Source organism: Litoribacter populi, assembly GCF_007483685.1.
GTDB lineage: Bacteria > Bacteroidota > Bacteroidia > Cytophagales > Cyclobacteriaceae > Litoribacter > Litoribacter populi.
The window spans coordinates 634388-684588 of sequence record NZ_VMKN01000001.1 but is presented as its reverse complement, the minus strand read 5'-3'; the positions used below and the strand labels follow the sequence as shown (position 1 = coordinate 684588).

The 50201-nt window shown below is 43.2% G+C and carries 57 protein-coding genes (1 of these 57 cut by a window edge); 24 read left to right on the top strand and 33 right to left on the bottom strand.

What is annotated here, in order from left to right; all coding sequences use genetic code 11:
* Positions 1-43 precede the first annotated feature (43 nt).
* On the bottom strand, positions 44-1033 hold the full coding sequence (locus FPL27_RS02865) for an IS110 family RNA-guided transposase (protein WP_143959665.1): 990 nt from the start codon (positions 1031-1033) through the stop codon (positions 44-46).
* 425 nt (positions 1034-1458) lie between these two features.
* On the opposite strand from FPL27_RS02865, the gene FPL27_RS02860 reads away from it, so the two are divergent.
* The 3 genes from FPL27_RS02860 to FPL27_RS02850 all read left to right on the top strand — a co-directional run bounded on the left by FPL27_RS02860 (position 1459) and on the right by FPL27_RS02850 (position 4249).
* The gene (locus FPL27_RS02860; protein WP_143959664.1) at positions 1459-2589 is read left to right on the top strand and encodes a DEAD/DEAH box helicase; all 1131 of its coding nucleotides are present in this window, start codon (positions 1459-1461) and stop codon (positions 2587-2589) included.
* A gap of 36 nt (positions 2590-2625) precedes the next feature.
* A complete protein-coding gene (locus FPL27_RS02855; RefSeq protein ID WP_143959663.1) occupies positions 2626-3864 on the top strand; it encodes a hypothetical protein in 1239 nt (412 codons plus the stop codon).
* A 103-nt stretch (positions 3865-3967) separates the two neighbouring features.
* Positions 3968-4249, top strand: coding sequence for a hypothetical protein (locus tag FPL27_RS02850; protein WP_143959662.1), 282 nt, complete (start codon positions 3968-3970; stop codon positions 4247-4249).
* Positions 4250-4313: 64 nt separating this feature from the next.
* Here FPL27_RS02850 and FPL27_RS19760 read toward each other — a convergent pair whose 3' ends face one another.
* The 7 genes from FPL27_RS19760 to FPL27_RS02825 form a co-directional block, all read right to left on the bottom strand.
* Positions 4314-4457, bottom strand: a complete 144-nt coding sequence (locus tag FPL27_RS19760; protein ID WP_185974282.1) for a hypothetical protein — start codon at positions 4455-4457, stop codon at positions 4314-4316.
* A gap of 102 nt (positions 4458-4559) precedes the next feature.
* Complete coding sequence (locus tag FPL27_RS02845; protein WP_143959661.1) at positions 4560-4967, bottom strand: PH domain-containing protein; 408 nt, start codon at positions 4965-4967, stop codon at positions 4560-4562.
* An 11-nt stretch (positions 4968-4978) separates the two neighbouring features.
* The gene (locus tag FPL27_RS02840; RefSeq protein ID WP_143959660.1) at positions 4979-5215 is read right to left on the bottom strand and encodes a hypothetical protein; all 237 of its coding nucleotides are present in this window, start codon (positions 5213-5215) and stop codon (positions 4979-4981) included.
* Positions 5202-5645, bottom strand: a complete 444-nt coding sequence (locus tag FPL27_RS02835) for a PH domain-containing protein (protein WP_143959659.1) — start codon at positions 5643-5645, stop codon at positions 5202-5204. Before FPL27_RS02835 ends, FPL27_RS02840 begins: the two co-directional genes overlap by 14 nt.
* 11 nt (positions 5646-5656) lie before the next feature.
* Positions 5657-5893, bottom strand: a complete 237-nt coding sequence (locus FPL27_RS02830) for a hypothetical protein (RefSeq protein WP_143959658.1) — start codon at positions 5891-5893, stop codon at positions 5657-5659.
* Positions 5886-6032, bottom strand: a complete 147-nt coding sequence (locus tag FPL27_RS19755; RefSeq protein WP_185974281.1) for a hypothetical protein — start codon at positions 6030-6032, stop codon at positions 5886-5888. The genes FPL27_RS02830 and FPL27_RS19755 overlap by 8 nt, the downstream gene beginning before the upstream one ends.
* Before the next feature lie 4 nt (positions 6033-6036).
* Positions 6037-6432, bottom strand: a complete 396-nt coding sequence (locus tag FPL27_RS02825) for a hypothetical protein (RefSeq protein WP_143959657.1) — start codon at positions 6430-6432, stop codon at positions 6037-6039.
* Positions 6433-6657: 225 nt separating this feature from the next.
* Here FPL27_RS02825 and FPL27_RS02820 point away from each other — a divergent pair, with 225 nt between their 5' ends.
* Positions 6658-8256, top strand: coding sequence for a BCCT family transporter (locus FPL27_RS02820; protein ID WP_143959656.1), 1599 nt, complete (start codon positions 6658-6660; stop codon positions 8254-8256).
* A gap of 156 nt (positions 8257-8412) precedes the next feature.
* Here FPL27_RS02820 and FPL27_RS02815 read toward each other — a convergent pair whose 3' ends face one another.
* From FPL27_RS02815 to FPL27_RS20100, 10 genes are all read right to left on the bottom strand, one after another.
* Positions 8413-9408 carry an adenosine kinase gene (locus tag FPL27_RS02815; protein ID WP_143959655.1) on the bottom strand — a complete coding sequence of 332 codons (996 nt, stop codon included), beginning with the start codon at positions 9406-9408 and terminating at the stop codon, positions 8413-8415.
* Positions 9409-9475: 67 nt separating this feature from the next.
* Complete coding sequence (locus FPL27_RS02810) at positions 9476-9817, bottom strand: DUF5615 family PIN-like protein (protein WP_143959654.1); 342 nt, start codon at positions 9815-9817, stop codon at positions 9476-9478.
* The gene (locus FPL27_RS02805; RefSeq protein WP_143959653.1) at positions 9814-10038 is read right to left on the bottom strand and encodes a DUF433 domain-containing protein; all 225 of its coding nucleotides are present in this window, start codon (positions 10036-10038) and stop codon (positions 9814-9816) included. The genes FPL27_RS02810 and FPL27_RS02805 overlap by 4 nt, the downstream gene beginning before the upstream one ends.
* A 65-nt stretch (positions 10039-10103) precedes the next feature.
* Positions 10104-11270, bottom strand: a complete 1167-nt coding sequence (locus FPL27_RS02800) for a hypothetical protein (RefSeq protein ID WP_143959652.1) — start codon at positions 11268-11270, stop codon at positions 10104-10106.
* A 181-nt stretch (positions 11271-11451) separates the two neighbouring features.
* Positions 11452-12768 (bottom strand): 30S ribosomal protein S12 methylthiotransferase RimO, encoded by a 1317-nt coding sequence (rimO, locus tag FPL27_RS02795; RefSeq protein ID WP_143959651.1) that lies wholly within the window; start codon positions 12766-12768, stop codon positions 11452-11454.
* A gap of 545 nt (positions 12769-13313) precedes the next feature.
* Positions 13314-14270 (bottom strand): signal recognition particle-docking protein FtsY, encoded by a 957-nt coding sequence (gene ftsY / locus FPL27_RS02790; RefSeq protein WP_143959650.1) that lies wholly within the window; start codon positions 14268-14270, stop codon positions 13314-13316.
* 157 nt (positions 14271-14427) lie between these two features.
* Positions 14428-14580, bottom strand: coding sequence for a DUF4295 domain-containing protein (locus FPL27_RS02785; RefSeq protein WP_009185442.1), 153 nt, complete (start codon positions 14578-14580; stop codon positions 14428-14430).
* Positions 14581-14623: 43 nt separating this feature from the next.
* A complete protein-coding gene (gene rpmG, locus FPL27_RS02780; protein WP_035075268.1) occupies positions 14624-14806 on the bottom strand; it encodes a 50S ribosomal protein L33 in 183 nt (60 codons plus the stop codon).
* A 30-nt stretch (positions 14807-14836) separates the two neighbouring features.
* Entirely contained in the window at positions 14837-15079 is a 243-nt protein-coding gene (gene rpmB / locus FPL27_RS02775) for a 50S ribosomal protein L28 (protein ID WP_143959649.1), read from the bottom strand.
* 323 nt (positions 15080-15402) lie between these two features.
* On the bottom strand, positions 15403-15558 hold the full coding sequence (locus FPL27_RS20100; RefSeq protein WP_185974280.1) for a DUF5522 domain-containing protein: 156 nt from the start codon (positions 15556-15558) through the stop codon (positions 15403-15405).
* A 409-nt stretch (positions 15559-15967) separates the two neighbouring features.
* Here FPL27_RS20100 and FPL27_RS02770 point away from each other — a divergent pair, with 409 nt between their 5' ends.
* The 5 genes from FPL27_RS02770 (at position 15968) to FPL27_RS02750 (ending at position 20387) form a co-directional block, all read left to right on the top strand.
* Complete coding sequence (locus FPL27_RS02770; protein ID WP_143959648.1) at positions 15968-16375, top strand: hypothetical protein; 408 nt, start codon at positions 15968-15970, stop codon at positions 16373-16375.
* 1 nt (position 16376) lies between these two features.
* Complete coding sequence (locus FPL27_RS02765) at positions 16377-18152, top strand: M43 family zinc metalloprotease (RefSeq protein ID WP_143959647.1); 1776 nt, start codon at positions 16377-16379, stop codon at positions 18150-18152.
* Between the two features lie 442 nt (positions 18153-18594).
* On the top strand, positions 18595-19044 hold the full coding sequence (locus FPL27_RS02760) for a hypothetical protein (RefSeq protein WP_143959646.1): 450 nt from the start codon (positions 18595-18597) through the stop codon (positions 19042-19044).
* A 28-nt stretch (positions 19045-19072) separates the two neighbouring features.
* Positions 19073-19516 (top strand): hypothetical protein, encoded by a 444-nt coding sequence (locus FPL27_RS02755; protein ID WP_143959645.1) that lies wholly within the window; start codon positions 19073-19075, stop codon positions 19514-19516.
* Between the two features lie 484 nt (positions 19517-20000).
* The gene (locus FPL27_RS02750) at positions 20001-20387 is read left to right on the top strand and encodes a hypothetical protein (protein WP_143959644.1); all 387 of its coding nucleotides are present in this window, start codon (positions 20001-20003) and stop codon (positions 20385-20387) included.
* A 602-nt stretch (positions 20388-20989) separates the two neighbouring features.
* Here FPL27_RS02750 and FPL27_RS02745 read toward each other — a convergent pair.
* Positions 20990-22075, bottom strand: a complete 1086-nt coding sequence (locus FPL27_RS02745; protein WP_143959643.1) for an IS110 family RNA-guided transposase — start codon at positions 22073-22075, stop codon at positions 20990-20992.
* A 383-nt stretch (positions 22076-22458) separates the two neighbouring features.
* Here FPL27_RS02745 and rocD point away from each other — a divergent pair, with 383 nt between their 5' ends.
* Positions 22459-23736, top strand: a complete 1278-nt coding sequence (gene rocD / locus FPL27_RS02740; protein WP_143959642.1) for an ornithine--oxo-acid transaminase — start codon at positions 22459-22461, stop codon at positions 23734-23736.
* A gap of 463 nt (positions 23737-24199) precedes the next feature.
* Positions 24200-25378, top strand: coding sequence for a 6-bladed beta-propeller (locus FPL27_RS02735; protein ID WP_143959641.1), 1179 nt, complete (start codon positions 24200-24202; stop codon positions 25376-25378).
* Between the two features lie 109 nt (positions 25379-25487).
* On the opposite strand, the gene FPL27_RS02730 is transcribed toward FPL27_RS02735, so the two are convergent.
* From FPL27_RS02730 to FPL27_RS02715, 4 genes are all read right to left on the bottom strand, one after another.
* A complete protein-coding gene (locus FPL27_RS02730) occupies positions 25488-26591 on the bottom strand; it encodes a trans-sulfuration enzyme family protein (RefSeq protein ID WP_143959640.1) in 1104 nt (367 codons plus the stop codon).
* A gap of 55 nt (positions 26592-26646) precedes the next feature.
* Complete coding sequence (locus FPL27_RS02725; RefSeq protein ID WP_143959639.1) at positions 26647-27144, bottom strand: DUF4293 domain-containing protein; 498 nt, start codon at positions 27142-27144, stop codon at positions 26647-26649.
* A 111-nt stretch (positions 27145-27255) separates the two neighbouring features.
* On the bottom strand, positions 27256-27612 hold the full coding sequence (locus tag FPL27_RS02720; protein ID WP_143959638.1) for a hypothetical protein: 357 nt from the start codon (positions 27610-27612) through the stop codon (positions 27256-27258).
* The gene (locus tag FPL27_RS02715) at positions 27600-28358 is read right to left on the bottom strand and encodes a 6-bladed beta-propeller (protein WP_143959637.1); all 759 of its coding nucleotides are present in this window, start codon (positions 28356-28358) and stop codon (positions 27600-27602) included. The genes FPL27_RS02720 and FPL27_RS02715 overlap by 13 nt, the downstream gene beginning before the upstream one ends.
* 1002 nt (positions 28359-29360) lie before the next feature.
* On the opposite strand from FPL27_RS02715, the gene FPL27_RS02710 reads away from it, so the two are divergent.
* From FPL27_RS02710 to hemE, 8 genes are all read left to right on the top strand, one after another.
* A complete protein-coding gene (locus FPL27_RS02710) occupies positions 29361-29612 on the top strand; it encodes an AbrB/MazE/SpoVT family DNA-binding domain-containing protein (RefSeq protein ID WP_143959636.1) in 252 nt (83 codons plus the stop codon).
* Positions 29606-29926, top strand: a complete 321-nt coding sequence (locus tag FPL27_RS02705) for a type II toxin-antitoxin system PemK/MazF family toxin (RefSeq protein WP_221936577.1) — start codon at positions 29606-29608, stop codon at positions 29924-29926. Before FPL27_RS02710 ends, FPL27_RS02705 begins: the two co-directional genes overlap by 7 nt.
* Positions 29927-30086: 160 nt before the next feature.
* Positions 30087-30842: a tRNA pseudouridine(38-40) synthase TruA gene (truA, locus tag FPL27_RS02700; RefSeq protein ID WP_143959634.1), complete on the top strand. Its 756-nt coding sequence runs from the start codon at positions 30087-30089 to the stop codon at positions 30840-30842.
* An 84-nt stretch (positions 30843-30926) separates the two neighbouring features.
* Positions 30927-32699, top strand: a complete 1773-nt coding sequence (locus tag FPL27_RS02695) for an ABC transporter ATP-binding protein (protein ID WP_143959633.1) — start codon at positions 30927-30929, stop codon at positions 32697-32699.
* Positions 32700-32918: 219 nt separating this feature from the next.
* On the top strand, positions 32919-33497 hold the full coding sequence (locus FPL27_RS02690) for a hypothetical protein (protein ID WP_143959632.1): 579 nt from the start codon (positions 32919-32921) through the stop codon (positions 33495-33497).
* A gap of 2 nt (positions 33498-33499) precedes the next feature.
* Positions 33500-33997 carry a hypothetical protein gene (locus FPL27_RS02685; RefSeq protein ID WP_143959631.1) on the top strand — a complete coding sequence of 166 codons (498 nt, stop codon included), beginning with the start codon at positions 33500-33502 and terminating at the stop codon, positions 33995-33997.
* A gap of 92 nt (positions 33998-34089) precedes the next feature.
* Entirely contained in the window at positions 34090-34617 is a 528-nt protein-coding gene (locus tag FPL27_RS02680; protein WP_143959630.1) for a hypothetical protein, read from the top strand.
* A gap of 246 nt (positions 34618-34863) precedes the next feature.
* Positions 34864-35907, top strand: a complete 1044-nt coding sequence (hemE, locus tag FPL27_RS02675; RefSeq protein ID WP_143959629.1) for a uroporphyrinogen decarboxylase — start codon at positions 34864-34866, stop codon at positions 35905-35907.
* A 58-nt stretch (positions 35908-35965) separates the two neighbouring features.
* On the opposite strand, the gene FPL27_RS02670 is transcribed toward hemE, so the two are convergent.
* Positions 35966-36772 (bottom strand): MOSC domain-containing protein, encoded by an 807-nt coding sequence (locus FPL27_RS02670; RefSeq protein WP_143959628.1) that lies wholly within the window; start codon positions 36770-36772, stop codon positions 35966-35968.
* A 246-nt stretch (positions 36773-37018) separates the two neighbouring features.
* Between FPL27_RS02670 and dnaK the strand changes: the two genes are divergently transcribed.
* Entirely contained in the window at positions 37019-38956 is a 1938-nt protein-coding gene (gene dnaK, locus FPL27_RS02665; RefSeq protein WP_143959627.1) for a molecular chaperone DnaK, read from the top strand.
* 139 nt (positions 38957-39095) lie between these two features.
* A complete protein-coding gene (locus FPL27_RS02660) occupies positions 39096-39470 on the top strand; it encodes a co-chaperone GroES (protein WP_143959626.1) in 375 nt (124 codons plus the stop codon).
* Between the two features lie 167 nt (positions 39471-39637).
* On the opposite strand, the gene FPL27_RS20095 is transcribed toward FPL27_RS02660, so the two are convergent.
* The 9 genes from FPL27_RS20095 to FPL27_RS02620 form a co-directional block, all read right to left on the bottom strand.
* The gene (locus tag FPL27_RS20095; protein ID WP_262712063.1) at positions 39638-39760 is read right to left on the bottom strand and encodes a hypothetical protein; all 123 of its coding nucleotides are present in this window, start codon (positions 39758-39760) and stop codon (positions 39638-39640) included.
* Positions 39761-40093: 333 nt separating this feature from the next.
* Positions 40094-41065 (bottom strand): porphobilinogen synthase, encoded by a 972-nt coding sequence (hemB, locus tag FPL27_RS02655; protein WP_143962067.1) that lies wholly within the window; start codon positions 41063-41065, stop codon positions 40094-40096.
* 100 nt (positions 41066-41165) lie between these two features.
* Complete coding sequence (locus FPL27_RS02650) at positions 41166-41867, bottom strand: hypothetical protein (protein WP_143959625.1); 702 nt, start codon at positions 41865-41867, stop codon at positions 41166-41168.
* Between the two features lies 1 nt (position 41868).
* On the bottom strand, positions 41869-42567 hold the full coding sequence (locus FPL27_RS02645) for an ABC transporter ATP-binding protein (RefSeq protein WP_143959624.1): 699 nt from the start codon (positions 42565-42567) through the stop codon (positions 41869-41871).
* 167 nt (positions 42568-42734) lie between these two features.
* On the bottom strand, positions 42735-42926 hold the full coding sequence (locus FPL27_RS02640) for a hypothetical protein (RefSeq protein ID WP_143959623.1): 192 nt from the start codon (positions 42924-42926) through the stop codon (positions 42735-42737).
* Between the two features lie 80 nt (positions 42927-43006).
* Positions 43007-44221, bottom strand: a complete 1215-nt coding sequence (locus tag FPL27_RS02635; RefSeq protein ID WP_143959622.1) for a porin — start codon at positions 44219-44221, stop codon at positions 43007-43009.
* Between the two features lie 211 nt (positions 44222-44432).
* A complete protein-coding gene (locus FPL27_RS02630) occupies positions 44433-45971 on the bottom strand; it encodes a YifB family Mg chelatase-like AAA ATPase (protein WP_143959621.1) in 1539 nt (512 codons plus the stop codon).
* Between the two features lie 106 nt (positions 45972-46077).
* Positions 46078-46443 carry a hypothetical protein gene (locus FPL27_RS02625; protein WP_143959620.1) on the bottom strand — a complete coding sequence of 122 codons (366 nt, stop codon included), beginning with the start codon at positions 46441-46443 and terminating at the stop codon, positions 46078-46080.
* Between the two features lie 103 nt (positions 46444-46546).
* The gene (locus tag FPL27_RS02620; protein ID WP_394348486.1) at positions 46547-48262 is read right to left on the bottom strand and encodes a hypothetical protein; all 1716 of its coding nucleotides are present in this window, start codon (positions 48260-48262) and stop codon (positions 46547-46549) included.
* A 153-nt stretch (positions 48263-48415) separates the two neighbouring features.
* On the opposite strand from FPL27_RS02620, the gene FPL27_RS02615 reads away from it, so the two are divergent.
* The 3 genes from FPL27_RS02615 to FPL27_RS02605 form a co-directional block, all read left to right on the top strand.
* Positions 48416-48661, top strand: a complete 246-nt coding sequence (locus FPL27_RS02615; protein WP_143959619.1) for a type B 50S ribosomal protein L31 — start codon at positions 48416-48418, stop codon at positions 48659-48661.
* 69 nt (positions 48662-48730) lie between these two features.
* Entirely contained in the window at positions 48731-49930 is a 1200-nt protein-coding gene (locus FPL27_RS02610; RefSeq protein ID WP_143959618.1) for a GlmU family protein, read from the top strand.
* A 20-nt stretch (positions 49931-49950) separates the two neighbouring features.
* Positions 49951-50201, top strand: the 5' portion of a protein-coding gene (locus tag FPL27_RS02605) for a DNA polymerase III subunit (RefSeq protein ID WP_143959617.1). Its footprint extends 892 nt past the window's final position; 251 of the gene's 1143 nt are visible here — the first part of the coding sequence; the start codon lies at positions 49951-49953; the stop codon falls past the right edge of the window.

Sequence of the window (50201 nt, the reverse complement as noted above, 5' to 3'; positions counted from 1 at the left end):
TTCGCAATGAATTGTGTTAAATGTCAAGTTTTGAGTCCAAATTTTATTTCGCTACAGCATTGAAGTTTGAATAGCTTTTGTCATATGCAATACCTGATTTGGCAATGGCAAATGCCTGCTTGATTAGCTTATTCACTACAGCAATCATGGCCACTCTGTGAGCTTTTCCTTTTGCCCTTAGCCTTAGGTAAAGGTCCTTACAAGTGTTATTATGTATTTTGGCTGCTCTTGCTGCCATATAGAGACATTTCCGTACCTCTGCCATGCCCATCTTGCATATCTTTGCTTTTCCCTTCACAGAAGTTCCCGACTCATAAATTCGTGGAGAAAGGCCCAGGTACGATATGACCTGTTTGTAGGTTTCAAAACTGTCAAATCCCCTTAGAGCTACTATCAGTAGTAAACTTGTTTTGGGGCCTATACCTGGTACGGACTCCAGTTGCTTTTTTAATGCACCGTTTTCCTTTTCTATTAACATATTCATCTGTTTGTCAGCATCCTTGATGTTTTCTTCCACCCTTAGAAGCTCCTCCTCCATAGATTTTCTAATGAGTTTATTAACCGAACCGGTGGCTATAAAAGCTTCCAATTTCATCAGGATTGCATGCTGGTGTTTTAAAAGCTGTTTTCTATATACATACCACTGCTTGATCTCCATATAACACTCTTTTAATGGTTCCCATGGTTTAATGTCCATCAAACCTCCATAGGTGGCGATGCTGTGAGCGTCTGCGCTATCGGTTTTTGTCCTTTTCAGCTGCATCTGGGTAAATCTCTTAATAACCAGTGGGTTGATGACGGACAACTTCACTCCTTTGTCATAAAGAAAACTTGCCAGCTGGTAATAGTAAGGACCTGAAGCTTCCATAACCACCCAAGAATTCTCTGGTAACTTCAAGAAAAACTCTAGAAAGCCTTCGGCGTTGTTGACTACTTTTCCCTTAAGTGCTTTTCCATCAGTTGGTTTAAAATAAAAATCAAAATTATCCTTTGAGATATCGACTCCTATAAATACATGTATAGGTTTTGGCATAAACTTGTTAACTTTACGGTGATCCAAATGGGGTTGTTGCTATCAGGAGGACTTTTACCGTATCAATCTATACTTAAAACAGGTTCATTGACCTAATGAATTGTCCTGATTTCGGTAAAAAGCAGCAGAAGGGAACAGCATTGCGAAGAGTCTTTAATGACGAATGACGGGTACGGTTCTTAATCCTTCTGCTTTTACCTGGTAGCAGCGCCCTGCTTACTAGGCAAACCAAATAATATTCTGATAATTTACCAACACTTTTCTGACCTCTAACTTAGTATGACGACCTCCCCTCCTCCTTTTATTCATTTGCGCCACTTTATACCCTTCGCGGTTAATTCAATTCATTTCTCTACTCACTCTGCGGTAAGTCCCCTCAGCATGTGTGGTTTTTTTACTTTATCTTTGCCCCAAACACACATTCCATGACATTCTCTTCCCTGGGGCTTTCCCCGCAGATACTCGAGGCCATACAAAAAGCCCAATACGACCAGCCATACCCGATTCAGAAACAGGCCATCCCGGCCATTCTCAACGGCAAGGATGTACTCGGCATTGCCCCTACCGGTTCAGGCAAGACGGCCTCATATGTGCTGCCCATTTTGCATAAACTCCAAAAGCGGGAGCAGGCAAAGGGAAGAAATATCCCGGTACTGGTCATCGTGCCCACACGGGAACTGGCGGCACAGGTGCAGGATGTAGTGAAAACCTTTTCCGAACACCTTCCTAGAAAAGTCAAAAGCATGGCTGTATTTGGCGGGGTTTCCATCAATCCCCAGATGATGAACCTCCACGGCACCGAAATATTGGTGGCCACCCCAGGACGTCTGCTCGACCTGCTGTCCAAAAACTCCATTCAACTAGATCAACTGGAAATGCTGGTGCTCGACGAGGCCGACAAGGTCCTCAACCTGGGCTTCAAACTGGAAGTGGACGAGATCCTTTCCAGGCTTCCCAAAAAACGCCAAAACATCCTTTTCTCCGCTACCATGGAGGAGCAAGTGGAAAAACTGATCGACAAACTCCTGCACAACCCCATAAAAATAGAGGCCGAACCGGAAACCGTTTCACCTGAACAGATCACCCAGACCGCTTATCTGGTCTCACAGGAAAAGAAAGGTCCACTGCTCCGCCACCTGATTCAGGAAGGGGACTGGAAACAGGTATTGGTATTCGCCTCCTCCAAGAGAACGGCTGATAACCTTGCTGCAAAACTGAGCAAAAACGGCATTCAGGCCATGGCGTTCCACGGCGACAAAAGCCAGGGCGGAAGGACAGAGGCCTTGAGGCAATTCAAAGCAGGAAGCCTTCGAGTCCTAGTAGCCACAGACCTTGCGGCAAGGGGCATCGACATCAAGGAGCTGCCCCATGTGGTAAATTTTGAACTTCCCCGCTCTCCCAAGGACTATATACACCGCATCGGCAGGACCGGGCGTGCCGGTGCTGAAGGGGAGGCCATCTCCCTGATCACCGAGGAAGACAGACACCACTTCAAGGTGATCCAGAAAAAGATGGGGAGAATGGTGGAAATCGTGGATGCGGAGAACATTTTTTAACTAATAACGTAATATTTAAAAACCCGATTTTTAAATATGATTAGAGTCCAGCTCCTCTTATGTTTTGCGTTAGTGTTTACTAATTCTTTTTCCCAAACACAGTTAGCAAAACAAACCAACATTGAAATCAGAAACAATGAGCCCAATTTTCAGCTGATAACTACACAGGACAGGGTGATTGGGTTTCGGACCATCTCGGAACAACTGATGAGCCAGCAGAGAACTGTCCAGATATTGGTTACCGACAAAAATTTGAACCTGGAAGCCACCATCACTTTTGACCTTCACCCTTTGGAAAATCTCAAAGCTGTGGATTTAGATGGGGACAATCTATATTTTCTTTCTTTTTACCTGCAAAAAGACTACCTGATCAGGGAAAGACACATTTACCAATTCAACATCCAAACGCAGGAACTTGCCAAACATGAGGTGAAAGGACTCTCACCGGTTTATTACCCCAACTACAGACTGGACAAGGCTCCTGCAGGTAATGGCATAAACCAGGTGGGGAATATGGGATTCAATGCTTTTCAGGTGATGAATGGAAAAGCCTTAATGGCAGGAATGGCAGACAATATGCTATTGTTGCAGGTCTTCGACTTGAATGCCAAGAAGGTGGCCAAAGAAAAGTTTATTCAGGCAGATCTGCAGCTCCAATATTTCCAGAAGAATGCAAGTTCACAAACACTTTTTTTAGGAGTTCAGCATAACGATCCCAAAGGGATAAATAAGATCACCCACTTTGAATTTGACACTTTTGGCCAGCAGATACAGGATCTTTCTGTTGAACCTTACCAGGAGAGAAGTGTGGTTACTAGAAACATACAGTTTTTAGGCAATGCTTACGAAAAGCATTTTTTTGGCCTCTATGGACCTAGAAAAAATGAAGCCTCGGAGGGAATGTATCTTTATCGCATGGAGTCGATGGGCAGCAACCAACTATTCAATTATGACTTCACTACCTTGACAAGCTTCCATGAGCACCTTGCCCAAGATGCAAAAACACTGAAAACTAGACAGGTAGAGCGCAACAAAAAGCGGGAACGTCCAACCACAATCAAAAACAACATCCTAATCAACAGTTTCGAACAAAAAGCTAATGGTTACATGGTCTACCTCAACCAGTATCGCCATAACAACAACCCTGTCATCAATTACAATATCAATCAATATTTAAGATTTTTCAGCAATAGTCAAGTAGATAACTTCGAAAGATACAGCCCCATACTTCCACCAAATCTGCAAACACCCCATACTCCTTCTTTTTCAACCTAGGGAGTTCACCTATCTAAGTGGGCAGTTTGTTCATTTAGATGAAGACGCAAATTTAAAATGGCAAGTCTCTATCCCCTTTCCTCAAACCAATCAATACAGGTCTTTGCCCATAGCCAGTTATTACTGGCAGGACGACACCTTGACCTATCTTATGCTAAGCGAAGACAAGCTTTTTGCAAGCAAGTTTCAGAATGGTAATTCACAATATCTTAATCAGGCCATACATATCCCCGACCTTTCCGACGAATTCAGTAACATATCAAAGAGAACATTGGCCTTGCAGCATTTGGAAGGCCACAGTTATATTCTTTCTGGCCAAAAAAAGGTAACGGAAGAAGGAAGGACCAATTATGTTTTCTTTATGAAGAAAATTGAAGTGGAGTAATGTGGAGAGTTAGCCCCGAATGCACGAATAATCACATTCTATTCGCGCATTCGTGGCAGTTTTTTTATTCCTCAGATACCACCTGATTTTTAAACATGAAATATCCCATAATTGAAAACACCATAAGAAACACCACAGAATCAGGAAAGAATCGAATCTCGGCCAAAGCCGTGGTGACATCCCTATGGTAATAAAGAACTGATTCCATAAATTTAATAACCTGAAAAAACAAGGAAGAAAGAGCCCCAAACAAAATTGATTTTAAAATAACTCGTTTACTTACATCCATAAATTCATTCCATTAGTCCCATTAGCTGCTGACTATAATCCGGTCGTTTATATTCAATAGGTCAGATACAAATGCCTCGTTGTCCTCAGGTATGATGTACAGATCGTCATATTTGTTGTATTTGATGATGAGACCTTTTGGCCCCATTCCCGCCATATTCCCGATGAATCTCGTCCTGCCCTTCACCACCTCCCTGATTTCTTTAATAGGGATTTCCCCTTTGAAAAAAGCAGACTTATAAAAAAGCACATTATCAGTTAACTTGTAATGGGTATCATAGTATAACCTGAATAAACCACCGAGTAAGGGGAATAAAACAATCAATAAAAACGGCCTATTTAGAATCCCCAAAACTACCACTGGGATAAATAGTCCAATCATTATCACGAGCAGAGTAACAGATCTTTTGGATGGAAATATTTTATCCATAGGGTTTAAATTTAGTCAGAATCGCTTTTTCTCTTTAAAAACACAATGCCAGCCAACCCCACACCCATTGCGGACAACATTGGCCCTATAATCCTAGGCGTCTTCATTATATGGAAAATCGGCTCAGCTCTTAATTCGTAAAACCTTATCCCAAAAAAGACTAAATGGACTGCACAAAGCAGAAAACAAATAGCAGCCATTCCTTTGTTAAATCCTATGCTCATTCTTAAACTATCATCTTTGATCATGATTGGAAGGTTTTGTAATATGTGTATGAGAATTGATTTTCAAAAGATCCTCCACCAGCTCTTCATTGTCTTTTGGGGCAATATAAACCTCATCAAAGCGGTTGAACTTGACGATAAGCCCCTTGGTGCCCATGGCAGCTTTGGTGCCCACATAAGAAGTTTTCCCCACGACGATTTCCCGGATTTGCTCGACGGGAATGTTCCCTTTCAGAAAAGCTGATTTGTAGAAAAGCTTTTTCCCCTCCAGTCCATACCAGGTATCGAAATAAATCCACAGCATCATAAATATGGGAGGCAGTATGGGGAGCAAAATAACGGGCCGCTGAGTGAACATCTCTACATCCAGGCCCAGAATAACCATAGGAATTAAAAACATCCCCACTACCAGCAGGTAAAACAGTGGAGAACATTTAGCCTGATATTTTTTCATAAAGTTAGGGGTTATTCGGGTTCCCTTGACTGTTTCAAAAAGGAAAAACCAGACAAACAAGCACTTAATCCTATCAGGATGTTACTAATACCTCCAAAACCCAGAAACGTACCTATAATTGGCTCCTCTTTTACGAAAAATAGCCGTAAAATAAATAGAACCAAAGCCACCCCGGCAATGAAGAAACTAAAGATTGCCATACCTAAATAGGGCCTAGATTTTTTAGACAAGTCTTTCTCTTTAATCATTATTCTGCGACTTTTCAATCGGTGGGGCACCCTGCAGACCTCTCTTAAAATCTTCCCAATCTCCGAAAAAAGCCAAGCCTATAATAATGGTGATTGCGAATACAATTACATTCAAGAGTGTAATACTTTTCTTTTTCATAAAGTTATTTTTGTGTTGATGTAGACATTAATTCCTCTCGGTGTTTCTTCTGAAACGGAACATACAAAAACCAAATCAACAGCCCCGCCAACCCTAGGTATGCAAACCTCCAGTAATCAACAGGGGCATTATTAATTACTATAGGATAAATTTCGAAAATCAGGTACATACCAAAACATACATAGAAAATCGAAGTTGGCTTTTCCTTCCTGTTAAACAGCCGCATCATAAAATACACCACCGCCATTCTGATTCCTGCTTCTCCAGCACGGGCAAAATGAAGATCATACAAATTGTTTTCGGCAATATAATCACCATAGGAATGGTTGAGTTGATAACCAACCATTCCCAATAGGACAATCCAAAACAGATGTACTACGATATAATAGTCCACTTTCAAAATATTCTTAATTTACTGGCAAACAAAAATTAAAATCCTTGTAAAATAAAGCAACTAATTTTTAAATGCAAGCTTTGACAATTCACCCCTCAATAAAAAGTTTTATTTCCCCCTTAAAAAAGTTACATTCGTGGTTATGGCTTGGCGAACAATTACCTCCCTAGGGCTAAATGGTACTAGTACCACAGGAAGCCTTGCCGCTCAATAAAAAGAACCTATTAAACCATGAGTATTTTGACCGAAAAGAAAAAAGGCCCATTCTTTTTTAGCTGGCAGATTAACCCGCCCGTATTCCTGCTCTCCTTAGCTCTTGTAGTGCTAAGCGTGGCATTGGTGCTGGTATTTGAACAATCAGCTGAATATTATTTTGAACTGGCCCAAAGCTTTGTGGCCAGTAAAGGGGGGTGGTTTTATACGTTGGCGGTTAATTTCTTCATTGTCTTTTGCCTCTACCTTGCATTGAGCAAATACGGCAACATCAAAATAGGCGGACCTGAAGCCAAGAAGGAATTCAGCACCATGGCCTGGTTTGCCATGCTTTTCAGCGCAGGTATAGGCAATGGGTTGGTATTGTTCAGTATTGCCGACCCGGTGAGGGATTTCCAGAACCCAGCCCGCTTGGCTGAAGGCGCAGCGGCCTCTCTCAAGGCCCAGGAAGCGATCAACTTTTCCTTTTTGCACCATGGCATCCACGGCTGGGGCATCTATACAGTGATCGGCCTGGCCCTAGCCTACTTCACCTACAACCGCAAAATGCCGCTTACCATCCGCTCGGTGTTTTACCCCTTACTAGGGGAAAGAATCCATGGCTGGATGGGTCATGTGATAGATATCGTAGCGGTGGTGGCCACTTTGTTTGGCCTGGCCACTACCCTTGGTTTTGGTGTGGGTCAGATCAATGCGGGCTTTACCCATGTTTTTGGCTTTGACCATAGCCTGCTATTCCAGCTTTTGGTCATCCTTGCCATTACGGCAATCGCCACCCTTTCGGTGGTCTCTGGTGTCAACAAGGGTGTAAAAATCCTTAGCCAGGTTAACATCTGGGTGGCTGTTGCCATCTTTTCACTGGTACTACTGATGGGCCCCACTGCTTATATATTGGGCGCTTATATTCAGAATGTGGGAAGTTACCTTATCAACTTCGTGGATATGGCCACCTGGACGGAAACCTACAGGGGTACCCACTGGCAAGATAATACCACGATCATGTATTGGGGCTGGTGGGCCTCTTGGTCACCATTTGTGGGCACCTTTATTGCTAGGGTTTCCAAGGGTAGGACCATCAAGGAATTTATCTTGGTAGTACTCATTTTGCCTGCATTGGTCACCTTCCTTTGGTTCAGTGCTTTTGGAGGACTGACCATGAGGGACATCCTACAGGGTGACACCGCCATGATATCAGCGGTCAACGAAAACATCTCTACGGCACTTTATGTGTTTTTCGAGAAGTTCCCGCTGGCCATGTTGCTGAAAGTCTTGGGCATGATACTTATCTGCAGTTTCATCATTACCTCCACCGACTCCGGTGCCTTGGTGGTGGACAGCATCACGTCCGGTGGCAAAATGAAAACCCCTGCTTTTCAGCGGATACTCTGGGCCTCATTGTCCGGGATCATAGCCGGTTCACTTTTGTCCGGTGGAGGATTGGTCACCCTTCAAGCTGCCGTGACGATCTCAGGACTCCCCTTTACCGCCATGCTGGTCTTCATGTGCTTTTCATTATTGAAAGCCGTAAAGGAAGATTACAAAGTAGCCGAAGAAAAACCAAAGCCCCTCCAACCGGTAAATCCAAAAAAAGAAGTTTTGGAGGATGTTGAAAAATGAACAAAATTTAGTAAACCCCCGCCCAACTCAAAAATAGCCACGAATACACCAATAAATTAGTGCATTCGTGGCTATTCTAATCTCAAATAATTACGTTTTTATTCCGCAAAAGACTAAAATTCTCTGCGCCCTCTGAGTCTCTGTGGTTATCTCCCTTTACGGATTCAACCTCCCCAAGATCTCCTTCGCCTCATGCCACTTTAGTCTCGGCCCAAACTGGCTCACGATCTTGGAACTAGCCATAGACGCCAACTTCCCGCTGGAAGCATAGCTATGTCCATTGGTGATCCCATACATGAAGGCTCCGGCAAACATATCTCCTGCACCATTACTATCAATAGCCTGCGTCTTGTATGGTTCGATGTCGATAAAGGTGTCACCGTCCCAGATGATCGCCCCGTTCTTACCCTGCGTGATACAGAAATGCTTGGCGGCTTTCTTCAATTCCTCACGGGCATCCATCAGGTTGTCCGTCCCGGTATAGATCATCGCCTCTTCCTCGTTGGCAAAAAGCATGTCCACGCTGTGGCCGATTACGTCATCAAAACCTTCCTTGAAATATTTCACCATGGCCGGATCGGAGAAAGTCATGGCCACCTTCACACCGTTTTCCTCGGCAATCTTTTTGGCCTTCAACATGGAAGCCTTCCCGTTGTCGGAAGTCACCAGGTAACCTTCGATATACAGGTATTTAGAATCCTTGATTGCGGACTCATTGATATCCCCTACGGAATAGTTCTGAGTAATGCCTAGGAAAGTGTTCATGGTCCTTTCGGCATCCTCGGTTACCATCACCAGACATTTGCCCGTAATGCCTTCCTCCAATTTCTCAGGATTAAGGTTGTGGTCTACACCTGATTCTTTCATGTCTTCCATAAAGAAATGACCCAACTCATCATCTGCCACCTTGCAGCAGTAATAGGAATTACCTCCAAACTGACTCACAGCAATGACAGTATTTGCCGCCGAACCTCCGCATTGCTTCTTGGCTTCAGCCGTGTTAATAACTCTCATCAGAGCATTCTGACGATCCTCATCTACAAGCGTCATCACACCTTTTTCAACTCCGTTATCCAGGAAAAACTTGTCACTTACTTTAAATTCAATATCCACTAAGGCATTCCCAATGCCGGTTACGTCGTATTTTTTCATAGTTTAGTTTATAGTTTATAGACCATGGCCCATAGTTATTAGACGATAGACCATCATCGATAATTTGCTAATGTATTTCTAGACACGCTAAATTAGCATATTCTGATAGTTGGATGAAATCTTTTATGATTTGAGCCTTTGAATTCAGCAATTGGGCTAAATGTTTGGTGGTACGGTTATCACATCTAAGCCAAATAATTTTAGGAGGATGTCCTTTAAGACTAGCAAGCTCAAAAAAGTCAGCGTCAAAAGTTACAATACTCAAGCCGTGTATTGAGGCATATTGCCATATTTCCAAATCCGTGGCATGGATTAAACCACAAGTTTGAACCTGAAGAACTTCGTGAAATTCAGAAGATAATTTTTCGATTATTCTATAGGAAATGTTCTGGTCCAAAAGCAACTTCATGAAGCTACTTGGATTTTATGTTCGCGATCCGCTGCATAAGCTAGGCAGGCCTGGATTTTTTCGGCATCAAGCTCCGGGAAATCCTCAACAATCTCCTCAGCTGTCATTCCATTGGCCAACCAATTCAACACATCATAAACAGCTATCCTCGTCCCATTTAGGCAAGGCTTCCCAAATCTGACATTTGGATTTATAGATATATGTTCCCTGTAATCGACCATTTCTTAACAACAAAGGTAAGAATTAAAAAGTTACTTATTTTTAATACAGAAGTCATGGACCAAGCCTACTCAAAGATCTTATGCCTTTCAAACGGCTTCTCCCTATCAAAGAGATACCTATAAGTGTGATGCGTCTTATAAATCTCCGCATTTAGCTGCTCGCATACCCGCATCATCTTGGGGTTAAAGTCCCCTATCCAGTTCATCTCAATAGTTTCATAACTGAAATTAGATTTACTAGCATATTGTTCGTTATACTCCATGATCATGGCGCTCTCCACACCCTTGCCCTGGAATTCGGGTACCACCCCAAACACCAATCCAAGCATTTTATTGGGAGGATTGAAGGTTTTGTGCCACAAAAACTTCAGCTTTCCGATCAGACCCATCTTGCCATTTACATGTTTGAAAAGCTGATTCAGTTCGGGAATATTTATGAAGAAAGAAATGGGCTCACCTTTATGGAAACCAAAATAAATCAAGCGAACGTCGATGATTGGTTTCATTTTGGTAAACATCAGCTTGGTCTCCTTCAGGGTTAGGGATTTGCCCATGTGCCTTGCCCAAGCTTTGTTGTAGACCTCCATAAAAAACTCCGGAGCTTTGGTCAAAATCTCGCCCTTGGTGATAGACCTAAACTCAAAGTCGGGACTACCGATTATTTTATTGGCTCTATCTATCATTTTAGGGTCAAAATCAACCCCCCGCGTAGGCCTCATGTAGGTAAACTGTTTGAAGTAAACCTGGAAACCATAGGCTTCAAAGAACTCCCGATAGTAGGCGAAATTCCAAGGCATGTTGTAATTAGGCGGAGAAAAGCCCTCGATCAACAGACCCCACCACTTGTCTCTCTCTCCAAAATTGATCGGACCGTCCATGGCCTCCATTCCTTCGCTATCTAACCATGTCTTGGCAGTATCAAAAAGCAGAAAAGCAGCCTTTTGATCCTTGACACACTCAAAGAACCCCAATCCTCCGGTAGGCTGTTTTTCTTTCATCTTTGGATTGATGAAAGCCGCAACCCTTCCAATGGTATCCCCTTTATCATCAAAAAGTAGCCATCTTTTAGCCTTAGCTCCTTGCTTAAATAGCTTGTTGGTCTCCGGATGGAATAGATTCTCAATATCCTTGTCAAGAGGACGAATCCAATTCTTTTCGTTTTTATAAAGCCTCACGGCCATTTCTATGAATTCTTTCTGAAGAGCGGGGCTGTTGACCTCCTGGAGTTTCATAAGCTGATAGGTTTAATACGCCAAAATACGGAGAATGACAGGAAGATAAAAGTCCAAAAAACCACAGAGCCGCAGAGGTACCAGAGAATTTCCTCTTGGAGACCTTTGCGGCTTCGTAGTCACGGTAAAAACTCATATGTTAATTCAAAATAATATGTGTAATCATTGTAATCTGTGTTTTTTATTTTTCTAACACATCTCCATAAAGATCAAACTCTGTTGCCTCTGTAATCTTCACATCCACAAAATCACCCACGCGGCAATAGTGCTTGGATGCATCAATCAGCACTTCATTATCCACTTCGACTGAGTCGTATTCAGTTCTTCCGACCCACTGGCCGTTTTCTTTTTTGTCCACCAATACCTTAAAGGTTTTCCCGATCTTTTCCTGGTTGAGGTCATAGCTGATCTGCTCCTGGATTTCCATCAGGTGGTTGGCGCGCTCCTGCTTCACTTCCTCAGGCGTGCTGTCCTCCATGGTGTGTGCATGGGTGTTTTCCTCATGGCTGTAAGTAAAGACACCTAGCCTTTCAAACTTCATCCTCTCCACAAAATCCACCATTTCCTGATACTCCTTCTCCCCTTCACCCGGGTGTCCGGCGATCAAAGTAGTACGGATAGCAATGTCTGGTAAAATATCACGGATGCTATGGATCAAATCTTCCTGCTTTTCACGGCTGGTGCCCCTTCTCATGGCTTTTAACACATCAGAGGAACCATGCTGCAAAGGAATATCCAAGTAGTTACAGATATTTGGCCTTTCCTTCATCACCTCAATGACATCCATCGGAAAACCTGTCGGATAAGCATAATGCAGGCGGATCCAATCAATCCCTTTCACATCCGAAAGCGCCCTCATCAGGTCAGCAAGCCTTCTTTTCTTGTATATATCAAGCCCATAATATGTGGAATCCTGGGCTATCAGCAAGAGCTCCCGGGTACCGTTGGCCGCTTTGTGTTCCGCCTCCTTCACCAAGTCCTCAATGGAGCGGGACACGTGTCCGCCCCTCATCAAAGGGATGGCGCAGAAAGAACAAGGCCGGTCACAGCCTTCAGAAATCTTCATATAGGCATAGTGGGAAGAATGGGTCAGCAAACGCTCCCCTACCAACTCATGCTTATAATCAGCCTTGAATTTCTTAAGTATGGCAGGAAGGTCTCTGGTTCCAAAAAATGCATCCACCTGAGGTATTTCCTTTTCCAAATCATCCTTATAACGCTGGGAAAGGCAGCCGGTCACATAAACCTTATCCACCAGCCCGCGCTCCTTGGCATCGGCATACTGCAGGATGGTATCGATAGACTCCTGCTTGGCATTATCAATAAACCCACAGGTATTAATGATAATGATATTGTTGTCCTGGGCATTGGACTCGTGGTCAGCATCGATGCCGTTGCCCTTCAACTGCGTCAACAGCACTTCCGAGTCGACCAAATTCTTGGAGCAGCCCATGGTGATGATGTTGACCTTATCTTTCTTTAATGTTCTCGCCTTCAAATCGTTCTTTCTAAATTTCCTGCAAAAGTACGAAAAATAAAGCAATTCTCCCCTCTCTTCCGTCTTCGGTCTCACATCGGACATCGGTCATCGGTCATCCTACATCCTACATCCGACATCTGACACCCAACATTAAACCAATATTACCCCAGTCACTTTAAACCTATTTAACTTAAATATTACTTAACGGTAAGTTTGCATACAGAGATTTGGAAATAACTACTTTTGAATACGTACAGCAAACGGACATTTTTTCAACTCCTTGCATACACTTTTTAGCGTCGATGTGAATCGACGCTTTTTTTATTTGGGGCCACGAAGACGCGAAGGCGCAAAGAAAAAAAACTTGGAGCTAACTGGCCACGTAGCGGCAGAGTTTCAAAGAAAAACCTTCGCGGCTTAGCGGCATAGTGGCTAAAAAATAAAAAACCACAAAGCCATTTTAAACTTTGTGGTTCAAAAAAATCTGATCTTTTTTTTTCCGCGTCGGGGAACTCTGCGAAACTCCTTTTTTTTGAACTCCGCGAAACTCTGTGCCCCCTTGTTTACTTCTTCTTAAACAACGAATCCACGAATTCCTTCCTGTTGAACACCTGCAGGTCGGTCATTTTTTCGCCTACGCCGATATATTTGACAGGAATCTTGAACTGATCGGAGATGCCTATCACCACGCCGCCTTTGGCTGTACCGTCCAGTTTGGTAATGGCTAGGGCGTTGATTTCGGTCACTTTGGTGAATTCCTTGGCTTGAATGAAGGCGTTCTGCCCAGTAGATCCATCCAGCACCAAAAGAATCTCATGGGGGGCTGCATCGATGAATTTCTGCATTACACGTTTGATCTTACCCAATTCATTCATCAAGTTGACCTTGGTATGCAGTCTTCCGGCGGTATCGATGATGACCACGTCGGCCTGCATGTCCACGGCCTTCTTCACCGCATCAAAGGCAACCGATGCCGGGTCGGTGTTCATCCCATGGGAAATCACGGGTACACCTACCCGCTCGCCCCAAAGGATGAGCTGGTCTACAGCCGCCGCCCTAAAAGTATCCGCGGCACCAAGCACCACAGATTTACCGGCTTGTTTGAATTGGTGGGCAAGTTTGCCAATGGTCGTGGTTTTACCCACCCCGTTGACGCCTACCACCATGATCACGTATGGTTTTTTGTCTTTGGGAAGGTCAAAATCGGAAAGGTCTTCGGTGTTGTTTTCCTCCAGCAGGGCCATGATTTCCTGACGGAGTATCTGGTCCAGTTCGGCAGTGCTGACATACTTGTCCCTAGCCACCCGAGCCTCTATTCTGCGGATAACTTTGATAGTAGTGTCCACTCCAACATCAGAGGTGATCAGGATTTCCTCCAGTTCATCGAGGATTTCTTCATCCACGGTGGACTTGCCGACCATGGCTTTTCCAAGTTTGGAAAATAGATTCTCGTTGGATTTTTCAAGCCCCTTGTCCAGGCTTTCCTTTTTTTCTTTCGAAAAGAAACCAAAAATTCCCATAGCTTTTATACAAATAAACATCAGGAGCAAAAAGCCGGAGCTAAATCACCCTGATGAAGTCAATAAAGGACTTTTACGCCCATGAATATAACAAAAAAGTCCCAGTATCGATATGTGAACCGAACGGGACTTTCAAATGCTTTGCAAAAAAGGCAAATTATTTTTTCAAAGTTTCCTGAACCATTGGAGTTGGAACCATTTCTTCTCTGAAGGTATATGCGCCTGTTTTTTCAGACTTAACCGCTTTGATCACTTTTGCATAAGTGACGCCGCCTTCTTTCTTTAGGGTTGCTACTACTTTCTTAGCCATATCTTAACTATTTACAGGTTGGCATCACGAGGACACCGTCCAATTATTTAATTTCTTTATGAACAGTCACCTTCTTCATGATCGGGTTGAATTTCTTCAATTCCAATCTCTCGGTAGTGTTTTTTCTGTTTTTGGTCGTGATGTATCTTGAAGTACCTGGAAGCCCACTGGTCTTGTGCTCAGTGCATTCCATGATCACTTGTACTCTGTTACCTTTCTTAGCCATCGCTCTATATCTTTAAAAGAGTAATTCTGTTTATTTAATGATAATGTTACCGTTTTGCTGAGCTTCTTTCAACACCGCAGAGATACCCTTCTTGTTGATGGTTCTCAAAGCCTTTGAAGAAACTTTCAACGTGATCCAAGCATCTTCTTCTGGTACATAGAAAGATTTCTTGTGCAAGTTAGGATAGAACTTACGCTTGGTCTTGTTGTTGGCGTGCGATACATTATTACCTACTCGAGGTCTTTTACCGGTGATGTCACAAACTTTTGCCATGATATATGATCGTAATATTTAAGACGTTTTCTAAATTGAGTCTGCAAATATCGGAACTTTTCGGGAATTACCAAAAGAGCATTGAAAATTTATTCCCTAATCTGTTGGATGTCATTTGGGTTTCTATCGCCACTTCATTATTCATCATCCATCATTCACCATTCGATATTCATTGTACTATGTACTAAGTATAACTTACCAAAAACCCAACCCGCATCTCCCTAAACCCCTAAACAGTCCCCGGTAGCGCATAAAGCGAAGCTATGCGCTACCGGGACGTAAACCTCTAAACCACTTCCTCCTTCGTACCTCGTACTTCCCACTTATTTCCTATACGGGCAGTGCTTACACCCACTCCCACAACAGAAGCCTCTCCTGAGGTGGTACTGCTCCGTAAACACCATCAGCCCCGCCTCGTTGAAATAGTAGTCGCCGGGCTGGACTTGCTGGGGCTTGATGGGTTCCTTGCGTTTTTTCATTATGCGAATATAAAACAATAAAACTGATCACTTGCACCGAGAGGAAACACCGGGGGTTGTTTCACCACAGATTACACAAATTTTCACAGATTATAACACTATTTTTTCTGTGGGAATCTGCGTAATCCATGGTGGACTGATCGTAGAAATACCAAACACCTGTTCATTCCATCCAATGCATTCCGTCAATGCAATTTTTGAGAGATATCCTTTTCGTAATCAACACAATACATATGATATTTTATCCCTGGAAAACTTTCGGTTTTCAAAATTAATGATTAAGTTGTTGTAGCAAACAGAATGTAGGTTGCGTCTAGGAGAAAAGAGGGGGATTTTTACGCTCCTTGTATTTATAAAACTTAGATTAATTGACGTAAAGTTTCCACAGGGAAACTTAAATGATTGGGCTATGAAAAAATTAATTAAAATTACTCTACTAAATATTTTGCTACTGAGCATAAGCTGCATGGCCGAAGAAAATTTGGCTGAAAAAGAAGGGCTATGTATGAATTCTTGTGATAATGAAGAAATTGTTAAAGTATTGGATAATGTAGAAGCCAGGGTAATTGAGCATCGTGTTTTTGGATTTATACTTACTACTAATCCAGAAGATTTTGATAAGGATTCATTTATTGCGAGTAGTGATTTTATTTTGGTACCATGTAATTGGAACTTTTCCTTTAATCACAATTCAATAGTTATTATCAGTGGTAAAAAGAAGAGTTGTTGTAATCTTCTCATTTCACCATATTTTCGTCGTGGTGGTTTCGGCTGTAAATTTGAAATCATTTCCATTGAGGCATTAACTGAAATATAATATGAGAATACTTTTATTTCTTATCTTTTTAACAATCGGGCTTAATAATGAAATATTTGCACATAGAACCTGTGGTTCGGAAATAAACCTTGAGTCCATTAAACAAAATGATCCTGATCGGTATCAAAGGATCATGCAAATGGAGAAGCATGTGGCCAATTTTTCCAATGAAAGAAGTTTAGGTTTATTGACAGACCATGAGGTTATTACCGTTCCAGTGGTAGTCCATGTTTTGCATACTGGCCAGCCTATAGGTACGGGTCTCAATATCAGTGAGGCTCAAATCCAATCACAAATAGATGTGCTAAACGAAGACTTCAGGCGTCTAAATGCAGATGCATCCAATACCCCTGTTGCCTTTCAGGGGGTAGCTTCCGATCCTGAAATAGAGTTTGTCTTGGCCTGTATTGATCCCAATGGCAATCCTACTAATGGGATTCTCAGGGTTCAAACTAATGTAAATTCCTTTACTCTGGTAGAAAATCCTGATGGTTCAGTGAACGAAGAAGCAACAGGGATTAAATTCGCCCCAACCGGTTCCCCGGCATGGCCGGCAGAAAGGTATTTGAATATCTGGGTTTGCAATCTTGGAAACGATTTACTTGGTTATGCCCAATTCCCGGATATGATGGCTACCCAGCCAGAAACAGATGGGGCAGTGGTCCGCACTACTTCGTTTGGAAGGATCGGAAACGTATCAGCTCCTTTTGACCAAGGAAGAACCGCCACACACGAGGTTGGTCACTGGTTGAATCTCTGGCACACTTGGGGTCAGGGTGGTTGCGGAAGTGATGACTTCGTTATTGATACTCCAAACCAATTTGGACCTAACTTCAATTGCCCTTCCCATCCACAGGTTTCTTGTAGCTCAAACGATATGTTTATGAACTACATGGATTATACGGATGATGGTTGCATGAATATATTTACTCAAGGACAACGGAATCGCATGCGAGCTTTATTTTCGGGAGGAGGAGTTAGAAGTAGCTTTGTTGATTCACCATATGGATTTACCATCTCTGGCCCCCCGGATCCAGTCTGCCCTACTTCCCTATACTCCATTCCGAATCTTCCCGCAGGAACCACGGTGGCTTGGTCAGCTTCTCCGGCAGGTATGGTGAGCCTTTCTCCCTCAGGAAATACGGTTACTGTGACCAGACTCTCAGGTCAGAATGGCTTTGTAAATTTGATTGCAGAAATTAATTCTCCTGGATGTGGGTCAATAACATTAGAAAAACAAATCATTACAGGTATCAGCCCGGCCTTGATTGACAGTATCCGGGGGCCATATGATTTTCCTGCCAATACATCCAATAATTTTTCTGTTGATATTATCCCTACCATTACCAATTACCATTGGTCAGTGTTTCCTTCAGGAGATGAATGGATCGGAAACCAGGGAACCAATGGTATTAATTTAAGCATCAGCTCTCCAGGCTTCTATTCTTTGGGGGTGGATATAACCAACCCCTGTGGCACTGCAGGTTTAGAAACATCCATTTATGTCTCCGGCCCCTTTGAACAGTTCAACATCTACCCAAACCCTGCTTCGGATAACCTGACCATAGAAAACACCAAGGGAGACGCTATGCAGTCAAATGGCGAAGTATATGAGGTAAGTCTATATGACGGCGCCGGCCGGGAACTAATGAGTTTTCCCAAAACCAACCAAAAATCAATAAACATCAACGTAAGAGGACTTAAAAACGGGTTTTATTATATCCACATCCGTTACAAAGACGCCCTCATCCGAAGGCAGATCAGAGTGGAAAGATAGAAATCGGTCAATCAGCCTGGGCACTGTTTCACCACAGATAACACAAATTTTCACAGATTATAACACTATTTTTTCTGTGGGAATCTGCGTAATCCGTGGTGAACTTCCGGTTTAGCATTTCTTCCCCAGTGTAGACATAGAAACCGTCTTTTCAGGCTATTTAACGGCCTGAGAAGGGAAATCTATTCTCACCTTCATACCTTCTGGAAGTAAAAGATTTTTTGGCTCTGAAAGATCCACCGACAAACACCCGTTCATTCAATCCAAAGCATTCCATTAATATGATTGAGCGATATCCTTTTCGTAATCAACACAATACGTATGATATTTTTATACCTGGAAAACTTTCGGTTTTCAATATTAATGATTAAGTTGTTGTAGCAAACAGGTTGTTGGTTGCGTCTTGATAGAAATGAACAGTTATTATATAAATTGTTGAATCATGAAAAAAAACCACTTACTCAGGCTGGTTAGTTTTGGAATACTCGCTTTGGGGTGTACCGATTCAAACGATATGGAACCTGTTTTTAATGCAGAAGGATATATCATTGGATTTCATCAATGTATAGCATCTGTTCCAATGACCAGAGCTCAAAGAGATGATATGGGATATCTTGTAACGACTGGTACAGACACCTTAATGGTATATGGTATACCTGACGAACTGTTTGAAATTCCAGACGAATTGTTCATTGGTAGATCAGTGTCCCCTTTTTTTCCAGGGGAAATACCTGAAACTTTCAAAATAAATTTTTCCTATCGACTGTCAAAAGAAAATAATAAAGGTGATCAATATGCTTGTGTAGGCATTACAGGACCATTATACTTTCTTTCTCAATATGCAAAGCCTGAATATATAATTATTTCCGCTCTTGCTATTCCGAATGAATGAGAAAAAAGATGTTTAGCAAATACTTAAAATGATGAGAACTGATATGATTTTTAATAATATAAAAGTGGTATATATACTTGTACTTTTGCTATTCGGTGGCTGTCAGGAAAACAATGGCCTCCCGGAGCAGGGATGCCAATCTTTAGTTATTGATAAGTTATTATTTTTAAGCAGTCAAAGGGATAATTTTGAATTTGAAGAAATTAATTTAGTTGGAGACTGCCTTGAAGTGACCATTAGATATGCAGGAGGATGTGGTGACATTCAAACATCAATGATAGATTCTGGAGATATTGAAAAATTACCTCAAACTAGACGTCAATTAAGGCTTATCTTAGATGATAACGATCCTTGCGAAGCATCAATTACCAAATCATTAAGCTTTGATTTAGTGGAAATCCAAGTGCCAGAAGTAAAAGAAATTTACCTTAATATATCTGGATGGCCCACTCCTGTCTTATATAAATATTAGTGTATTAAGTTATGAGGAGAATTTTAACCAGAGCCAATACAGAATTACAACCTTTGGGACGTATTCATTAAGTTGGTGTAGCGGAACAGGACTTTCGTCCGTTTTATATATAGAGCTGTCCACTATTTCCTCCATTATTTTGAACTCACAAATGAAAAGCCTGGGATATTTAACCATATTGATTTTAGCTTCTATTTTAGCATGTTCCGAAAAAGACCAGGAGCCATTTATCGCAGCCCATATTATTTATGCTGGTTCCCCAGCATTAGATGGCTGCGGGTGGCTCCTATAAATAAAAGACAAAAAGTACAGTCCAATTGAACTCCCTGCAGCGTTTCAATTTGACGGGGCAGAGGCTTTAGTGAGATTTAAACCCCTCGACGAATATTTTTGTGGCTGGTGGGGAGGCGAAAGATATCAAAGAATTGAAATACTCGATATCAAACTGAAATAAGAGACGATTGAACAATAAAGTGATTGAAACATGGCTACTTTAAGAAGTATATCAATGATCCTAATCTGGATTCTAATGATGAACTGTAATAGTGTGGAGCACGAATTCCCATTTGATGAAGCCACCTCCTGTGAAGATGCCGGTAAATTTGAGTTTCAGGTTGAAAATAGATCCGGGGCTTTAGATTTTAGTGATTCAGCAAATAAATATTTTATTAGATCGGTTTCAGAAGGAAGTTATGATGAGGTAATAATTGCCTTTATTTGCAATCCAACATCTCAAATTGGAGATACCTTAAATGCAAATACCGATGTTGTTTTTAGCGGGGATTTATTTAAAATTAAAAACAGTAAATTCACCGGTCCTGTTGGAACAGAATTTTACTATATGATTTTATCCGAAATCAAGCTACCTTAACCTTATAAAATCCAAAATATTTTTCCTTGTCAAGGTCTCGGCGTTTACTAACAGTTGTGACCAGTTACTCCGCGAAGAGGCGCCTGTAGTAAACTCTTTCTTTTCCCGATCCACTTCGTTACTCTGGACAGGTGTGCGACTTTTTTTAAACTTTCCCGATTCGCTCCGCTGCTCGGGACAAGTTGTGTGACTCCTATGTTGAAAATCAAGGAATAAGCTATTTTTTTGCATACTTTTCCTGTATTTATCTTTTTCCTCTTAAATGCGGTTCTCAGTTCTGGACGGGTTCCTGTCAAGGCCGGCGCCCCAGCGCCGTTCATTTCAGCCTTTACAGGAATTCGGGAAGAACTATCTTTGTATTTAGGGGGAAAAGATAAATCCCGTATTCCTCATATACATATAATTTGACCTTTTGTAACCTCTTCAATTAATCTCCTATCAGCAGTCCGTTTCGGCCGCAATGTATTTTTCATTTTAAAGAGGAAGGGGACGTAACCTTTGTGTAACGGTCCTCCCTTACGGGTGCCGCAGGCACACACTACCGTTTATTCCCCGTCCAATTTTCCAAGATTACTCGGTCATTATTGGTTTTTTAAAATTCCTTAACCCGTTACACCGGTCACATACTCTGTCTTATGGCGGAGCATGTGGCGGATTCTGTTGAGCAGGCTTTTGGCGATCCTGATGATTGCCTTGTTTTTATTCATCCTTTTGCTCAGTTCGTTAAACTTTGCCATCAGGGCAGGATCCTTTCTTACGGCTACCCAAGAGGCCTCAATGAGCAAGATCTTAATTTTCTTCCTGCCTCTTCTGGTTATCTTGCCGGTGGCAGTTTTTTCACCGGAACTCCTGGTGTTCGGCACAATACCGATATAATGGCAAAGCTCATCCAGTGTTTTGAACCGCTCTATATCGCCCAGCTGGGTCAGCAGGTTCATAGCCGTAACCAGCCCCACACCGGGTATGGTTATTAATCTATCGCAATTATCCCGATACCTGTCACTTTCGGCAAGTTCGCGTATCTGACGGGTTATATTCAGAATATTTTTTTTCAGCGCCATGCCGCTCTCCACCAAGGCGGCTATAGTCTGCCTAATACTCGGATGTAGTTCTTCAAGCCCCAGAACCCATTCCATATAAACCTTTGACCATGACCTAGTCTGCACTGCCGAAAAGCGGGCAGGGATCTCTACCCCAAACTGCATGAGGATAGATTTTACCCTGCTTTTGTTCCGGGTCATATCCTTGACAAGAGTATCCCGGACCCGACACAGCGTACGGTCAGCCTCTAGAATGGTATCTGGGACATGGATGCCCTCAAGCTCACCGCCACGGAGCATTCTGGCCAGCTTCCTGGCATCGACCGAATCGTTTTTCTGAAGCCTTTCTTTTTGGCTCGTCGGCACATCGGCCGCATTGAGGACCATACATTCAATACCAAGTTCGTTGAGCCTCCTACAGGTGCCGAATCCGCTGAAACCCGCTTCATAAACAGCTTTGTATGTCCCTCCCGGAAAGCTCGCATTCATGTAATCGGCCAACTGGTCGGGATTTCTGTCCCTGCTCATGGTCTTGTGTTCATAAAGCTCCCCGAAGATGGAGACCAGCCAGTTTCTTAAGTGGTCATCGATTCCGATATAGAAGCATTGTCCTTCAAAGGATTTCTGGTTAACTTTAGTGCGTGGCATAAGCTATGTTCTTTTAAAGTGATAAGTAGGATTATACCTTTAATTTAAGAATTTTAGCTTATGCTTTACTTTTCAAACATAATACCTTTGTGACCTATTTAAATCTTCGGCGAAGAAGCCTGCCTTTGTCGGCAGACAGGCCTGCTTGCAGCAAAGGCAAGCTCCGTGAAACTCCCTTTTTAAACTCCGCGCAACCCTGCCTGCGCAGGCAGGTCTGTGTCCCCTTTCCTTCCGTCTTCACCCCAAACCCCTAAAGGGGCTTTAGTTTACGTTAGGATATCTTCATCCGAAATCCGACTTCCGACATCGGTCAATTTTCCCTATATTTGTTTTTACCCAAAACAAACCTCAGCCCGATAAGTGCGGGCAAAACTACAGATTTTATGATTGAAAAAATAACCTCCAGCCAGCAGGCCATTGCTTTAGAAGACAAATACGGCGCCCACAACTACCACCCGCTGCCGGTGGTGCTTTCAAAAGGCGAAGGCGTATTTTTATGGGATGTGGAAGGAAAGAAATATTTCGACTTCCTTTCCGCCTACTCGGCCGTCAACCAGGGCCACTGCCACCCTAGGATCAAGGACGCGCTGATTGAGCAGGCGGGAACCCTGACTTTGACCTCAAGGGCTTTTCACAATGACGTGCTGGGGCCATTCGAGAAATACATCACCGAATACTTCGGCTTCGACAAAGTGCTTCCGATGAACACCGGCGCCGAGGGGGTGGAGACCGCCATCAAGATCGCCCGTAAATGGGGCTATGAGAAAAAAGGCATTGAAGAGAACCAGGCGACCATCATCGTGGCCGACAACAACTTCCACGGCAGGACCACCACGGTCATCTCCTTTTCTAACGACGAAAACGCCCGTAAAAACTTCGGTCCCTACACAGCAGGCTTTGTCAAAGTGCCATATAACGATGTAGATGCCTTGAAAACCATCATGGCCGAAAATAAAAACGTGGTTGCCTTCCTGGTGGAGCCTATCCAAGGTGAAGCAGGGGTTTATACCCCGGACGATACTTATATTAAAGAAGTAGCCGCAGTCTGCAAAGAAAACAATGTGCTTTTCATCGCCGATGAGATCCAGACGGGCATTGCAAGGACGGGTTCACTTTTGGCCGTGTGCGGAAACTGCAGCTGCGAAGGCCATTGCGAAAAGCAGGAAACCTACACCCAGCCGGACATGCTCATTTTGGGCAAGGCCATTTCGGGAGGCTTCTTCCCGGTTTCTGCTGTATTGGCCAATGACGAGATCATGGGCGTGATCAGGCCCGGTCAGCACGGTTCCACCTTCGGGGGAAACCCACTTGGCGCCAAGGTTGCCATGGCTGCTCTTGATGTGGTAAAGGACGAAAAGCTTGCCCAAAATGCCAGAAAGCTCGGCAATATCTTCAGAGAGCGGATGCAGAAACTGGTGGACAAATACAACATCGTGAAGCTGGTCAGGGGCAAAGGCCTCTTGAACGCCGTGGTGATCAACGACAGCGAGGACAGCAGCACCGCCTGGGACATCTGCGTGGCCCTAAAAGACAACGGCCTACTGGCCAAACCCACCCACGGCAACATCATCCGCTTCGCGCCTCCGTTGGTCATCACCGAAGAGCAGCTACATGAGTGCTGTGATATTATAGAGAAGACGATTGAGGGGTTTGAGAAGTAAGAAAGGAAAGGACCTGGCTTGCAAAGAAAGGGTTTCTTGCCATTCTTCCCGTTAACTACTTTGAGGAGTATCTCATTCTTTAGTATTTTGCACTTGGTTTAAAGGTTTAATCCTAAAGTGCTTCTATTTCTTGGCAGTATCCATTTTTTTTTTTTAGCTTTAATAAACCAATCAATTGGTTGGTGAACTTAATAGTTTTTTTTTAACCAAACACTTTTCATTATGAAAAATTTTATTTTATTCTTATTCCTTTCTTTATCATCCTTAAGCACCTATGCAATACAGGGTTATAAAATGGACACTAGTGCCTGTCCCAGTGGCGGAACTTATGATGCTTGTAGGTTTTCTCCACCGGATTTCTGTTTCATTTCAGAACAAACCTTATGTGACCAGTAGTTTGAATTAAATAGTGATGGCTGAAAATTCAGCCATCACTATTATTTTTTATCAATAAATTAAAATTATGCCCAAAGACTACCTCTCACTCGGTTTATGCTTATTTTTTCTGCTTGGTTGTCATTCTGACCAAGCAGACAATGTGCTCAGGTTTCAGATAGATCTAAAAAATTCAGATGTAAAGAAATTTTCAGACCTTTTTAGTTCAGTCCAATATACCCTTTTGGATGTTGGTGATGAGCATGTATTAGCTCAACCCTCAAAAATGGTCATCAAAAACAACCATATATTTGTTGAGGACCGACAGCAATCCCACATTTTCATTTTTGAAAATTCAGGTTTACTAAAAACCGTCATTAAGTCCAATTTGAACGCAGGTCCTGGCGAATACCTTCAATTAGAAGATTTTCAGGCAGGTAAAGATCAAATTACAATTCGGGACTATCCCCTAAACAAGACCTTATATTTTGATCTGAATGGCAATTTACTAAAGGAAAAAAAGGAGGAATTACTTTATTACTATTTCCATGAGGAGGAAAATTGGAAACTTTCCTATATGGGTTTTTCAAATGGACCTGATGGCATGATGTTTTTAAGGGAAGATAATTCTCAGAACAAACATTATCAGTTTCAATTTTCTAATAATTATGATTGGATTAATGTGTCCTCAAAAAATGGATTTATGGCCAATTCTTCAGAAAAGGCTTATTTTTTCCGCATTCCTTATAGCTATCAGGTGGCCAAATTCAATAGCGATGGATTTTTGTCACAAACTTTGGAATGGGAAGTAAGGAACGGCGGCATGTCAGATTCAGAAAGGTTTCGATTTGCCACAGATAGAATCTTGAGAGAAAAAATTCGAGAAGGGGAATTAGTTAACGAAGTTGACACCTTCTTTCCATTGTCAAAATACTACTTCTTACACTTCAATCAGGGCAATCCTTATGGAAGGTACCACAATCACTACATTCTTTATGATAAAGAGTTCAACAAGCTCTTTCAAGGGAAAAACCTTGAAAATGATCTTGATGGTATGCCATTACATGGGGTTCCTTGGACTTTTACTGAGGATGAAATCATTCTTATAATCAATTCTACCCAGTTTTATAACCAATATATTGAAACATACAAAGGAAAAAAAGTCCAATTAAACGCAGGTAACATCCATACTTTCTTTCAAGAAAATAAAAAAAGACTGCCGGATGAACAACAGGTGATGGTATCGTTAAAATTAAAGGACTTTTAATAAAAATAACAGCTACATGAGTGCTGTGATATTATTGAGAGGACGATAGAGGGGTATAAAGAGGCACAGACAACCTGTCTGCAGCAGGCAGGTCTGTGACCATTTTTTCTCATCCCAGCGCCCCATCCAGATCCCCCAGCAGGTCATCCAGGTGCTCCAAGCCAACCGACACCCTCACCAGATTCTGCGGCGTGGTGGTATCCGGCCCCTCCACGGCCGCTCTTCTCTCAATCAGGCTTTCAACCCCACCCAAACTGGTGGCATTGGTGAAATACTTCAATTTCCTTATGGCTCGGTCTGTTTCTTCTGCCGATCCATTATACAAGAATGACAGCATCCCCCCAAAACCACTCATCTGTGCAGAAGCCACCTCAAAACCCTCATGTGATTTCACGCCAGGATAAAATACCCTTTGCACATTTGGATGGTTTTCCAAATAGGTGGCAATGATACCCGCATGCTCAGCATGCCCCTTCATCCTATAGGCCAGGGTCTTGATGCTTCTGGTGAGATAATAGCAATCAAAAGGCGATGGCACCGCCCCACCAACTTTCTGGACCAATCGTATCTGTTCCCAGAAAGCATCCTCTTCCTTGGTAATCAAAGCCCCGCCGAGTATGTCCGAATGGCCTCCGAGATACTTTGTACTGCTATGCATGACGATATCAGCCCCCAAGTCCAAGGGGTTCTGGAACACAGGTGTGGCAAAGGTGTTGTCACAGACGACCTTGATGCTCGGGACATCCTTGACCTGCTGACAAGCAGCTATGATGTCTGTAATTTTAAGTAGGGGATTGGAGGGAGTTTCCAGCCACAAAAGTGCAGTATGGGGACGCAAAGCCTTTCCGATTTCTTCCGGCCGAGTCATATCCACAAAGGACACTTCCAGCTTGCCTTTATAAAGTTCAGTAAGTTGCAACCGAAGTCCATGATACATATCCTCGGGAGCGATTACGTGGCTGCCTGCCGGCAAGGCTTGAAAAACAGCCATTCCGGCGGCATTTCCGGAGGAGAAGGCTGCGGCGTCCCTTCCCTTTTCCAATTTGGCAAGCAGGTTTTCCAGTGCCAGGCGGTTGGGGTTTGAAGCCCTGGTATAGATCAGGGAGTCTTCCTGATGCTCAAAAATGGTAGAAAGGGTGATGGGCTGGGTCACGGGTTTGCGGCTGTCAGTGACCTGGGTGCCGGCGTGGATGGCTACGGTTTCGAATCTCATAGGGGAAAGATAAAAAAAACCTGCCAGGTTTTTAAAACCTGGCAGGTTTAATTGCTTACCTAATCCGATCCACTGACCTTACCAGCAATTCATCCTTGCGGATAAAGCGGTTGGCTAGTAAGTTCATCAGCATGGCAAGGACAATAGCATAAAAGCCGAGCATGAAGGCTCCCGTATCCCTACCACCTATGGCGTCATTGGCGCTGATGGATAGATAAACAGTTGCACCCAAAATGACCACCATGATTAAGGAATTGATCATATTGAGCATTGTTTGGCGTTTTCTGTCCTTGAATTGACTGAGGCTATAAAGTGCCAGCAAGGCAGATATTATTGCCAATGCTCCCAAATAAGCGGTGGTCGTCTGACTCACGATCCCAGCAGATTCTGATATTTCGGAAACACCAATGGTGGTCACCGTCAATGTCCAAGCCGTCAGCATCACCTGCTCGGTCTGGCTAGGGTTGACCTGGGACCAAAGTGGGAAAAGTGCCACCAACACCATACATAGTGCCAGCAAAAAAAGGAAAATCGTTTGTACGCGTTGTATCATTTTTCTTGAAGTTTTGACAAAATAACGTCCTTCTGTTTATAATCGCAAGAAGAATATCTAATAACCACAGAGGCGCGGAGGTCGCAGTGGGACTTAATAATGACCAAAAACTCACTTTAACCTAACAATCCCTATTGTAGGATTCTTTTCTTGATTGGATTGATCTGTATACTCCTGTTTTTTGGAGTAATAGTATATATTCTCCTCTGAGACTAAAGGCTTTAACATTACCCGGTCTCCTTGATTGTCCAATACTCCTGATTTAAAATTATAACTCCTCCCAGTTTCTTTCTGGTGCAAAAACAGAAAATGATCACCCCCTTCACCTACATAATTGGAGGTGATATGTGAAGGTGTATTTACAATGTTAAAAATATGGTACCTTCTATATCCCTGATCGTTGACGTGCGGCTTTTTAAAGTTTAATTTGGCAAATGGCTTTAAGCTTCCATCATTTATTTGAAACAAAGTATCCTTAATATTTTTTCCGGGGTAAGATTGGGCGTATACACGTAACGGTCGGCATCCACTAGACTGAGATAATATTTAAAACCAGGAGTCGCCATTACATCCGTATCATTGACCACCTCTCTGATCTCCAGCGTTTCTTCAATTTTCATATCTTGGCTGATAGTATGGAACTTAGTTCTATTGGCATAGCCATTGGGAACCGGAACTCCATATTCTTGTGTAAAACCGTAAAGCTGCCCGTCCAATACCCTAAGATAATCAAAATGCATATCCAGTTTCACTTCTTCGAGCAACTCATATTCGGCCGAATAAGCCATTAATTTTCTCCCTGAACTGAGGTAAATCTTCCCATCTTCATCATTATCCACCGACAAGGCGGAGACGAAATTGTACTCACTTGGTCCCTCCCCTTTTTTACCTAATTTCCCGAAATATTCCCCGTCCATGTCAAAAATCAGAACTTGATTGTTTTGCGTGCTTACGATGAGCATTTCATTCTGAAAGTGGATATCTTTTATACTTGTAATGAAAGCTTCTTCTCTGGTTTCCAATTGGATTAAAGCAATCGGTTCCGCCAGTTCCTCCAGCGCTATATTTTCATCATGCCCTTCGGGCACCTCCACGATCAACATGTCGGATTCTTCAATGTGGCTGGAATCTGTACAGCCTCCCATTGTAAGCATTATTATCAAAACCAAAAGAGACAACCCATTGGTGGTGAAGGTACAGTTTGGATAAGTCATTAATAGTAATTTTTAATTTTCGCAACCTTATTTCAGCTTCACAATCCCGATGAACGGGTTTAGCCCAAGATAGGCCAAACCAACTAAAAAAGCAATCTTAATCCCTGGATGCGAGATGAAGGGTTTCTCGCAAAGAACGCCAAGACGAGCGCAAAGGGCGCAACGTAAGACGACTGCAGGCGGGGATATTGCAAGTGGTTGAAGGGTTTAGTGTCCTGAGAGGAATAGCTGCGCTTTATTCCCCTCAGGGACTGATGAAAGGATTAAGGAGCCGGAAGTCCCATAATAAGGCATTCCCAATCTTCATGCATACGCTAAGCCCTTACATTGGGTTTAATGTGCAGGGAGTGATACTGGCCCTCTTTTCATTGCTATATCTATCGAAATTTATATTGTATTCCTCCTCTCTCCATCTTACCTCTTTGCATGGTACGGACGAGGTACGGACCAGGTATGGACAAACTTTAAATTTGAGATAACCGGCTATGGGAGGAGACCCGGCTCATCACTAACTCAATATCCCTATAAGGTCCCTATAATGTCCCTATAAATTCCCTGTAAGGTCCCTATGTGGAGAAAAAGGTTTCTCGCAAAGGCCGCAAAGAAGGGCGCAAAGGTCGCAACGCATTGCTTGTTCAAAAACCAAAACCTCTGCGTAACCTGTGTTTTTTTAGGATTACTCGCAAAGGCCGCAAAGTGAGACGAAAAGAGCGCAACGCATTGTAAATCCCAAACCCTCTGTGTAATCTGTGTTTTTTTACTCCTTCCCCAAACTCCCTACTGGTTGAAGGGTTTAATGTCCTTTAGGGAATAGCTGCGCTATATTCCTTTCAGGACTGATTAATGGATTAAGGAGCCGGCCGATACAGCAAATCGCCCAGGGTGCAAGCATTAGGATTATGGACAAAGTGATGCTCAGAGCCCTTTAGGGGAGGAACATTGTCCTTACAACAATTAAATTTAATTCTTGTAATTGTTATAACTAAGTTATAACTTAAGGATATGAAAGCAAGGTTAAGAAAAATAGGCAATTCTCAAGGCATCATACTTCCCAAAGAGGTCATTGAGATGTGCAACCTTGAAAAAGAGGTTGAGATTACAGTGTCCGAGAATAAGATTATTATCCAAGCCCCACAGTCAAAAAGGAGCACTTGGGAAGCAGCGTTTAAAAAAGCAAAGGAGAAAGATGAAGGCGTTTTGGATGACGCAGATTTAATTCAAAACAATTGGGATAACGAGGAATGGGAATGGTAAAAAGATTTGAAGTATACCTTGTAGACTTGAAGCCTACCAGAGGGAGCGAAATATATAAAACCCGGCCAGCCTTAGTTATTTCTCCAGATGAAATGAACAATAATCTGAATACAGTCATTATAGCCCCCATGACTACTAAAGGCAGGAAATTCCCAACGCGAGTGAGTTGTCATTTTGCAGGGAAAAAGGGACAAATTGCTTTAGACCAGATTCGGTGTGTAGACAAATCCCGTTTGGTCAAGAGTGTAGGAGAAATTAACCTATCCGCAGGTCATCAAGCCCTTGAAGTCCTTCAGGCGATGTTTGAGGAGTAAAAGGATTCAATTAACTTCAAGATTTTTAACCGCTATGGGATGCAAGGTATCCCCCTCTGAGTCTCCGCGGCTTTCCCTTTTTGCGGTTAACTCATTCATTTTTCATTCCTAATTTCCCATTCCTAATTAATTCCCCTCTAATCCCTATCTTTGCCCCCTCATGAACGAGCAACACCGATACTTTCTGGAGCTGGCCTACAAGGGTACCGCCTACCATGGCTGGCAGGTGCAGCAGAATGCCCATTCTATCCAGGCCGAACTGAACCTGACACTCTCGACCATCCTGCGCAGGGAGGTGGAAACTATGGGAAGCGGCAGAACCGACACCGGGGTGCATGCCAAGCAACAATACGTGCATTTTGACCATCCACATAAGCTGGAAGCTGAGGATTTCCTCAAAAGAGTCAATTCCTTGTTGCCTTCGGACATTGCAATCTATAAACTGCTTCCGGTCAAGGCTGAGGCGCATACACGATTTGATGCCATTTGGAGGAGCTATGAATACCACGTTACACTCCGTAAAAACCCCTTTACAGAAGAACAGGCCTGGCACTGTTTCTATAAGGTGGATGTGGATAAAATGAACCAGGCGGCTGAACTTCTGCTGAGCCACTCTGATTTTGAATGCTTCAGTAAGGTGAAAACCAACGTCAATAACTTCCGCTGCGAAATTAAAACTGCTCACTGGGAACAAAAATCTGAAAGATTGATTTTCCATATTACGGCAAATCGCTTTCTTAGGGGAATGGTCAGGGCGATTGTGGGCACTTTGGTACAAGTAGGCACCGGCAAATTGGACCTGGAGGGTTTCCAAGAGGTTTTGTCCAGCCAAAACCGCAGGAAGGCGGGATCATCGGCTCCAGCACATGGACTGTTTTTGAGCCAGATTACTTACCCTGAGGAGATTTTTGTTTGAAGACGGGAGACCGAGGACCGAAGACCGAAGACCGAAGACGGGACACCGGAGACGGGAGATTGCTCATATAAAACACATTAGACATTGAGTTTAGAAAAGGAAAATGTAAAAAGCGGGGAAATCATTGACACCAAGGTCCTCAAAAAGCTGTACCAGTTTGTGCAGCCCTACAGAGGCCGGTTTTTCTTCCTTGTGGTTCTTACATTAGCATTGGCTTTATTGGCCCCTACTCGCCCGCTGTTTATACAGATAGCTATAGATGACTATGTGGCCATGGGTGACCGTGAAGGCCTTGTCAAAATCATCTACCTGCTGGTTGGGTTGATGGTCCTTCAATCTATCGTGCAATTTGCCCACACCTACCTTTCCGGCTGGATTGGACAGGTAATCATCCGCGATATACGAATTAAGCTTTATCGTCACCTGCTGAGGATGAAGCTTAAGTTTTTTGATAATACCCCCATTGGCAGACTGGTAACGCGAAACATTTCCGACATCGAAACCTTGGCAGATGTTTTCAGCGAAGGGTTGGCAGCCATCATCGGTGATTTACTACAACTCGTTACCATTTTGGCGGTAATGTTCTATATCGACTGGAAGCTAACTTTGGTTAGTTTGTGCACCTTGCCCCTGTTGATCATATCCACCTACGTGTTTAAGGAAAAAATCAAGGTGGCTTTCAATGATGTGAGAAATGCCGTTTCCAACCTCAACTCCTTTCTTCAGGAACACATCACTGGGATGAACATCGTACAGATTTTCAACCGGGAGGAAAGAGAGTACAAGAAATTCGAAAACATCAACAAAGATCACCGCAGAGCGCACCTTAAGTCTGTCCTTTATTATTCCATTTACTTTCCCGTTGCGGAGATTATCCAGGCTATAGGCATTGGTTTGGTAGTCTGGTACGGGGCTACGGGTGTATTTGACATGGACTTGAAAGTCGGGGTGCTGATTTCTTTTATCATGTATCTGCAACTTTTCTTCCGCCCTATCCGAATGATTGCCGACCGGTACAACACTCTGCAACTTGGAGTGGTGAGTTCTTCGAGGATTTTCAAGCTTCTCGACAGCGAGGAACATATCGCTAATAATGGCACTTATGCACCCGAAAAAATCCAGGGGGACATACAGCTGAAAAACGTTTGGTTTGCCTACAATGATGAGGAATATGTGCTCAAAGACATCAACTTTGACGTGAAGCATGGGGAGACTATCGCCCTGGTGGGGGCCACCGGAGCGGGAAAATCCAGTATCATCAACCTGATCAGCCGCTTCTATGAAATCAACAAAGGAAGCATCCGCGTAGATGGAACCGATATCAAGGATTACGAGCTCAACACTTTAAGAAAACACATTGGGGTGGTGCTACAGGACGTTTTCCTTTTCTCCGACACCATTCTTTACAACATCACTTTGGGGAATCCCAATATTACAAGGGAACAAGTCCTTGAGGCCGCAGAACTTGTAGGCGCCAAGAGGTTTATTGAAAGATTGCCGGGTGGGCTTGATTACAATGTGATGGAAAGAGGGGCCACACTTTCGGTGGGACAAAGGCAGATGATATCTTTTGTGAGGGCCATGGTGTACAATCCTGAAATCATCATATTGGATGAGGCGACCTCCTCAGTGGATACCGAAACCGAAGAGCTCATTCAAGGAGCCATAGAAAAAATGATGAAAGGGAGAACCTCCATCGTCATCGCCCACCGCCTATCCACCATCATCAAGGCTGATAAGATCATCGTGATGCACAAGGGTGAGATCAAGGAAATCGGCAACCATGAGAAACTCCTCGCCGAAGGGGGACTTTATGCCCAGCTGCACCAAATGCAGTTGAAGTCAATGGTGAGTTAGAAAGAAATTGGGCACTAAGGAAAAAAAAGAGCACAAAGCATAAAAAGTAGTTTTTCCCCGCCCTACACGAAAACCCAAAAAGGCCAAATGATAGTAAATGGCTAAAAGGAAACTTCTGTCCTACGAATACCTGGTACATGGTACTTTGTACTAAGAATTTTTCCCCAAAATAATCTTAAATTCGCACCGTTTACCGTAAAACCTTACCTAAACCATTTTATGAAAAAACTATTCTTGCTGGCCTTTTTACTCTTGCCGGGTTTGGCGTATTCACAGGAGCATCAAGTGGGGATTAGACTCGGGGAGCCTTTGAGCATTACTTACAAGACCTTCATTGATGACCGTATTTCTTTGGAGGGGATGATTGGTACCGCTGGGGCCAACAGTCCGTATTATTACCGACGGGCTTTTAATAACAATAGGCCAACCGGTGACGCCATGTATGCTTCACACAGTACTTATGGAGGATTTTCCCTAAACGCAAGAGCAGCTTACCATGAAGACATCACCAATGAGTTTAACATCACCGAGGGCATGCTTTGGGCCTATGGCGGGGTCGGGGCCCAGTTGCGTTCCGTACAAGTGGATTATCTTTACGGCACACAACCTTCCCATATATTACAAACGGAAAACCGCACCAACATCGATTTTGGCCCTGAGGCATTTGTAGGTTCGGAATATTATTTTCAGGATCTGCCAATCAGTGTGTTTGTGGAAGCAGGCTTGTTTCTCGAACTGATTGACCGTCCAGGACACCTGAGGTTACAGGGAGCAATCGGGGCACGATATATTTTCTAATTATGAAAAAAGCATTAATTCTCATTCCGGCAGTACTTCTGCTCGGGCTGCTGGGCTATTATCTTTTGGGTGGGTTCAATGACCTCGAGCTGGAAGTAGTACAAACGGACAGCATCCACCTGATGGGCTATGAGTACCGCGGCACCCCGCAGGATGAAGCCTTGCCCCAAACTTTTCAGAAAGCGGAAGGGCTGATGGGGGAAGGGAAAACCTTGCATACCATCTACCATGTGGAGCCTGCCGGCAAACTGGATACCATGGAGGTATTTGTGGGCGTGGAGTACGGAGGTGACATGGGGGAAGCAAAGGAGTTGATTATCGAAAGTCAAAATGCCATAGTAGCCACTATGAAATCGAGTCCATTCGTGATGCCAGGTCCGAATAAGGTCAAAAAGCGGATAGAGGAATTTGCTGTACTGAATGGCTTGGAAACACAGGGCATCTATATCGACCGCATCGTGGAGGCCGAGCATGTGGAAGTTTGGGCGCCATTGAAATAGTCGGTATATTTCACCATTTACATAATTCGCACAACCAATTCCTTTGGCTTTGCGTCTAAATAAAACGTATATTTCAACCAAAACAATAATTTATGAAAAAGTTGCTGTTGTCACTTTCCCTTCTTGGATTGATATTAATACAGGCTTGCCAAGGCCCTATGGGCCCTCCAGGTTTGGATGGCATAGATGGGGTTACAGTTGAAGCGGATGTATTTGAAGTAGTGGGGGATTTTGATCCCGAAGCCAATTTTACAATACAAGGAGTGTTCAGCGAACTTGGATTAACATTTCTTGAATCCGACAAGCTCCTGATTTACCACCTTTGGGAAACCGATGAGGGCAGAGATGTCTGGAGAATGCTTCCCCAGACAATTTATCTTGAGCAGGGGCAATTTGCCTACCAATATGACTTTACGAATTCAGACTTTAGGATATTTATGCAGGGCAATTTGGATCTCAACACCCTGGAGCCAGATTGGAGAAACGAACAGTATTTCCGACTAGTAGTGGTGCCTACGAGAGCAGTCAACTTCAGAGTGGATTTTAACGACTATGACGCTGTAGTCAAACATTACAATCTGGACGTGGAAAATATCCCAAGTATCAGATTGGGAAAATAAAATTTGCAGTTTAAAAAAAACACAAAACCACCTCTCTTTCAGGGAGTGTGGTTTTTTTTCCGTGAAATATTTTACCTCCACATATTCCAAATGATTGGTGCATTAGTGGCAATTATCTTACAGCTTTTTTTAATTCTATCTGTGAAACCTGGCCGGCAGGCGGGTCGGTGAAACTCTGGGAAGACCAGCACAGCCTTTTTTCGAGTTTGGAATGGCTAATCCAAAATCCTGAATTATCTTTGCTCCATGCAATTACAAAACGACTTATTACTTAGAGCGGCACGCGGGGAAAAGACCGAAAGGACTCCTGTGTGGTTGATGAGACAGGCCGGAAGAATTTTGCCAGAATACAGGGCAGTAAGAAACAGTGTGAGCGGATTCATTGAATTGGCCCAGACCCCTGAACTGGCCGCCGAGGTGACTATACAGCCAGTAGACCTACTGGGTGTGGACGCAGCCATCATTTTTTCCGACATCCTGGTAATACCCGAAGCAATGGGGTTGCCTTATGAAATGGTGGAAAAAAGAGGGCCGTGGTTCCCTAATACGGTAAACTCTCCAGCTGATCTGAAAAAGTTGAGGATTGCAGATGGGCATAATGATCTCAAATATGTGATCGATGCCATCAAGATTACCAAGAAAGAATTGAATGGCAGGGTGCCTTTAATCGGTTTTGCCGGAGCACCGTGGACTATTTTTGCCTATATGATTGAGGGAAGTGGCTCCAAGACTTTTTCAAAAGCCCGAGCCATGCTGTACACCCAGCCTGAGTTCAGCCATCAGCTCTTGCAGATGATCACTGACTCGACCATCAATTATCTCAAAGCACAAATTGAAGCTGGAGCCGATTTGATACAGATCTTTGACAGCTGGGCGGGAATCTTACCTCCGTATCACTACGAGGAGTTTTCCATGAAATATATTCAGCAGATTTGCGATGCTATCAATGAGGTGCCAAAAACAGTTTTTGCAAAAGGTGCTTTTTTCGCCAGAGAGCAAATGGCCAAGCTTAATTGCGAAACAATCGGATTGGACTGGAATATGGGCATTGCAGAATCCAGAAGGATGATCGGTGACAACAAAACACTTCAAGGGAATCTGGACCCAGCAGCACTTTACGGAACTGCAAAAGAAGTGGAAACTGCTACCAAACACATGCTTGATCAATTTGGAACAGGACGGCATATTGCCAACCTAGGTCATGGGGTGTATCCTGATATCGATCCGGAAAAAGTGAAGGTGTTTATAGAGACAGTGAAATCTTATAGTAGTGAAATAAGAAATAATTAGAAATAAAGAAATATTGGAAATAGAGAAATATTTTGAAATAGGGACTAATACCCGGGATTTACGTCTCGGGTATTAGTCTTTCTACGGGGTCACCTATTGCGATTTCGCCTAGGGAAACGGCAATCATATTTTGTCCAAAGAGAATCTTCTGATCTTCCTTGCGGAATGTAGCAAGGGTTTTCAGAGGCTCTTTTCCTTTCTCAGAAGTTTGTTGGTCAATAGTCACCATGACACATCTGGCGCAGGGCTTTGTCACCTGAAACATACACTCCCCGATCTGCACGACCTGCCAGCTGTCTTCCTCAAAGGGTTCACCGCCCTCAAAAACCAAGTTTGGCCTAAAACGGTCCATTTTCACCTCTTCTTCCAATCGGCTATTAAGATTATCCAACGAGCTTTGGCCGATAACCATATATGGCATACTGTCAGCAAAACTGACGGTCTCGTCATTGATGGAATATTTGGAACTAATAGGCCTTTCAGCCATTTCATCCATTTTGACCAGGTGGCAGTTGATATCCAAGATTTCGCTCAACCATTGATCAACCTCTTGGTTTACGATTTCGGCCATAAGGGAATCATCCCACACCGTCACCATCATCTTTTTTCCCGTCTCAGGATCCATAGGAACTAGAATGGATTTATTCTGATCGTTTTTGTGATGGATTTTCAGCCCGTTTTGATGAAGTTCCGGTTGAAGTAGGGCCATTTGGGGAAACCTCCTTTGAGTGATAAACTGCCCATCATCGTCAACCACCATCCACCTTCTGTCATGTTCAAAGCCTTTGATGTCCACAGTGGCTTTGTCGAGGCGTATGCCGCCCAAAGATTTGACCGGATATATGTATATGTCTTTTAGCCGCATGAGCACTTTACATCAATTGACGATTTAGAATACATCTAACATACTGAATTGTTTCTAAAAGTGCATATGTAGGTGACAGAAAGATCAGAAAAAAATAGAGATTGTCAGGCTTTAAAGGGAAGTCAGCTAATAATTCTGACAATCTGACGCAATATTTAGCATTAATTGCCTTGGCACATGCATTGATAATTATGAATTCGAAAGAATTTACTTTAAGAATCAATAAATAGAAATCATATATCAATTATGGGAAAAATTATAGGAATTGACTTGGGTACTACTAACTCTTGCGTTGCCGTGATGGAAGGTAACGAACCTGTAGTAATCCAGAACAGCGAAGGCAGAAGAACTACTCCGTCTATTGTTGCATTTTTGGACAATGGCAACGGCGAGAGAAAAGTAGGTGATCCTGCCAAAAGACAGGCTATCACCAACCCGGCAAACACCATCTCTTCTGTGAAGAGATTTATGGGCAAGAAATTCTCAGAAGTATCAGAAGAGAAAAAACATGCTTCCTATAAAGTAGAACAAGGTGCCAACGATACCATTGTTGTTAAAATAGGCGACAGATCCTATACTCCTCAAGAGCTTTCTGCCATGATTCTTCAGAAAATGAAGTCAACGGCAGAGGACTTTTTGGGTCAAGAGGTGACTGAGGCGGTAATTACCGTTCCTGCTTACTTTAACGATGCGGAAAGACAAGCTACTAAAGAAGCTGGACAGATCGCAGGTCTTGAGGTGAAAAGAATCATCAATGAGCCAACTGCTGCTGCTTTGGCTTATGGTATGGACAAGAAAAATCAGGACATGAAAATCGCTGTGTATGACCTTGGTGGTGGTACATTCGATATTTCTATCCTTGAGCTTGGCGATGGAGTATTTGAGGTGAAGTCTACCAACGGGGATGTACACCTAGGTGGTGATGACTTTGACCAAGTGATCATCGACTGGTTGGCTGACGAATTTAAGGCAGAAGAGGATATGGATCTTAGAAAAGACCCAATGGCTCTCCAGAGATTAAAAGAAGCCGCTGAGAAAGCGAAGATTGAACTTTCTAGCTCTTCTTCTACTGACATCAACCTTCCGTATGTTACCGCTACAGCTTCAGGCCCTAAGCACTTGAACAAAACGCTTTCAAGAGCTAAGTTTGAGCAACTTTCTGAGAGCTTGGTAAGAAGATCTATGGATCCGGTTAAGAAAGCTATGCAGGACGCTGGTCTTTCTCCTTCTGACATCGACGAAGTAATCTTGGTGGGTGGTTCTACAAGAATCCCTAAAATCCAGGAAGAAGTTGAGAAATTCTTCGGCAAGAAGCCTTCTAAAGGCGTTAACCCTGATGAGGTAGTAGCTATCGGTGCTGCCATCCAAGGTGGTGTATTGACTGGTGAGGTGAAGGATGTATTGCTTCTTGACGTGACCCCACTTTCTTTGGGTATCGAAACCATGGGCGGTGTGTTTACCAAATTGATCGAGGCAAACACGACTATCCCTTCCAAGAAGTCTGAGACCTTCTCTACTGCTGCCGACAATCAGCCGGCTGTGGATATCCACGTGTTGCAAGGTGAGAGACCATTGGCCAAGGATAACAGAAGCATCGGTAGATTCCAGCTTTCTGACATTCCACCGGCACCAAGAGGTGTTCCTCAGATCGAATTGACTTTCGATATCGATGCCAACGGTATCCTGAACGTATCCGCTAAGGACAAGGGAACTGGCAAAGAGCAGAAAATCAAGATCGAGGCTTCTTCCGGACTTTCTGAAGAGGAAATCGAAAGAATGAAGAAAGAAGCTGAAGCCAATGCTGCTTCTGATAAAGCTGAGAAAGAAAAAATCGAAAAACTCAATCAGGCGGACAGCTTGGTATTCCAGACTGAAAAGCAGTTGAAAGAGTTTGGTGACAAACTTTCTGACAGCAACAAGGCCAACATCAACGGTGCCCTTGAGAAGCTGAAGGCTGCACATCAGAGCCAGGACTTGGCAACTATCGAACCAGCCATTGAAGAGCTTAACAAAGCTTGGGAAGCTGCTTCTCAAGAGATGTACGCAGCTGGTCAAGGTGCTGAAGGTGGAGCCCAAGGTGGCCCGGGTGCTGACGCGGGAGCTCAAGCTTCAGGCGAATCCGGAAGCGGTGACGGTGTATCCGACGTAGATTATGAAGAAGTAAACGAGGACAAGAACAAATAAGTCCTTCGGTTAAAATAAGTAAAAAGGCATCTGTACTCGTTATGGATGCCTTTTTTAATTGAAAATTGCTCGCGAAGGAAATAAGGCGCAAAGAAAAATGTAGCCTCTGTTCCTCAGCGGTTGATAATAAGTTTAAGCTATGAGATTAACAGCAGACAACAAATTCAAGAAGCTTTTAGTGGTGGGTGACAAGGTGTTGATTAAACCCAAGAAGCAGGATGAAAAGACTTCCAGCGGGCTGTATTTGCCTCCTGGGGTAAAGGAAAAGGAGCAGGTTCAGCAAGGTTATGTGGTAAAGACAGGGCCGGGTTACCCGATTCCTGCCCATGTGGAGGAAAACGAACCCTGGAAGGAATCCAGTGAAAGCATACGCTACATTCCCTTGCAGGCAAAGGAAGGCGACTTGGCCATCTTTCTCCAAAATGGCTCTTTCGAAGTGATATACGAAGGAGAAAAATACTTCATAGTCCCGCAGCATTCTATTTTGATGCTGGAGAGGGAGGAGGAGTTTTAAGAGTTAAAGGATTTAATGCACTCGAAAAGACAAGGGTCACAGAGTTACACGGAGTTGGGCACAGAGTTTCTCAGAGTTCCTTCTTCGCGGAAAACTTATTTGACTAAAAGCAGAAAGTTTAATTATCGCCAAGCCAAATGTAAAACCTAGGTCTTGGCGTTTTTATTTTATTCTACCGTAAGCGTGATTTCATGGCGCAAGCCATTAGCAAAACCACCAATAGCAACTTTGGAAAAATTCGTTTGAGCATACAAATCCGTTTTACTTTCCTCAGGAAACAACTTTCGCATCCTAGCTACGAATTCACATATAATATAGTTAATCCTAAAAAAATTAACTAGAAGGAATTGAAAAATTTAAAGCCCCGGAGAGGGATGTCTTCGGGGCTTTGTAGCCATTATTTTCGCACAAGGCTCAACTATTTTCGATATTAACTTTTACCCCTTTGTGACCTTTTCACTTACGTTCCACATCCCCCAAGTCCCTTCAAAGGGGGAGTTGGCTTCGTATTTCTCGATTCGCTTCCCTAATCGGGGCCAGTAGTATCCTTCTTTTCTATGAACACATAATGCCATGTTTACTTTGTGTCCTTCCTTTGAACTTTGTGTGACTTTGTGACCTATTTATTTACGTTGCAGCTCCGCAAATTCCTTAGCAAAGTAGCTCAATATTACATTTGCCCCTGCTCTTTTTATGCTAATTAGTGATTCCAGCATGGCACGTTCGCCATCCAGCCAACCTCTTTCGGCAGAGGCCTTGATCATGGAATATTCGCCACTTACATTGTAAGCCGCAATGGGCACATTATAATTTTCTTTTAACAACCTGATTACATCCAAATAGGCCAAGGCAGGTTTGACCATCAGGAAATCAGCTCCCTCTTCAGTATCCAAATCGGCCTCGATCATAGCCTCTTGTAAATTTCTGGGATCCATCTGGTAGGTTTTCTTGTCTCCCCACTTTGGAGCGGAATCCAAGGCATCACGGAATGGTCCATAAAAAGCGCTGGCATATTTGGCCGTGTAGGACATGATAGAGACATCCGTAAAACCATTTTCGTCCAATTGCTCCCTCAGATAACCTACGCGTCCATCCATCATGTCAGATGGCCCAATGATATCCGCACCAGCCTGAGCCTGAGCCAGGGTCATTTTACCCAAGATTTCCAGGGTCACATCATTAAGGATCTTGCCGTTTTCAACGATTCCGTCATGTCCGTCGGAACTGTAAGGATCCATGGCCACATCGGTCATGATGCAGGCTTCTGGAAAAGTCTCCTTTATTTTTTGGATGGCTTTGAGGTAAAAAGTCTCCGGATTATAGCTTTCGGTGGCGTACTTGTCCTTTTTGCTTTCCGGATAGGCAGGAAAGATATCAAAAGCCACAATACCGAGGTTTATGCAAGCATCAATTTCCTTGATCATCAGATCCAAGGAGTAACGGAAAATCCCGGGCATGGAGGCCACCTCTACCTTTTGGTTTTGTCCCTCGATGAGAAACATGGGGAAGATAAAGTCTTTGACAGAAAGGCGGGTTTCCTCCACCATTCCTCTAATAGCACTGGATTTTCTGTTTCTGCGTGGTCTTCTGTACATCATGGCTGTGCGATTTGGTCACAAAGGTAAGAAACCCTAGTCATTAAGGAAAAAAACATATGATTTCACTTTCCATAATGATCAAAAGTATCCCAACAGCTTAAAAATCTGCTCTTTTAAACTTAAGAAATGAACCTCCTAGAAGTCCTGCCAGAAAAAGTCCCAAAATGATGTAATGCCAAGTGTAAAGATGTTCGGGACTGGTAAAATTCCCAATGCTGACCAATGGCCTGAAGAATTGGGCAAAGGGATGTGTAAGCGATAAAATGTCAAGGATCATTTCTAGAAAACCTATACCCCAAAATATTAAAATGGCCCGGTGGGCTTTCGTGGTAACGGCTCCCAAAGATGCACCAATCAGCCCATAGCAGATAATTGCACCTAAAACTGCCATCAACTTTTGTCTGGGAAAGGAATTTATAAAAACCTCACTTCCTTTAAATGCAACTAGTACAAGCAGTGTAAAGGCAGTCAACACTACCACAGTAGACACATAATAAAAGACAATTATCAGCTTTGAAATGAACAGATCTGTGCGGGAATACCCGTTAACGATTCTTTTTCGGTTGGTGCCATTTGTAAATTCCCGTGTGATGGCAACAATTGCCCCATATACCACGGCGAGAGTTCCTACTTGGTTGACAATAGAGAATAACTCATTAAGGGTAAATAAGGGTGAAAGTTTGATCATTCCGTATATTGGGAAGGCCACCAAACTGATCACCAAAACGGTAAAAAATATAAAATAATCAGGCCTATTGAGTTTATAAAACTCTATATCTAGATGTTGTCTTAAAGTCATGTTAATAGATTGTAGTTGCAAAAGCTTGTTCTATGGAAAAATGGTCTCTCAAGAGGTTTTCAGTGGAATCCTGCAAGACAACCTCCCCATCTTTGAGAAAGATTATCCCGGTACAAAGTTTTTCCAGTTCTTCCATATAGTGGCTCGCCAGAATTACCGTCTTACCTTCATCTTTGAATCTTCGTATCAGGTTTCGGACAAATATGATCCCCTGTGGATCCAAGCCATTTGTCGGCTCATCCATGATAATCAGCTCTGGATTGGTTAATAAAGCATCTGCGATTTCCAATCTTTTCCTCATGCCATAAGAGAAATCCTGAAAGCGCTTAGCACCTGTTTGGTCCAAACCTACCAGTTTCAGCAACTCATCAACCCTTTCCTCCCCAACCCCTTTGGTTTTGGCAGATATAGTCAAATTGGCTTTTGCAGACACCCGAAAGTAAAAACAAGGTCGGTCCATTACGACCCCAAGCTGGTGCTGAATGGTATCGGGCGAAGTGGATCCAAGGATAGTGAAATTCCCTGAACTTGGCTTGCGTAGCCCAAGCAGTATGTTGATCAAGGTACTTTTGCCGCTTCCGTTAGGGCCAACAATGCCTATAATCTCACCTTTATTGATTTCAATGGAAACATTATCCAAGGCTTTTTCTGAGCCATAAAACTTGGACAACCTTTCTGTTTTGATTACTGTAGAATCCATAAATTATAATTTCAAAAAACAACAGGAAAGCAATAAACTAAAAAAAAATCAGATCCCCTTTCATTTTTTCGGATTTCGAGAAGTATAAAAAACTCTGGCGATTCCTTGCTCATCTTTTATATAAAGAATTGCCTTTTCAAGCTGTGTAGAAGCTTTTTTGGTCCAAATTATTTGAGCCATTCTTTACTCTTTTTCTCTAAATCATCTTGAGAAATAACATTTCCTAACGCTTCATCATTCTCAGATTCATCGATATCAGCTAGGAGACTCAATTGCTCTATTACATCCTCTAAAGTGGATTCAGGAGTAAGCTGATCAGCTACCTGAATTAAATATTTTTTTAATGCGGCGGATTCCATAGTAAATCGTTTAGATCTAAATATAACAAAAAAAAGGCTGGAATAATCCAACCTCAAATTCTAATTTTCGAACCTAAATTCTAGAAGTTCACTTGGGCCTGTAACCTAAGCAAGCTACCCACTTGTCTATTATTGGGGTTCAAAGAATTTTCAAAGGTCCTGTCAGAAATGGTATACATTCCGACAAGTTCGAAATTTTTGTGAGGTTGCCATTCCACCCCGATTTCCAGTTCCTTCACTCTATGTCTAGTGGCATCCAATTCGTGTTTCTTACCACCCTGGTAAAAATGATATCGGGTGAAGGGTATAAATAGGTCCTTGCCTCTTTTCCAATAGTAGTTGGCCATCACATAGCCCCCTTCAAGTGGAGCATCTTCCACATCCATGGTCTCAGGATTAAACTCAGGGCCACGGCCTCGGTTATATTCTGCCTGGATACCGAAAGGCTGGGGATACATAACAAAGGACGCCCCATATCTATATTCCTTAAACTCGGTCTGATCTATATCTGTCACTTGGTTTCGTTGAATAACAAAATCTCCGGTGTAGCCTTGTAAAGAACCCTCTATAAATTGACCTGACTTAAGCTGAAAAGGATAAGTGAGTCTTGTTACCACGTGCATGTTGTCATTAAGTTCCGGCATGTTGGCTGTTTGGCCATTATATACACCGAAGCCAAACACTCCATAATCTCCAGAACCCTTCAGACCACTTGAGACCAAATAGTTGAACCTTTTTCTGATTTCAGATGGGGCATAATAGAACATCACCCCAATATCTCGCTCGTTCGCCACTGCTGAGTTTAAACCATCATGACGATCCAAGGGGATCCTGTTTTGGGAGCTTTGCAGGTTTTCAAATCCAAAAGGCACTTTAGACTGCCCGATTCTTAACCTGAACTCCTGCTTATCATCAAGGCCAAGGTCAAAATAGGCATCACGGATTTGGGCAAAATTATTCCCACCTGAAGCCAGGTCAGGCTGGATGTAGAAATAAACTTTCTCATGCACCTGTCCGTAGAAGATCAAACGGATCCGTCTGAAGAAGAAACCATTGGTGCCACCACCCCATGAGCGGTCACACTGGGCACACTGAAGATCCGGGTTTGTCTCCAAAAGCCCGTTATACCTCAATTGAGCATAACCTCGCATTTGAATGGATTCAAACCATTGCGTTTTTTTAACTTCTATTTTTTCCTCGCTTGTAGTTGTTGTATCCGACTGAATGTTCCTTGCAAAAACATTCGCGAATCCCATGACCAAGCCAATCATGAGCATTGCGATTTTTATCCGCATCCCTGAATAGGTTAAGTAAGAATAATTGTACAGCGACACAAAATTGAGAAGGCAATGTATACTAGTGATGAATTCCCGGTTAACAAAAAATTACGAAAGCAGACCGAGGGAGCACTAAGGCCAATAAAAAATTAACACTAGGAAAAGGTTTTTGACAGAAACCTGCCTGAAGGAACTTTTAAAGGGATTATTACATAATATTAGCTTAACATTAGCCGGCCCAGCCTTCCCGGTCCAAACTGCGATACTGGATGGCTTCAGCCAGATGTTCAACTTTTATCTGATCGCTTTCAGCAAGGTCGGCGATGGTTCTTGCAACTTTTAGGATCCGGTCATAAGCCCTGGCAGAAAGTCCCAACCTTTCCATCGCGGTTTTCAACAGGGCTCTACCCGCTTCATTGATCTGACAGACCTCTTTGACCATATGAGAGGGCATCATGGAGTTGCTATATACTTGAGGGTTGTCTTTAAACCTCTCTGTCTGCCTTTGCCTACCTATAATAACCCGGTCACGTATTGACTTGCTTGACTCAGCCTTTCTCATGGAGGTCATCTCCTCAAATTTAACTGGAGTTACCTCCACATGAAGATCAATCCTGTCCAACAGCGGCCCGCTGATTTTGTTGAGATAACGTTGCACTATCCCAGGTCCGCATACGCATTCCTTATCCGGATGGTTGTAATACCCACAGGGACATGGGTTCATACTGGCAACTAACATGAAATTGGCGGGAAAGTCGACGGAAATTTTTGCCCTTGATATGGTGACTTTCCTTTCCTCCAATGGCTGTCTTAAGACTTCCAGCACAGTTCTCTTAAATTCTGGCAATTCATCCAAGAAAAGAACCCCATTATGCGAAAGAGAAATCTCCCCAGGCTGAGGATTGCCACCGCCACCTACCAATGCCACATCGCTAATAGTATGGTGGGGTGAGCGAAAAGGTCTTTGGGCAATTAGGGAGGCATGCCTTTCAAGCTTCCCGGCAACTGAATGTATCTTAGTGGCCTCAAGTGCTTCCTGCAAGGTTAAGGGAGGTAAAATAGATGGCAACCTTTTGGCCAACATGGTTTTGCCTGCACCCGGAGGGCCTATCATGATGACATTATGTCCTCCTGCTGCAGCTATTTCCATAGCCCTTTTGATGTTATCCTGCCCCTGCACATCGGCAAAGTCAAATTCGTAGTTTTCCAGGGAATTATAAAAAATGTCACGGGTATCGGTTACCAGCGGAGTGATATCCACTGTCCCTTCCAGAAAACCTATGGCCTCCTGCAGATTACCCACACTGATCACATCAAGGTTATTCACAATGGAAGCTTCTGAAGCATTTTCAGAAGGAACAATGAATCCTTTATAACCTCTTTTTCTCGCCTCAATGGCAATGGGAAGTACTCCTTTTACTGGACGCAAATTGCCGTCAAGTGCGAGTTCTCCCATGATCACATAATCTCCCAAACTGGGAAAAGTAACCTGTTCGGAACTTTGCAAAATTCCCAAGGCAATGGGCAGGTCATAGCAGGAACCCTCCTTCCGAATATCAGCAGGAGCCAGATTGACAACCATCCGTTGTCGCGGCATCCTATAACCGTAATATTTTAAAGCCGATTCGACCCGCTGCTGGCTTTCTTTGACAGCCGAATCAGGCAGTCCGACCATATGAAAACCGGTCCCCTGTCCCACATTTACTTCAATAGTAATGGTTTTGGCATCGACGCCAGCTACTGCACTTCCGAAAGTTTTGGCTACCATAGTAAAAAGGATAAGCGTTTTAAAAAGTCAAAATAAGTGCTTTAAATCAAAAAAAGGAAACCCTCCTATAGGTTCCCTGATAATTTCACATGGGTTAAGATAAGGCTTATTTGAAGTTCTGTCTAGGTCGGATTTTTGATTGTTCTTTATCCTCATCGATCGTATCAATCTTCCTCTCCACCTTGCTGATTTTTACATCCTGCTCCATGTCGTACATCCTGGCTTTCAACTCGTTTTTTTCAAGCTCAAGCTTTCTGACGTCTTTCTGAAGTCCGTTGATAAACACATTGTCCAATAACCAGGAGACAATGTACAGTCCGGCACCCACGAGTAGCCAAATGACTATTGTTCCAGCTGTCAATTCCTGGATGTTGAAGGCGTTACGCATGCTGTCAAAAGCCAAAAAGAAAATTAAGGCAACAGCAAAATACAAGGCCACCAACAATTGAAATAAGGTATTAATCTGTTTCATAAAATTATCTTAAAGTATTCGTACCTAATATATCAAACAAATGGCAAGAAGGAAAGTTTTACAAGGAATATTTGCAGATTACAGGTAGTTTTTAGCATTTCATTTATAGAAATTGGTCACGCAAGCCAAAGTTGAGCCTTAAACCCATTTGCGTGTAACTTGTACTAAGCGTTGATTGACCTTCTATTTGTTGCTGGCGAAAAGTCTGGCTCAAGTCCAGAAACAAATTGTGTTTCCACATGTAGCTGGCCCGAAAAGTCCCCATGAGAATGTCATTACGCACCCCTTGACCAATGGTATGACCAAACAAACCAAGGTCCACGTTGGTAATGTTATGGTTCTTATTCACATCCCCGCCAAAGTTCACATCAGGACTTGGGTCACTCCCATGCAATTGATACATACCTGTAAAGTTTAAGAACAATCGATTGACTGGCTGATATCTTACTATCATTAGAGCCTCCCTAAAATTAGCCCCTCTGGGATGGGTGAGAGGTGTGCGGTAATTGGTGAAGGAGCCATATTCGAATTTCTCCTGATAAGTGTATGGCCTCACCTGATTGTACTCCATCTGAAAATCTAGGTTAGAGATTTTGAATGCATCCACGTATTTGTAGCCGATTTGGACTCCATGCTTATTTCTCCTGCTGTTTTCACCATCAATGCCGAAAAACTCTCCAAATACAAACTCATCCAAAGCAAATTGACCATATAGCTGCATAGAAGGATAGAAATTCCATTTAAAATCTGTGCCCAACATCACCTTGTCAGGAGTACCCAGCATGTGCTCCACCCACCGGTAGAAAATCACCGGATTAGCATAATTCCAATCCCATGTGTTGGCCATGATGGATTCAAATACGCCAATATTTAGCTTGTTGGCTATGTTGATCCCCAATCGATGGTGGGAAAACCATTTCTGTGGAAACCTGGCGTCGGTTGGTCTTCCTTGTCCATCATAAACTAAGTCAGCGGTCATCTGACCCCAAAGGTTTGTGAAATCAAGTTTCCATATCTTGGTATTGAGCTTGAAAAACATATACGGATTGGAGAAATCCGAAAGGATCAAAGAACGATTTCCTTCTCCCACAAAATTTCTATCATGCCCCACCTGCGCCTGTATGTGTTTGGTGACGTTAAAGCTCAAATGTCCTATGGCTGAAAAGTGGCTGAAACCGTTTTGCTCATAAAACTTCCAAAACCCCTCTCCCGGCACCGCCCCGTTGTTGCGGGTGTAGGCATCCATCCAAGTGGGGAACACCACCTCATTCATGGTCATAAAGGTGTAAAATCCAATGCGGCGATCGATGCTACCCCTTAACTCAATACCTCGCGTGTTAACAAAGCGAAAATCCTCCTGACCCCGCTCTACTCCACCCCCAAGACTAATCACGGGGTTGACGTGAATATCAAAATGCTCGTTCCTAAAATGGTAGAAATCCGAGGGCTTTCTGTAAAGTCCCCAAACTGGCTGCTGGCTTTCGGTGGTTGGAAGGCCGGAAAACTCCCAGCTGTCGTCCCTTAGATATTGTAAGTTGAATGCATCCACCTTCCCCCAAGATTCCTGGCCGACAGTCAGACTGTCTAGGTAATTGACCACCCTATCACGTCGATATGGTTTAAAACCGGTGTTGAAATCGGGACTGAATTCCCCGTTTTTGATTTCGTAGCGTTCAATAAGATGATATTTGTCCCGGTCGAAGGGTAGGTATGCGCTTTGGGCGGAAACAACATCAGAAATCAGTATCAAACCGATAAGGAAAAATAAAAACCTGTCCATAGTGCCTGCAAAGAAAATATTTCCATCAAGAAAAGTCATGAAATGTAAGTAAATTTCTTAATTTCACCACCCAATTGAAGCCACAAATCTTTTCTGATAAATAATTCATTGATAAACATTTGGACAGCTTTATAAAAAAGGATAACTTTGTGCCTCAATTTGAAAAAGAGCGATTTATAAATAGGTAATACAATGAAAAAAGACATTCATCCTAACTACAGAGACGTAGTATTTTACGATACGTCTAGCGAATATATGTTTTTGACTAAGTCTACTATCGAGACTAGCGAAACCATCACTTACGAAGACGGCAAAGAATACCCAGTTTACAAGATTGAAGTAAGCTCAAACTCTCACCCTTTTTACACTGGTAAGAAAATGCTATTGGATACAGCTGGTAGAGTTGAGAAATTCAACAGAAGATACAAAAAGCAGTAATTTGTTTAATTCCAGACTTAAAAGTCTCCTGGAACTTGTTTTCCGGGAGACTTTTTTATTTTTGTGCTTATGGAAAACATTATTTTATTTGATGACGCGGCCTACAGGGGCACTTTGTTACCTTTTACCTTCACTAGACCTATTGCTGACATCAGGGTGGGCATACTTACCATTGCCGAAAAGTGGGAAAAGCACCTCAATGCTACCACGGGCTTTATCACTCAGGACTATCTCCAAGAAAAATTCAGCCATAACCATAAACCAGCCATCATCATCAATGGCATACTCTGCCCCAATGAGGCGTTAATCTCAGCCATCAAAGGACTTGGTGCTAACCAAGCTTTATGGAAAGAGCAAACCTTGCTGGCTACTGCAGAACAGAATCCGTCAGAATTTCAAATAGAAACTGCCAAAAACAAAGAGCGTGTGGAGTTTGACGGGGAATTTACAGCCATTCACAAAACCTGGCACATTTTCCAACACAACGGCTCGGAGATAAAGAATGATTTTGAGTTGGTGACTAAAGGAAAAATATCCGCAGGCATCAACGACCCCCATACTGTCACCTACAATGAAGACAATATCTTTGTTGAGGAAGGTGCAAACATCAAGGCAGCCATATTAAATGCTGAGGACGGCCCGATTTATATCGGCAGAAATGCTGTGATCCAAGAAGGCGCCATCATCAAGGGGCCTTTTGCTCTATGCGAGCACTCTACAGTCAACATGGGAGCGAAAATGCGGGGCGACACTACCATCGGTCCTTACAGCAAAGTGGGCGGTGAGGTCTCCAACTCGGTGATCTTTGGCTTCAGCAACAAAGGCCATGATGGCTTTATGGGAAACAGTGTGTTGGGCGAATGGGTCAATCTTGGTGCGGACACCAACACCTCCAACCTTAAGAACAACTACGCAACTGTCAAATTGTGGGACTACACCCGCGGGGGCTTCAGCAATACAGGCCAGCAGTTTTGCGGGCTCATGATGGCTGACCACTCTAAATGCGGCATCAACACCATGTTTAATACCGGTACAGTAGTGGGCGTAGGGGCCAATATCTTCGGAGATGGCTTCCCCAGAAACTTTATTCCTTCATTTTCTTGGGGCGGAGCCGCAGGTTTTACCACTTTCCAGTTCCGCAAGTTTGAGGAAGTAGCGTCCAAGGTGATGGAAAGAAGAAAACTCGAGTTTGATGCCACAGAAAAGGCTATATTGCAGAAGGTTTTTGACCTGACCAAGGCCTATCGCATTTGGGACAAAGAAGCCTAGAAAGAACCTAATTCTCCGACATGTTATTTGCATCCATCCCCGGCTTGGACGAAACCAAGCAAAGGTTAATTACAGCAATCAAGAACAACCACTTGGCCCATGCCCTGTTGTTTCACGGACCAGAAGGTTCGCCCAACCTCAGCATGGCCCTGGCCTTGGCTACCTATGTCAATTGCGAAAACAGAGGAGAGGAGGATGCCTGTGGAGAATGCGGTTCCTGCCAGAAAATGGCCAAGCTTATCCATCCCGATGTGGGATTCACCTTCCCCGT

What these genes read in the sequence shown, in the direction of transcription:
- FPL27_RS02760 (WP_143959646.1), top strand. Translation starts at nt 18,595, where the DNA reads ATGAAAAAAAACCACTTACTCAGGCTGGTTAGTTTTGGAATACTCGCT.
- FPL27_RS02630 (WP_143959621.1), bottom strand. Translation starts at nt 45,971, where the DNA reads ATGGTAGCCAAAACTTTCGGAAGTGCAGTAGCTGGCGTCGATGCCAAA.
- FPL27_RS02670 (WP_143959628.1), bottom strand. Translation starts at nt 36,772, where the DNA reads ATGCGGCTAAAAGACATATACATATATCCGGTCAAATCTTTGGGCGGC.
- FPL27_RS02860 (WP_143959664.1), top strand. Translation starts at nt 1,459, where the DNA reads ATGACATTCTCTTCCCTGGGGCTTTCCCCGCAGATACTCGAGGCCATA.
- dnaK (WP_143959627.1), top strand. Translation starts at nt 37,019, where the DNA reads ATGGGAAAAATTATAGGAATTGACTTGGGTACTACTAACTCTTGCGTT.
- FPL27_RS02800 (WP_143959652.1), bottom strand. Translation starts at nt 11,270, where the DNA reads ATGAAACTCCAGGAGGTCAACAGCCCCGCTCTTCAGAAAGAATTCATA.
- FPL27_RS19760 (WP_185974282.1), bottom strand. Translation starts at nt 4,457, where the DNA reads ATGGAATCAGTTCTTTATTACCATAGGGATGTCACCACGGCTTTGGCC.
- FPL27_RS02770 (WP_143959648.1), top strand. Translation starts at nt 15,968, where the DNA reads ATGAAAAAATTAATTAAAATTACTCTACTAAATATTTTGCTACTGAGC.
- FPL27_RS02805 (WP_143959653.1), bottom strand. Translation starts at nt 10,038, where the DNA reads ATGGTCGATTACAGGGAACATATATCTATAAATCCAAATGTCAGATTT.
- FPL27_RS02610 (WP_143959618.1), top strand. Translation starts at nt 48,731, where the DNA reads ATGGAAAACATTATTTTATTTGATGACGCGGCCTACAGGGGCACTTTG.
- FPL27_RS02645 (WP_143959624.1), bottom strand. Translation starts at nt 42,567, where the DNA reads ATGGATTCTACAGTAATCAAAACAGAAAGGTTGTCCAAGTTTTATGGC.
- FPL27_RS02635 (WP_143959622.1), bottom strand. Translation starts at nt 44,221, where the DNA reads ATGCGGATAAAAATCGCAATGCTCATGATTGGCTTGGTCATGGGATTC.
- FPL27_RS02625 (WP_143959620.1), bottom strand. Translation starts at nt 46,443, where the DNA reads ATGAAACAGATTAATACCTTATTTCAATTGTTGGTGGCCTTGTATTTT.
- FPL27_RS02845 (WP_143959661.1), bottom strand. Translation starts at nt 4,967, where the DNA reads ATGGATAAAATATTTCCATCCAAAAGATCTGTTACTCTGCTCGTGATA.
- FPL27_RS02620 (WP_394348486.1), bottom strand. Translation starts at nt 48,262, where the DNA reads ATGACTTTTCTTGATGGAAATATTTTCTTTGCAGGCACTATGGACAGG.
- FPL27_RS02705 (WP_221936577.1), top strand. Translation starts at nt 29,606, where the DNA reads ATGGTAAAAAGATTTGAAGTATACCTTGTAGACTTGAAGCCTACCAGA.
- hemB (WP_143962067.1), bottom strand. Translation starts at nt 41,065, where the DNA reads ATGTACAGAAGACCACGCAGAAACAGAAAATCCAGTGCTATTAGAGGA.
- FPL27_RS02745 (WP_143959643.1), bottom strand. Translation starts at nt 22,075, where the DNA reads ATGCCACGCACTAAAGTTAACCAGAAATCCTTTGAAGGACAATGCTTC.
- FPL27_RS02640 (WP_143959623.1), bottom strand. Translation starts at nt 42,926, where the DNA reads ATGGAATCCGCCGCATTAAAAAAATATTTAATTCAGGTAGCTGATCAG.
- FPL27_RS02650 (WP_143959625.1), bottom strand. Translation starts at nt 41,867, where the DNA reads ATGACTTTAAGACAACATCTAGATATAGAGTTTTATAAACTCAATAGG.
- FPL27_RS02615 (WP_143959619.1), top strand. Translation starts at nt 48,416, where the DNA reads ATGAAAAAAGACATTCATCCTAACTACAGAGACGTAGTATTTTACGAT.
- rpmB (WP_143959649.1), bottom strand. Translation starts at nt 15,079, where the DNA reads ATGGCAAAAGTTTGTGACATCACCGGTAAAAGACCTCGAGTAGGTAAT.
- FPL27_RS02785 (WP_009185442.1), bottom strand. Translation starts at nt 14,580, where the DNA reads ATGGCTAAGAAAGTAGTAGCAACCCTAAAGAAAGAAGGCGGCGTCACT.
- FPL27_RS02855 (WP_143959663.1), top strand. Translation starts at nt 2,626, where the DNA reads ATGATTAGAGTCCAGCTCCTCTTATGTTTTGCGTTAGTGTTTACTAAT.
- FPL27_RS02725 (WP_143959639.1), bottom strand. Translation starts at nt 27,144, where the DNA reads ATGATACAACGCGTACAAACGATTTTCCTTTTTTTGCTGGCACTATGT.
- FPL27_RS02680 (WP_143959630.1), top strand. Translation starts at nt 34,090, where the DNA reads ATGAAAAAGTTGCTGTTGTCACTTTCCCTTCTTGGATTGATATTAATA.
- FPL27_RS02660 (WP_143959626.1), top strand. Translation starts at nt 39,096, where the DNA reads ATGAGATTAACAGCAGACAACAAATTCAAGAAGCTTTTAGTGGTGGGT.
- FPL27_RS02815 (WP_143959655.1), bottom strand. Translation starts at nt 9,408, where the DNA reads ATGAAAAAATACGACGTAACCGGCATTGGGAATGCCTTAGTGGATATT.
- FPL27_RS02685 (WP_143959631.1), top strand. Translation starts at nt 33,500, where the DNA reads ATGAAAAAAGCATTAATTCTCATTCCGGCAGTACTTCTGCTCGGGCTG.
- FPL27_RS02730 (WP_143959640.1), bottom strand. Translation starts at nt 26,591, where the DNA reads ATGAGATTCGAAACCGTAGCCATCCACGCCGGCACCCAGGTCACTGAC.
- ftsY (WP_143959650.1), bottom strand. Translation starts at nt 14,270, where the DNA reads ATGGGAATTTTTGGTTTCTTTTCGAAAGAAAAAAAGGAAAGCCTGGAC.
- FPL27_RS02840 (WP_143959660.1), bottom strand. Translation starts at nt 5,215, where the DNA reads ATGATCAAAGATGATAGTTTAAGAATGAGCATAGGATTTAACAAAGGA.
- FPL27_RS02750 (WP_143959644.1), top strand. Translation starts at nt 20,001, where the DNA reads ATGGCTACTTTAAGAAGTATATCAATGATCCTAATCTGGATTCTAATG.
- rpmG (WP_035075268.1), bottom strand. Translation starts at nt 14,806, where the DNA reads ATGGCTAAGAAAGGTAACAGAGTACAAGTGATCATGGAATGCACTGAG.
- FPL27_RS20100 (WP_185974280.1), bottom strand. Translation starts at nt 15,558, where the DNA reads ATGAAAAAACGCAAGGAACCCATCAAGCCCCAGCAAGTCCAGCCCGGC.
- FPL27_RS02865 (WP_143959665.1), bottom strand. Translation starts at nt 1,033, where the DNA reads ATGCCAAAACCTATACATGTATTTATAGGAGTCGATATCTCAAAGGAT.
- FPL27_RS19755 (WP_185974281.1), bottom strand. Translation starts at nt 6,032, where the DNA reads ATGAAAAAGAAAAGTATTACACTCTTGAATGTAATTGTATTCGCAATC.
- hemE (WP_143959629.1), top strand. Translation starts at nt 34,864, where the DNA reads ATGCAATTACAAAACGACTTATTACTTAGAGCGGCACGCGGGGAAAAG.
- FPL27_RS02830 (WP_143959658.1), bottom strand. Translation starts at nt 5,893, where the DNA reads ATGATTAAAGAGAAAGACTTGTCTAAAAAATCTAGGCCCTATTTAGGT.
- FPL27_RS02690 (WP_143959632.1), top strand. Translation starts at nt 32,919, where the DNA reads ATGAAAAAACTATTCTTGCTGGCCTTTTTACTCTTGCCGGGTTTGGCG.
- FPL27_RS02820 (WP_143959656.1), top strand. Translation starts at nt 6,658, where the DNA reads ATGAGTATTTTGACCGAAAAGAAAAAAGGCCCATTCTTTTTTAGCTGG.
- FPL27_RS20095 (WP_262712063.1), bottom strand. Translation starts at nt 39,760, where the DNA reads ATGCGAAAGTTGTTTCCTGAGGAAAGTAAAACGGATTTGTATGCTCAA.
- FPL27_RS02715 (WP_143959637.1), bottom strand. Translation starts at nt 28,358, where the DNA reads ATGACTTATCCAAACTGTACCTTCACCACCAATGGGTTGTCTCTTTTG.
- FPL27_RS02755 (WP_143959645.1), top strand. Translation starts at nt 19,073, where the DNA reads ATGATGAGAACTGATATGATTTTTAATAATATAAAAGTGGTATATATA.
- FPL27_RS02765 (WP_143959647.1), top strand. Translation starts at nt 16,377, where the DNA reads ATGAGAATACTTTTATTTCTTATCTTTTTAACAATCGGGCTTAATAAT.
- FPL27_RS02835 (WP_143959659.1), bottom strand. Translation starts at nt 5,645, where the DNA reads ATGAAAAAATATCAGGCTAAATGTTCTCCACTGTTTTACCTGCTGGTA.
- FPL27_RS02710 (WP_143959636.1), top strand. Translation starts at nt 29,361, where the DNA reads ATGAAAGCAAGGTTAAGAAAAATAGGCAATTCTCAAGGCATCATACTT.
- rocD (WP_143959642.1), top strand. Translation starts at nt 22,459, where the DNA reads ATGATTGAAAAAATAACCTCCAGCCAGCAGGCCATTGCTTTAGAAGAC.
- truA (WP_143959634.1), top strand. Translation starts at nt 30,087, where the DNA reads ATGAACGAGCAACACCGATACTTTCTGGAGCTGGCCTACAAGGGTACC.
- FPL27_RS02735 (WP_143959641.1), top strand. Translation starts at nt 24,200, where the DNA reads ATGCCCAAAGACTACCTCTCACTCGGTTTATGCTTATTTTTTCTGCTT.
- FPL27_RS02810 (WP_143959654.1), bottom strand. Translation starts at nt 9,817, where the DNA reads ATGAAGTTGCTTTTGGACCAGAACATTTCCTATAGAATAATCGAAAAA.